Source organism: Bacillus cereus group sp. BfR-BA-01408 (assembly GCF_022663305.1).
In the GTDB taxonomy this organism is placed as follows: Bacteria; Bacillota; Bacilli; order Bacillales; family Bacillaceae_G; genus Bacillus_A; species Bacillus_A pacificus.
Window position 1 is genome coordinate 1 of record NZ_JAKUFF010000036.1, and the last position, 44,303, is coordinate 44,303.

The following is a 44,303-nucleotide window of genomic DNA, read 5'->3' on the forward strand; positions in this document are numbered from 1 at the left end:
TTCTATCTTAGAATCTGTATATGATACAGCAGATCGCGTCATTGGTGAAAAGCGAAATGGAAAAGATTCATTTACATTTGAACGTGATCAAAATGGACAAGTTACGAAAGTCAAAGACCATGTCAATGGCGTAGAACGTACAAAAACATACGACAAGGCAGACCGTGTCACAAGCGCAACAGATAGCCGAGGCGGAAAAGTTGACTGGGCATATCACGATAAAGCAAACAGTAAGACAGAAAAACTAAAAGAACAAACAATTACGCAAGGTGGATACACAAATAAAGTATCGTATGACTACAACATGTTAGATCAAAACATTCGTGTGACAGACGGTTCTCAAACGTATCGATTTGACTATGATGATCAAGGAAATGTTCGCACGTATACAACCGGAAATGGTTCAGGTTCTACCTTTAACTATGACCATGCGAATAAAATTAAAGATTTAGTAGTAGGTACGTCAAATAGTATTCTTCTTTCTGAACGATATGAATATGATCAAGCGGGCAACCGTACGAAAATTAAACATGAAGGTGCGGGCGGAAAAGTAACAGAAATAAACTTTGTATACGACCCGATTAACCAACTATTAAATGAAGAATTACCAAACGGAACAACTAAATCATACACATATGATGGATTTGGAAATCGTACGAGTGTGAAAGTTGTAGAGAATGGAAAAGAAACAAAGTCTATAGCGGCAACATTTAATGACGGAAATCAGCTTGTGAAATTCGGAAACGAATCGTTAACGTATGATGCGAATGGAAATCGTACGTCTGATGGAAAGTACAAGTATACATGGAATGAAAATGACCAAATTGTAGCGATTACAAAACAAGGTGAAAGCAATGCATTCGCAACGTATAAATATGATGAAAATAATCGTCGTATTGAAAAGAATGTCAATGGTCAAGTAACACGTTACTTCTATGATGGAGATAGTATCAATCCATTGTATGAAACAGATGGAAGTGGAACTGTACTTCGTCAATATGTATACGCAACAAGTGGCGCGCGTCTAGCGATGAAATCAAAAGGACAAACGTTATACTACCACTATAACCCTCGTGGTGATGTCATTGCGATGACAGATCAAAATAAAGAAGTTGTAGCAACGTATGAATATGATTCTTGGGGTAATGTATTAAAGAGTGATACAAAAGGTATCGCAGCAGATAATCCGTTTGGGTATGCGGGATACATGTATGATAAAGAAATAGGCATCTATTATTTAATGGCGAGATACTATCATCCAGATCACGGTGTGTTCTTATCGGTGGATCCTGATCCGGGTGATAGTGATGATCCGGTTACAATGAATGGGTATACGTATGCGGATAATAACCCGGTAATGAACATTGACCCAGATGGGCATTGGGCAATGGCTGCAGGCATATATTTCGTACCAGGTTTGGGACAAGCGGCATTATTAGCAACTATAGCGGTTGGTGGTGCATATGCGGCTTGGCGTATTGGTGCAAAAATCAGAGTCATGCAGGCCCGTAGTAAACCATCTGGACCAGACCCGAAGGCAAAGGGAAGTCCACATACAAGATATAAAACTAAAAATGGAAAAGTGACTGAATACGCAACTTATGGACAAGGAGGAGTGTTGAGGAAACAATTTCGTGGAGAAGGAAAACCGCATGGTGATGTTCCTCGACCAAATGTTAAAACTAAAAATCAATACAATAGAAACCCTATAACTAAGAAGAAGTATCCGAAAGAAAAAGTGAGAAAACCATTTAAAAAGGAATATCCAAGAGGGTATTAAAATGAATATAGTTATTGAAGAATACTTGTATTCATAACAGGAAGGAGGGATGGGCATGAAATATTATAACGGTGGATTTATGATAATTTCATATGAAAAAGAGCTTATTTATCAAACTTGCATAATTGAGGGGCTGTCCTCGACTATTTTAACAATAAGTAATAGCGTACGGCCAACATTCCCTGATTATTGGTTTTTCCCTTGGGCCAATACAAATGAAAATGAATCGATTACTAAACTAATAAAATCAAGATTAAGGATCAGTAAAGAGGAGCATGAACAGGCGCGATGTTTTTTAGATACATTGATAGAGGAAAAAAGGTTCTCCTGGCCCAATGTTTTTAGGGATTTAGAGGATGCTAGATTTTTTAAGAAAAACTATTTAAAGGGTATAGAGGATTTAGAAATTGTTAGTTTAAATCTTTCAGAAGAGTATCGGGCGGATTTTTTATTGAATGAGCGAGAAGAGAATGATTTTGATTGTTCTATATATCATTTTATGGAAGATGCATTGCCATTCTGTATCAATAACGCTGAAATGTTAGGTTTTGATATATGTGGCTATAGTAACAATAATTTTTATTCGTTTATTCATAATAATTTACAGACGGATTTTAGAAAGTATGGTAAGAATTTAAATGAATTATCACTTATCGCTAATTATGAGGATGCACAATATGTTATTCATTTAATCGATAATCAACAGATAGAGGCGGAAGAGATATTGTGGTATCCGTGGTTAATGTTGAAGTGTTCATAATTTATAAAATGGAAAAGAAACAAAGTCTATAGCGGCAACGTTTAATGAAGGAAATTAACTTGTAAAATTCGGAAACGAATCGTTACTATATGATGTGAATGGAAATCGTACATCGGATGGAAAGTACAAGTATACGTGGAACGAAGATGACCCAATTACCATGAATGGGTATACGTATGCAGACAATAATCCGGTGATGATGACAGATCCGGATGGGCATTTAGCATGGATGGTATTAAACACAGGATTCGCAGCTTATGATGGGTATCAAGCGTATAAAAAGAGTGGTTGGAAAGCAGCTGCAGTAGCTGTTGGTGTCGGATTAGTTGGTGGAGCAGCTTATAAAGGTGCGAAATTAGCATATAACACATTTAAATATGGTACAAAGCTTAAGTTTACTAATGTTACGACTAGGAAATCCAAGCCTAATTTTCAGGCAAATATAAGTCTGCGCCAATTACACAATAGATTGGACAAAGCGGGATGGAATCAAGAAACATTTTACCAAAAAGGTTTACAAATCGAAGTAGCGTTGCTAATTAGTGAAAAAGATATTTATAGGGATCAGATGATTGATACAACGATGATATGGCAGCCTCTTTCTGATTTTCTTATTGAAATGGAGGAGTACCATAAAGAAATTTTTCGTGATGGAGGAAAAAGGTATAGGAAAGCTTTAGTTGAAAACTATGCTGGTCTGCAATAAAGGAATGACAATGCAAATATTGAAAGTAATAATATTTTATACATGTCGTTCTAGGATTATAAAATTAATTCATTGATAATATTCTTTTTAATGATGAGTGGAATATAAAGTTTTATAGATTCAGTGCATCTCGAAAATTAAACAGGTAATTTTTGAGATGCACTTTTTATTTTAAATAATCTATTACTTCTAAGGCAGAGAGTATCACCCTGTTATATGGGATAGATGGAAATGGGACTGCTCTTCGTCAATATATACATTTAATAAATGGTATACGTTGAGCGATGAAATCAAGAAGACAAACAGTATACTACAACTTCTTCATGGTAATGTCGTCGCGATGACAGATCAAAATAAAGAAGTTGTAGCAACGTATGAGTACGATTCGTGGGGTAACGTATTAAAGAGTGACGCAAAAGGTATCGCAGTAGATAATCCATTTGGATATGCAGGATACATGTATGATAAAGAAATTGGTATGTATTACTTGATTGCGAGATACTATAATCCGGAGCATGGTGTGTTTTTATCGGTGGATCCTGATCCGGGTGATGAAGATGATCCTGTGACGCAGAATGGGTATACGTATGGTGATAATAATCCAGTGATGATGGTGGATCCAGATGGGCATTGGGTGTGATTTGCAGTAAATGCTGGTTTTGCAGCTTATGATGGCTATAAAGCTTATAAATCAGGAAAGGGTTGGAAAGGGGTAGCTAAAGCTGCAGCTATAGGCGCAATTGGCGGAGGAAAATTAAAACTAACAAAAACAATTACAAAACCGGTTTATTTTACAAAGTTATTAGGAAAAAATGCAAGAGCGCATAAATCAAGAATTAATACGGATTTGCCAGGTGGAAAAGCTGTTGCAAAAAGTATTTTTAGACATTATACAAAAGGGCAAAAGGTGATAAATCATAGAAAAGGAAATTCAGTTAGAAGACATACTAAAGACAATCGAATTCAAATTAGAATGGTAAAACGTAAAGATGGCACGTGGAAAGTTAATTTAGATATTAAAAGAAAAAGGATATACGAAGATATTCATTTTTAAGTATATAATACTGAAATTTTAATTAGGAGTGAAGAAGATTGATAGGAATGCCACATTATATAGTTCCGGTGCAAGTTCATCCAAAAGCTATAGATGCTTTAATGAAAGAAGCGGAGATCAAGATATTAAGTTTAACACCTATAATGCAAAAAGATGATAATACTATAATCAGTTCAGAAATAGCCATTCAACTAAAAGATAATTTATATTTAAATGTTTCTGTTGCTAGGTCAGAGATGAAATTTGAAGATGAAGTAGAGCACCTTCAGGTAATAGTGGAAAGAAATGTTCCCAATATAACTGATGGAAATCCTAAAAATATACTAGTTTTCGAAAAGTTTTTGAGAATAAGGGGAAATGTTCAGTGTGAACTATTAGTGGAAGAAGAAAAATATACAGATTTATCTTCAAAGAAAGTACTCTATACTTCCGAATGTGGAACAGGTATATTATTAAAAAATGATGAGGAAACTGTCTTAATAACTTGTAATGAATTTTGTACAATTTTAGTAACAAAAGATCAAGAAATAATTAATGATATATTAAATAAGCGTTATAATTTTGCTAGATTAAAAGGATGAAATGAAAAATAAGGGAATGTAAATAAATCTGTACTATTTGTAAAGGACATATATTTAACAAAGGAATCCAGTTTGTCAAGTTTGGAAATAAATCGTTAATGTTTCGGGATGCATTTTTTATTTTAAATAATTCATTTTTTCATTAGCATTATAAAATAAAGAAAAAATTAGAAATAGTGATGGAAGATTAAAAAGCACGATCTTATTTTTCAATAAGGTCGTGCTTCCTTTTAATTCTCCTGCTCACGCGTAAGAGTAAACGTATCTTTCAACTCACTATCGTTTATTTTAATATTTGCTTTTTTTAATTCCTTTTGCAATAGTTTTTTGCCGAATATAGGGTCAGAGATACGTTCTTCTTCTAAGTTTTTGCGAATAGAGTCTTTCACTTCATCATAAGGCTTTAAAGCTTTTTTATCAGTTAATTTAATAATATGATAACCGTTTGGTGATGCAACGGGATTGCTAATTTGTCCGACCTTTAGTTTATAGGCAGCAGTTTCAAATTCAGGTGCCATTCTACCTGAATTGAAGTATCCAAGGTCTCCGCCTTTCTCTTTTGATAGTAGGTCTTGCGATTCTTGTTTTGCTAGTTCTTCAAATGAAGCACCAGCATCTAATTTTTTCTTTATTTCTTTCGCTTCATTTTCGTCACTTACTAAAATATGGCTTGCTTTAATTTCAGGTTTATAGTGGTCTTTCACGTCTTTTTCTGTAATACTTTTCTTAATCGCTTCATTCATAGCAAGTTTGAACTTAATTTGATTTTTGAAATCAGCTTCATCTTTTAAACCATTGTTTTTCAATACGTTTTTAAATTGGTCTCCGTATTGATTTTTCGCTTTTTGTAATTCTTTATCTACATCATCGTCAGATACTTTATATTTTTTCGTGATAACGTCTTGCGCCATCATTTCGTACAGCATGTCTTTTCCGTAACGATCTTTCAACTGTTTTTCGAAGTCGCTCTTCGTAATGGTTGAGTCTGTTGCTGTAGCGACTGTATCTGAGTCGTTTTTTTGTCCACAAGCAGATAGCATTAATATACTTAGTAGTGCAGTAATAATGAAAATGTGTTTCCCTCTCATGCTAACACCTCATCCGAATATGTTATCGCTATTGTAGAATATAGAAGTGAACATGAAGTGAATTTTTAATGTTTTTTCCCTGTAAACTGTAAAAAAAGTACACCAACAATATTGTCGGTGTACGATGGAATCAAAGGTGATCAGTCTTTTTAGAATAGGCACGCTTACCTTGTTCTATATTCTTTTGTTCTTGCTCATTTTTTTGCGCGCGTTTTGCATTATTATCGCGTGCTTTTTTGTCGTTATCACTCGTATGTGGCATATGTATCAACTCCATTTCTAAACGTTGTACGTTTATCATTTCCTTTTTCGTAAAGACTATGTATAGCAGTGTACTCATGAATAATGAAGGTGGATTGGAAATGGATTTGAAGTTGAATTATACCGAACTTATAAAGAAGTTAATCGTTGTAATCGTCGCAGGTTTGTTAAATGCGATTGGAATGAATTTATTTTTAACGCCAGCGAAAGTGTATGCAAGTGGCTTTGCTGGATTGTCTCAATTGCTATCACAAATATTAGGTGATTTTTTATCTATTCACATATCAACCGGGGTATTATTTAGCTTGTTTAACATTCCAGTCGTTATTTTAGCCTGGAAAAAGGTTGGAAAGGCCTTTACTTTCTTTAGTTTTCTTTGCGTTATCTTTATGACTATGTTTTTAGAAATTATCCCAGTTAGAGCAGTTTCAAACGACATCATATTAAATGCGATTTTTGGTGGGCTTATTTCAGCAATCGGGGTAGGGATTGCGTTGAAGTGGGGGGCTTCTACAGGTGGTTTAGATATAATCGCCATGATTTTATCAAAGATTAAAGACAAGCCTGTCGGTACGTATTTTTTCTTCTTTAATGCACTGATCATTATCGCTGCCGGCTATGTGTATGGATGGGAAAAAGCATTATATACTTTAGTGACTTTGTATGTGTCAACGCGAATCATCGATGCAATTCATACGCGTCATGTGAAGATTACGGCGTTAATCGTTACGAAGAATGGGGCGGATGTACGAAAGGCGATTCACTCACGCTTAGTGAGGGGGATTACAACTATACCAGCAACTGGTGCTTATACGAATGAAAATAAGGAAATGTTAATGATTGTTATTACTCGTTACGAACTGTACGAATTAGAGAGGGTTATTAAACAAGTGGACCCAGGTGCATTTACAAACGTACTGCAAACGGTTGGGGTGTTCGGATTGTTTCGAAAAGATTAAAGAGGACCAAAGCTGGTCCTCTTTTTTAATGTGCATTCGTAATGTTTTGCAACTGCTCTTGCATTTCACGTAGCTGAACTTTTTCAGCTGTTGAAGAGTTTGCGTATGCAGAGTGCAAAGCGTTTTTGGCTCTATATACGAGATCTTGTTGCTCGGCACCGCTTGAACAAGATACGGCATTTGCAACAGCATCTCTAGCTTGTTGAAATAGTAAGTTCCCCATTTAGACCCCTCCAAAAGAAGAGTTACTTCTCGCTTTTTCTGCCTCAGCTAATGTACCTCGGTACGGGAATCTTGCATCATGCTTCATAACAGCATCGGCTCCTTGTTGGATAAAACGTTTTGATTTATTCTTTTTACCCATTCGAAAAACCCCCTTTATTTAGCTGAAAACAATCGACGCGCTAACTTTTGCGTCTAATGATAGTATGAGCGTTTGGCGAGAAACTATAAGCAGGGAATTTTTAGATTACAACCCAAGAACCTCTTCTAAATATAGTGCAATGCCATCTTCTTCGTTCGTTAGCGTCGTATGGTTTGCGAGCGATTTTAATTCAGGGATGGCATTTCCCATTGCGATGCCGTGACCAGCAAATTCAATCATTTCAAAGTCGTTATCTTCATCACCGAAAGCGATAATTCGCTCTTGTGGAATGTTGTAATGACTAGAAATTTTTTGTAGTCCAACGGCTTTATTTAATCCGCTTTTTACAATTTCAATAATCGGCCAAGGTGCGCCCCATTTTCTATGGTCAATTACTTCAGCATGCATATCAGTTAAATGTTGACGAATTGCACTGGAATGCTCGTCATGTGCGTCAATTAATAAGCAAGTTGGATGATCGTTTAAAATATTTAATAAGTCTCCTGTAAAAATGTTTGGAGAACCGAATTCAAAAATATGTTTTTTATCTTCATCAATTTCACGAACATACACATCATCCATTACTTCAGCGTATATATTTTTTACGCCAAAATCAAAGCAAGCTCGGACAATTTCTTGCGCTGTTGCTAGCTCAAGAGGAGAGTGATGTGTGCCCCACTTTGAATCAAGAGGGTGATGTACGTAAGCGCCATTAAAGTTTACGATTGGTGTATTTAAACCAAGTTCTTTATAGTAATCATAACTAGCGCGGAATGGACGTCCTGTTGAAATAACGACAATATGTCCTTGTTCCTTTGCTTTTGCAATTGTATGTTTCGTTCGAGTGGAAATTATTTTGTTGTCTGTTAATAAAGTGCCGTCTAAGTCTAGTGCGATTAAATGCTGTTTGTTCATAATTTCACCTCTTATAATAATTTATTTTTGTTTCTATCTGTATTTCCGTTTTAATATGCAGAAATAAGAGGTTAAGCTGGGTGAGACCACCAAAGATGGAAACTTCACTATATATCCATCTTACGTCGCAAAGTGTTACGGTGTCTACTATTTCTCGCTGGAAATTAAGAAAAGTCAACATCTTTTTAGAAAGTTCAAACAATGTTTCTTTCATTATGGACAAATTGTGAAAAGGGTTACATTGTTCGTAGGATGAGGCTTATAATGAACATGTAATCTTCTCGTATATGTTTGACTCTCCTTTGAAACTGGCCTATAGTAGGTTGGTTTCTTTTTTTTCTACAAATCGGAAAGAAATCCCTGCTTTAAGCTTGTGTCATTCATGTATATGTACAAGAATGAAATGTAGTACTTGTTTCCTAAACATGACAGACAAGCTTTCTTTTAAAATGGATATACTAATGAGGCAAAGACGTCATGGAAGGAGAATGGAAATGGGACAAAATCGTAGGTTTCGTTCTGGACAAAAAGCGCCGAATGATGGCATTTACGTAGAAATTGGTGAAACGGGAAGTATGGTGAAAGATCCGCAAATGGTAAAACTAACTGCTGGTGAAAAGTTTCCAGATAACACAAATCATAACCGCCAGTGGACATATAAAAGAAAACCGTAACAGAAGCCGCAATTATTATTGCGGCTTTTTTGTCGTCATCCATTTTAATTTCATTTACCGTATATTTTTCAGTCGTATCATGCATGCTCCCTTTTTCTTTTTCTAATAATAAGTTTGAAAATACATAATCAAAATTATTGTATAAAAAAGTCAGTTGGCGTATAATCAAATCAAAGGTCAAAGAAAGTCAAACATTTGGAGGACTGTAAAGATGGACTTAAATCAAATGACAACAAAAACACAAGAGGCGATTATGAGTGCTCAATCTTTAGCGGTATCTCATCATCATCAAGAAGTAGATACTGTTCATCTCTTGTTTACATTATTAGAAGAGCAAGATGGGCTAGCAGTACGTATTTTTCAAAAAATGAATGTCGATATAGAAGCGTTAAAACAAGGTGCTGAAGGTTTAATTAAGAAAAAGCCCTCTGTAACGGGAAGCGGTGCAGAAGCAGGTAAATTATATATAACAGGTGCTTTGCAACAACTGCTTGTAAGAGCAGGAAAAGAAGCAGAAAAATTGCAAGATGATTACATTTCAGTTGAACATGTATTACTTGCTTTTACTGAAGAAAAAGGCGATATAAACCAATTATTTACAAGATTTCATATTACGAAAGATAACTTATTACAGTCTTTAATGACAGTTCGGGGGAATCAAAGAGTGACTAGTCAAAATCCAGAAGCAACTTATGAAGCGTTAGAAAAATATGGTCGTGATTTAGTGGCGGAAGTAAGAGCGGGGAAAATTGACCCTGTTATCGGCCGCGATAGTGAAATTCGCCGCGTAATCCGCATTCTTTCACGTAAAACGAAAAACAACCCAGTTTTAATTGGTGAACCAGGTGTTGGTAAAACAGCAATCGTTGAAGGGTTAGCACAGCGTATTGTGAAAAAGGATGTACCTGAAGGATTAAAAGATAGAACAATCTTTGCATTAGATATGAGTGCGCTTGTAGCTGGAGCGAAATTCCGCGGTGAGTTTGAGGAGCGTCTCCAAGCTGTATTAAATGAAATTAAAAAGAGTGAAGGTCGTATTTTACTATTCATTGATGAACTTCACACAATCGTCGGCGCTGGTAAAACAGAAGGCGCAATGGATGCAGGAAATATGTTAAAACCGATGCTTGCGCGTGGTGAACTGCATTGTATCGGGGCGACGACGTTAGATGAATATCGTAAATATATTGAGAAAGATCCAGCGCTAGAAAGACGTTTCCAACAAGTATTAGCAGAAGAACCAACTGTTGAAGATACAATTTCCATTTTACGTGGTTTAAAAGAGCGCTTTGAAATTTATCATGGTGTAAATATTCATGACCGCGCGATTGTAGCAGCATCAGTTTTATCAGATCGATATATTTCGGACCGTTTCTTACCAGATAAAGCAATTGATCTTGTCGATGAAGCGTGTGCAACAATTCGTACAGAAATCGATTCTATGCCGACAGAATTAGATGAAGTAACGCGCCGCATTATGCAGCTAGAAATTGAAGAAGCGGCTCTTGGAAAAGAAAAGGACTTTGGTAGCCAAGAACGTCTAAAAACGTTGCAACGTGAATTATCGGATTTAAAAGAAGTTGCAAGTGGTATGAGAGCCAAATGGGAGAAAGAAAAAGAAGATATTCACAAAGTTCGTGACTTACGTGAACATTTAGAGCGTCTGCGCCGTGAATTAGAAGAAGCAGAAGGGAATTACGATCTAAATAAAGCAGCGGAACTTCGCCACGGAAAAATTCCTGCAATTGAAAAAGAGTTAAAAGAAGCAGAAGAAATGGGCGCGCATAATAAACAAGAAAATCGTTTATTACGTGAGGAAGTAAGTGAAGAAGAAATTGCTGATATTGTTTCACGTTGGACTGGTATTCCTGTTGCAAAACTTGTTGAAGGTGAACGCGAGAAATTACTACGTTTAGAGCAAATTTTATCAGAGCGTGTCATCGGACAAGAGGAAGCGGTAAGCTTAGTATCAGACGCAGTTCTTCGTGCGCGCGCTGGTATTAAAGACCCGAACCGTCCAATTGGTTCCTTCATTTTCTTAGGACCTACTGGTGTTGGTAAAACAGAACTTGCAAAAACGTTAGCGCAGTCATTATTCGATAGTGAAGAACAAATGATTCGTATTGATATGTCTGAGTATATGGAGAAACACGCTGTGTCACGCTTAATTGGTGCGCCTCCTGGATATGTTGGATATGAAGAGGGCGGTCAATTAACAGAAGCGGTAAGACGTAAACCGTATTCCGTTATTTTATTAGACGAAATCGAAAAAGCACATCCAGAAGTATTCAACATTTTATTACAAATGTTAGATGACGGTCGCATTACAGATTCGCAAGGACGTACAGTAGACTTTAAAAACACGGTTATTATTATGACTTCAAATATTGGATCTGCTCATTTATTAGATGGATTAGAAGATGATGGCTCCATTAAAGAGGAATCAAGAGAGCTTGTTATGGGACAATTAAGAGGACATTTCCGACCAGAGTTTTTAAACCGTGTCGACGAAATTATTTTATTCAAACCTCTTACAACGAATGAAATTAAAGGTATTGTTGATAAAATTGTAAAAGAATTACAAGGTCGTTTAGCTGACCGTCACATTACGGTAGAATTAACAGACGCAGCGAAAGAGTTTGTTGTCGAAGCTGGCTTCGATCCGATGTACGGAGCCCGTCCATTAAAAAGATATGTACAGCGTCAAGTTGAGACGAAATTAGCGAGAGAATTAATTGCAAGTACGATTACTGACAATAGTCATGTAGTGGTTGATGTAGAAAATAACGAGTTAGTTGTTCATGTGAAGTAAAATAAAAAAGAGTTCGGATAAAATCCGGACTCTTTTTTTAGTGTTGTTCTACTGGCTCGTTTGGAATTGCAGCTGAAATTGCTAGTACGAATACCGCAAGAACAACTGAGAAAATAGACGCTTGGTTAAAATCGTATGTACCGCCAGTCATAGAGCCGATTACGTAGCTCATCATATGTACAAGCAAGAACGACCAAATTAATGCCCAAATGAAACGCATATTTTACACCTCTATTCGTTCAATCTGTCCTTATTGTAACACAATTGAAAAAAGAATATAGAAAAATATTTGTAGATTTTTCAACGCAAATTTGCATTCCGTTCATACATTATAAAAGAGTACTTTTATACGTTTAGAAAATAAGGCGGGGGAAAAATGAGTATTACGGAACGTTTTTTTTACTTAGAAAAAGAACCATGCGTTATTTATTTACCAGAGAAGCCAAATGGATTTTCTGTCATGCTTCTTGGTGATTACAACTACTTTATTGAGAATGGTACAAGTTTATGGACACAGCATACAGGTAGATCTTATTTTTTACATGGCCTTATTGAGGAAGGCTATACGGTCTTTTCTTCTAATTTATACGGAAGACATTGGGGAAACGACCAATCTGTTCGTCTAGCGAAACGTCTATATGACGTTGTGTTGAGAAAAGAGACATTAAATGCAAAAATGCACATTATGGCAGATGGTATGGGGGCACTTGTTGCGCTTGAAATGATGAACAAATACCCTGAATGTATACGTTCTGTCATTATGTTAAATCCGTGTTTAGATTTACCAGAATATGTGGAGTTTGAGAAAGAGCATAAATTTTTTTACAAGAGACTCTTGAAGGAATTAAGTTTGGCGTATGATGCTAAAGAAGAAGAATTAGAAGCGAAAATAAATAAGAAATCATTTACGCTTCTTCCGTCTTGTGTACCTGTTAAAATTTTTGTATCAACACAAGAAAAAAGAGGAAGAAAACAGCTGCTACGTAAATACGAGAAAATGAGGCAATTGAACCAATGCGATACTTCTGTCTTATTCCATCTGCAAGATGTGAAATATAAAATGGTTAGGCAAACGACTGATTTCTTTAAAAAATATGAAGAAGAATTGTGAAGCTCCCATATACATAAATGAGGAGCTATTTGTTTCAAGGGGAAAGGGCTGGTGGTATGGAACGCGTGCTAATTATAGGTGCACTTACGTTTGTAGGTTATCACCTTGTGAATAAAATGATTGCAGAAGAAGTAGAAGTATATGGTCTTGATTTTGATGAATTTGATAGTATGACAAAAATTAATGAAGAGAAGTTATTGTTAATTGGGCGAAATGCGTTATTTACGTATTATTCGATAAGAGATGAAGACGGATGGAGATCCGTAGAGGAAGAGAAATTTGATGCCGTTTACTTTTGTCTGTATGAACCAAATCAACAAAGGGGCTTTCGAAATGAAAGAGTTATATTACAGTATTTAAAGCGAATGATAAGACTGTGTGAAGAACATAAAGTGAAGTTAAATCTAATTTCTTCTATTGAAGTAGGAAACGCAGATGAGTCCGAAAATAAACGTTTATTTTCGAAAGTGGAAGAAGGATTGAAAAAAGGAGAGGTACAATATAGTGTATTTCGAGTTCCTACATTATATGGTCCATGGCAACCATCTTTTATGATGTATCATCAGCTCATGTTATCAGAACTGGGTGAGAAAGAGTGCCATTATGTGAGTGAGGAAAACGGAAGTGATCTACTGTACGTTGAAGATGTATGTGAATACTTATGGGAAAATGGAATGAACGAGGAGCATCTCGGTATATATAATTTACTTAGTGGCAAAAAATCATTATGGAAAAAAGGTATGAGCCTTTTACGTGCAGAGGATAAAGTGAATAAAGAGAATGCGGAAGAAAGAGATGGAGCGGCCGAGGATATTTCAATAAAAAGAAATACCCCGTTAGAATACGGTTTAAATAAACAATTGGCACATATGAAAAAATATAAAGAGTTATACGAAGGATAGAGAGCATGTTACACTATGTATGTGAAAGTTTTAATGGAGAGGAAGAACGTAATATGAATGAGAAAAGCATGCAATTTTTACAAATCGCAATGAAGCATTTACCAGAAGCTAAGGCCATTTTAGATGATAATGGAATTGCGCTTGATATGGAGAAAGCTCAACCAGTATTAGAGTTATTGATGAAAGTTATGAACGAAGCATATGAGCTTGGGAAAGCAGATAAAGAATAAAAGCATTTTTTTAGAAGGAAGAGAGGCCCGAACCGTAAGTAGAAGCGGTTCGGGCCTTTTTATATTTCGAAAGAACAGAGAAAGGTATGTTTCCGTTTCTTTTCATGAACAATAAGGTGAATAATGCGTTAGCTTTATGTTTTAGCTGAAATATATTCTAGACAAAAATACATTTATGTTTTAAAATTAGTACCAAGTCATAATAATTGATATAAAACGGAGGGCTGCGATGTGAACGTGGGCATTTTAGGGATCGGAAGATATGTGCCGGAAAAAGTAGTCACAAATCACGATTTAGAGAAAATAATGGATACATCCGATGAATGGATTCGTACGAGAACAGGGATTGCGGAAAGACGCATTGCCGATGATACAATAGATACTTCATATATGGCCGTAGAGGCTTCTAAAAAAGCACTTGAAGATGCAGGGATTAGCGGAGAGGATATCGATCTTATTTTAGTAGCAACAGTAACGCCAGATCGTGCTTTTCCAGCAGTAGCTTGTGTTATTCAAGAAGCGATTGGCGCAAAACATGCAGCTGCAATGGATTTAAGTGCAGCGTGTGCTGGTTTTATGTACGGAATGATTACAGCGCAGCAATTTATTCAAACGGGAACTTATAAAAATATACTAGTAGTTGGTAGTGATAAACTATCTAAAATTGTAGACTGGAACGATCGAAATACAGCAGTACTATTTGGAGACGGAGCTGGTGCGATCGTAATGGGAGCTGTTTCAGAAGGTAAAGGTGTTCTATCTTTCGAATTAGGAGCGGACGGAAGTGGCGGTAAGCATCTTTATCAAGACGAGTATGTTATGATGAATGGCAGAGAAGTCTTTAAATTTGCCGTTCGTCAACTTGGGGATTCTTGTCTTCGCGTTTTAGATAAAGCTGGTCTTACGAAAGAAGATGTGGATTTCTTAGTACCGCATCAAGCGAACATTCGTATTATGGAATCTGCAAGAGAGAGATTAAATTTACCACAAGAAAAAATGAGTATGACAATTGAGAAGTTCGGTAATACATCAGCTTCTTCCATTCCGATTGCGATGGTAGAGGAATTGCAAAACGGACGTATTCAAGATGGTGATTTAATTATACTTGTTGGTTTTGGCGGCGGATTAACATGGGGAGCAGTCGCTCTTCGTTGGGGTAAATAAGGACTGAGAGAAAAAAAGGAGTGTATTTTGTATGGAAAAAAAGAGGGTCGTAATTACAGGATTAGGAGCTGTTACACCGGTCGGTACAGATGTTGAAACAGCGTGGGAAAACATTAAAAAAGGTGTATCTGGAATCGGACGACTTACAAGAATTGATCCGGAACTATTTCCAGCAAAAGTAGCAGCAGAAATTAACGACTTTGAAGTCGAGAAATATATTGATAAAAAAGAAGCGCGTCGTATGGATCGCTTTACACAATATGCAGTAGCGGCAGCGAAAATGGCAGTTGCAGATGCAAAGCTTGAGATTACAGAAGAAAACGGACCTCGAATTGGTGTATGGATTGGTTCTGGTATTGGCGGTATGGAAACATACGAAGAACAATTTAAGATTTTTACTGAGAAAGGTCCGCGCCGCGTGAGCCCATTCTTCGTACCGATGATGATTCCAGATATGGCAGCAGGCCAAGTATCAATCGCAACAGGAGCAAAAGGAATTAACACTTGTTCTGTAACGGCTTGTGCATCTGGTGCAAACTCAATTGGTGATGCGTTTAAAGCGATTCAGCGAGGTGATGCTGATGCAATGATTACAGGCGGAGCAGAGGCGCCGTTAACAAGTATGGCATTCGCAGGATTTAGCTCAGCGAAAGCATTAACATTCAATGAAGATCCAGCAACAGCTTGCCGTCCATTCGATAAAAACCGTAGCGGTTTCGTAATGGGTGAAGGTTCAGGTATTTTAATTCTTGAAGAATTAGAGCACGCATTAGCTCGTGGTGCTCACATTTATGCGGAAATCGCTGGTTACGGTGCAACTGGTGATGCATTCCATATTACAATGCCGGCTCCTGGCGGTGAAGGCGGCGTGCGCGCAATGCGTCAAGCTTTAGCAGATGCAGGTCTACAGCCAGAAGATATTGATTACATTAATGCGCATGGTACAAGTACGGATGCGAATGAAAAGTATGAAACGATGGCAATTAAAGAAACGTTCGGTGAGCATGCGTATAAAGTAGCGATCAGCTCAACGAAATCAATGACAGGTCACTTATTAGGGGCAGCTGGTGCTGTTGAAGCGATTTTCTCTATTAAATCAATTACAGATGGAGTAATTCCTCCAACAATTAACTATGAGACACCAGATCCAGAATGTGACTTAGATTACGTACCGAATCAAGCGAGACATCAAGAAGTAAACGCAGTGTTAAGTAATTCATTAGGATTCGGTGGTCATAACGCAGTATTAGTATTTAAAGCGTATAAATAATAGATGAAATAAGGAGTTTTTTCGTAACATATTGCGAAAAAACTCCTTATTTATTTTTACGCCTTTTTCTCCTTTTGCATATACATAAGAAAAAGGAGGGATAAAGATGGGGGTTGTTGAAACTGCTGAGTGGTTACATTTATATTATGGACGGCCAGAAAAGCTGTGTGAGAAGTTTACGAAGTATATCCCGCTGCCAAAAGAAAGATTGTATCGCTTTTTAATTTCTAAAGGTATGTATCGCCCCGTTATGCGAGGAGAACGAGAAATTAAAGAGTTAGAGAAAAAGGAAGTTTGGAAAGAGTTACGCGCGGAGTATGAGAAGCTGAAAGATTGGCTAAAAGGTCCAGATGTCCCTGTCTTTATTTTATTATCAGATTCTTATAATCGAACGGTACAAGAAGAGTATAACGGCAGGGCTGGATTATCTATGCGTCACGTTATTTTCTTATTTGTATGTGGACGGAATTCGGTGGAAGAATTAAAAGTGTTACTAGCGCATGAATATCATCACATATGCAGGTTACATCAAATTGAGACGAAAGAAACGGAATATACATTACTTGATACGATGATTATGGAAGGTTTGGCTGAGCAAGCGGTAACGGAAAGATATTCAGAAAAAAACAATGCACCGTGGACGACGTATCTTTCAAAAGAAGAGGCTATATATTATTGGAAAAATGTTGTGCATGAAAGAATAAGTATAAAGCGAGGAACAAGGGAGCACGACATCTTATTAAATGGATTTCATTCTTATCCGAAGATGCTTGGCTATGCGCTTGGATTTCATATTGTCAAAGATTGTGTAACTTTGGAAGGAGAAGATACACTTTCTTTATTGCCTATAGATGCGAAAGAAATATTGAATAAAGCAAATACATTTCATATATAAAAAAACAGGAGCTCTCTTTCCTGTTTTTTTAGTATTAATAGAAGAAAAAATAATAATTAGAATATATTTCCTTAGGTGGAATAAAGTTAAGAAAAATTGAACATAATGATGGATACAAACAGTAGTGAAGTGAGGGGTAGTGAATGTTATATCTACATGATGTATGGGTAAATTGGTTTGAAGGTGAAGAAAATGGGTATAACGTTTGTCATTTTTACGAATGGCGGAAAGATGATACGATTGAGCTATTAGATCAAGTGCCATTATTAAAAGTAGATGCCACATTATATCATTACATCGAGAACGAATTGTTAGAGCTTCCGCAAAAAATGTTGGAAGACGTACATCATAAGGCTTATATTCGTAAAAATCATGAACGTTTGCAGCAAGAGTATTGCTTTGTAGTTACAGATGGAAAAGGAATTATTGCGATTGACACAATTGGTTACAATGTACCGATTCGAAAAAGTAGACTTATACCGCGCCAAGAGCAGATGGTATATGAGATGGTAGAAAACGTACAAGCAGAAAAGTATGAGTTCCAAGTAGAAGAAATAGAAAAAGAAAAAGAACATCATATTTTATCACCATCACCATTCATTATGAATGGCCTGACTCGTAAAGAAAGACAGCTTAAACAATTATTATTTATGGCGTTAGATCAATTACATACAACGAAAAACACAGCAGAAATTCGCTATTGGTTCACAGAGTGGGATCCATCAGCATACGGAATGGTTCAACATATGGAATTTGAAGATATTTGGGCTAAGCTGTATGAGGAAGCGAAAACAGGTTGGTCTGAGAAGCACGAACAATTATGCGAGCGTCTCGTAAAAGGACAACCATTTTTTGAAAAGTTATGGGAAATGGAAAACGAGCAAAAGGTAAATTAAAAAACCGCCAATCGGCGGTTTTTTTAATTTGGTGTAACTTATCTTCAGCAGCAAGCTCTTCGTGTCTAAGAACTGAACGAGCTGCCTCCGCTTTTATATGAAATCCAGCTCCAGCGGCAAGAATGTTCGGTGGCTTCGCACCTTCCTGCGAGGCAAAAAACGCCTCTCCGTCAGGAGCTCCATCCCCCTCACATTCTAAGCGAGCCGCTTCCACTTTATATAGAAATCCAGCTCTGGCTCCTAGCCCTTCGCGTCTAAGAACCTTCCCCACGAGAAGGTAAAAAGCACCTTCTGTGAGAAAGAACCTTAGCCGTCAGGGCTAAACAGTCGCCTCCGCTTTATATGTTACCTACGTTTTCTGCTTAGTCCCATTGCGTTTTCTACTTTGCGTAGTTGTTTGAATGCGACGCGGTTTGCTTTTTCGGCACCTTTGTCTAGAATTTCGTCTAGTTCTGGTGAGTTAATTAGTTCGTTATATTTGTCTTGGATTGGGCGAATCGCTTCTACGACTACTTGTGCTAGGTCGCCTTTGAAGTCGCCATATCCTTTTCCTTCGTACATTGCTTCGATTTCTTCAACTGTTTTTCCAGAGAATGAAGAGTAGATTGTTAATAAGTTAGAGATACCAGGTTTGTTTTCTTTATCGAATTTCACGATACCTTCAGAGTCAGTTACAGCACTCTTAATTTTCTTTTCAATTGTTTTTGGTTCATCAAGCATGCTAATCATTGATTTTGGATTCGGATCAGATTTACTCATTTTTTTCGTAGGCTCTGTTAGTGACATAACGCGAGCTCCTACTTTTGGAATGCGGATTTCAGGAATTGTGAATACTTCACGGAAGCGTTTGTTGAAACGCTCTGCTAGGTCACGTGTTAATTCCATATGTTGCTTTTGATCATCACCAACAGGCACGATCTCAGTGTTGTAAAGTAAAATATCAGCAGCCATTAATGGTGGATACGTTAGTAATCCAGCTGGTACTGAATCTCTACCTGACGCTTTATCTTTATATTGCGTCATACGCTCTAATTCTCCAACGTAAGCAACTGATTGCATAATCCATCCTAGTTGAGCGTGTGCCGGTACTTCTGATTGTACAAATAACGTAGCTTTTTCAGGGTCGATACCGCATGCTACATAAAGTGCAGCAAGACTGCGGATGTTTTTACGAAGCCCGACAGGATCTTGAGGTACTGTAATCGCATGTTGGTTTACAATACAGAAATAACAGTCGTGTTCATTTTGAAGCTCTGTAAATTGCTTCATAGCTCCTAAATAGTTTCCAAGTGTAATCGTTCCACTTGGCTGAATACCAGAAAAGATAACTGACATAATTAATTCCTCCTAAATTTGAATGCGTAATGGGGAAGAGAAGGCAAACAAAAAAAGCCCATTCATCCCAAAAAACTATAGGGACGAATGGACCGCGGTACCACCCTAATTATTTCACTACTGTGAAATCTCTCTAATCCATAATAACGTTTGGATATAACGCCAAAGCCTACTACTTTCGGTTCGGTTTGGAGCTCAAAAGCCCATTCCATACTGTACAATTACTTGTTCACACCAGCCACAAGCTCTCTGAAATTGCCTCAATATGTACTCTTCTTTATCATCGCATACATATAAATTTATTTATTGTTACCTGAGCTCTTTAAATATGAAAGAACTAAAGTTTTATAACAAAATGTTTTGCTGATTATTATATCATATGGGATAGTGTTTGCAAACTACATCAAAATAGTAAAGCTAATGAAGGTCGAGAACAACCCAAGAATGATACCGGTAATGCAAATTGGATACGTCCATTTGAATGAATATGTTTTATAAATACGTTCTTTCTTATCGACAGGTTCCTCTACTTCTTCAATTAAAGAGTCAATTTTTTTGTTCGTACCAAATACTCTTTGGAAGGCGTAAATTGTTACATTAAAAAATCCATTTTGAAATATGAATAAAAAACCGCCTATAAGAATAAAAAATAGTGCAATATAAAACGAGATGTTGACAAAATTCAACAAAAAATGCGATGAAACGAGGAATGCACCAATACTAGAAGCGATTATCGCTATGAAAATTAGTATACAAGTATGAAAAAAAACTTTATTCAAAATGTTCCCCTCCGTCAAAATATTACTAGAATTATTATACTATAAAAGCTATAATATGTACTAGAACTAATTTTTTGAAAATTATACGCAATTAAAGGTCTGATTGCAAGATGATGGTAGCAATGTTAACGTATCCCTTTACAAAAAAATAAAAATATAAACATTTTATTAAAAATTTTAACAAAAAAACAAAAAACTATATTCACAATTGTTATATTATATGTATAATGAAAATTGTAGAAACTTGGAGATTATTCTTTCAATTCTACTTTTTTACAAGTGAGGGTACAGGAAGTGCAATTAGGGGAGGCAACACAACATGAAGAAAAAGATACCGTTATTACTTGCATCGACGTTGACTGTCAGTATGTTAGGAGCTTGTAGTTACCAAAAAGAGGATAATAAAGCAGGCGCGAAAGAAAAATCCTCAAACAAGCAAGTGTTAAATCTAACTGAGACAGCTGAAATCCCAACTATGGATACGACGTTATCAACAGATGCAACATCTTCTAACATCATGAATAACACAATGGAAGGGTTATATCGTCTGGGGAAAGATGATAAACTTGTTCCGGGTGTCGCTAAATCTTATGAGAAATCAGAGGATGGCAAAAAGTATGTGTTTAAGTTACGTGAAGATGCGAAATGGTCTAATGGTGAACCTGTAACAGCGAAGGACTTCGTTTATTCTTGGCGAAGAGCTGTAGATTCAAACACGGGTGCCAAGTTTGCTTACATACTATTTGATGTTAAAAATGCGGAGAAAGTTAACAAAAAAGAGTTACCAGTTGAAGAACTTGGTGTAAAGGCAATTGATGATCATACACTTGAAGTGGAATTAGATAACCCTGTTCCTTATTTTGTAAGTTTAACAGTCTATCCAACATTGTATCCTTTGAATGAGAAGTTTGTAACAGAACAAGGAGCAAAATTTGGATTAGAATCCAATACGACACTTTATAATGGTCCATTCGTATTAAATGAATGGAAGCATGAACAAAGTTTCAAGCTTAAGAAGAATCCAACGTATTGGGAAAATAAAGAAGTAAAACTTGAGGAAATAAACTTCAATATTGTTAAGGATCGTTCAACTGCTATAAATTTATATGAAACGAAAGCAATTGATCGTGTAGTCTTAACATCAGAGTTTGTAGATAAATACAAATCAGATGCTGACTTTAAAACGATTAAGAGACCATCTACACAATTTATTCGCTTAAATGAAAAGAATAAATTTTTAGCAAATAAAAATATCCGAAAAGCAATTGCAATGTCCTTTGAACGTGAAAACATCGGAAAAGTAATCTTAAACGATGGTTCAGAGGGTATATATGGTTTTGTTCCGAAAGGCTTAGCAAAAGGTCCGAATGGAAAAGACTTCCGTGAAGAAAACGGAAAGCTTATAAAAGAGGATATGAAAGAAGCACAAAAATACTGGGAAGCTGGTAAAAAAGAACTTGGTGTAGACAAAGTAGAGTTAGAGCTATTAAACTTTGATACTGATGATGCTAAAAAAATCGGAGAGTATTTAAAAGGCCAATTTGAAAAGAACTTACCAGGTTTAACAGTTCCAACAAAAATGCAACCATTTGCACAAAAATTAAAACTTGAAGCAAGTGGAGATTATGCAATGTCATATGCGGGATGGAATCCAGATTATATGGATCCAATGTCATTCCTTGAAATGTATACGACAGGTAATGCGCAAAACAAAGTACATTACGCAAACCCAGCGTATGATGATTTAATTAAAAAAGCAAAAACAGAAGTTGATGTACAAGCTCGTTGGGATGCATTATTACAAGCAGAAAAACAACTGCTTGAAGATGCAGCAATTGCTCCAGTATATCAACCTGGAAAAGCATATTTACAACGCCAATCTATTACTGGCCTATTAGAACATAAATATGGCGGGGAATTTAGCTATAAGTGGGTTGAACTCAAAAACTAAAAATGGTTTCCATCATGAATAAGGGTATATGCCTATGATGGGCATGTACTCTTATTTTAAAAAAATAAAAGTAAGAATATTTAAAACTATCTTATTGCTTTTGAGAAAAACGGGGAGGTGCTTGACTATGGGACGTTATGTATTAAAACGTTTCGTGTACATGGCTTTGACATTATTTTTAATTACTACACTGACTTTCTTTTTAATGAAATTACTTCCGGGTTCTCCGCTTAAAAACCAGGAGAAGTTATCACCGGCACAAAAAGAAATCATTCTTGAAAAATATGGCTTAAATGATCCAGTACCAGTTCAATACGCACGTTACTTAGGTAACTTAGCAAAAGGTGATTTAGGGGTATCATTCCAATATGATAACCGTCCAGTAACAGACATGATTGTGGATCGCATTGGACCATCAGCACAACTTGGTTTACAAGCGATTATATTAGGAACATTTATCGGTTTAATTTTAGGAATCGTTGCGGCACTTCGTAACAATACGTGGGTCGATTATGGAGCGACAATTATTTCCGTACTCGGGATGTCGGTACCATCGTTCGTATTTGCCGCATTACTACAATATTTCGTAGGGGTAAAACTTGGATGGTTCCCAGTAGCATTCTGGAAAGGACCAGAGTTTACAGTAATGCCTACAATCGCTTTATCGATGGCAGTTATCGCAACAATCGCACGTTTCGCTCGTGCAGAGTTAATTGAAGTTATGCAAGCTGACTACATTTTAACAGCGAAAGCGAAAGGAATTAGCCAAGGCGTTATCATTATCAAACACGCCCTTCGTAACGCGTTAATTCCAGTTGTAACAATTTTAGGACCAATGGTTGCAGGGTTAATTACAGGTACATTAGTTATTGAGCAAATTTATGCTGTACCAGGACTAGGGGAACAGTTCGTTAAATCTATTACAGTGAATGACTATACAGTTATTATGGGAACTACAATTTTCTATAGTGCGATCTTCATCTTAGTTATTTTCATTGTTGATATTTTATACGGAATTATTGATCCTCGTATTCGTTTAGCGGGAGGGAAAAAATGATGAAAGATGTACAAAAATTATCTCCAGACTTATTTCAACAAGCTAATCAAAATAATGTGGATAATGAAGTCATTGCCCGTCCAAGCTTAACGTTTTGGCAAGATGTAAGAAGACGTTTGTTCCAACATAAAGGAGCAATGTTCGGTTTAGTTTTATTAACGCTTATTATCTTACTAGCAATCTTCGGACCGATGGTAAGTAAGCACTCGTATAAAGAGCAAGATTTAGGACGTGCAAAATTGCCACCGAAAATTCCAGTTATTGAAAATGTTCATTGGTTACCATTTGACGGTACAGATCAATATGGTGTTGACCAATATGAAAAACGTGATATTAAAGAGTATTTCTGGTTTGGTACAGATGATCTTGGACGCGATTTATGGACAAGAACATGGGAAGGTACACGCGTATCATTATATATCGCTCTTTTAGCAGCAGCAATTGACTTAATAATTGGGGTTGCATATGGAGGTATTTCAGCATTCTATGGCGGTAGAGTAGATAACATTATGCAACGTATTATGGAGATTATTAACGGTATTCCATACTTAATCATCGTTATTTTAATGGTAATCATTATGGGATCTGGTATATGGTCAATTACACTCGCAATGGCAATTACAGGTTGGATAGGGATGTCGCGTATCGTTCGTGGACAAATCCTGAAATTAAAAAATCAAGAATACGTATTAGCATCTCGTACATTAGGTGCAACAAATACACAATTAATTGTAAAACACTTAATCCCGAACGTAATGGGACCAATTATCGTAATGACAATGTTTACAATTCCAACAGCGGTGTTTGGTGAGGCGTTCTTAAGCTTTATCGGTTTAGGTATTCAGCCACCATTCGCATCACTAGGTTCTCTTGTAAATGACGGTTATAAATCAATTCAAACGTATCCGCATATGATGTTCATTCCTGCGGTTGTCATCAGTATATTAATTTTAGCATTTAACTTAATGGCAGACGGATTACGCGATGCGTTAGATCCAAAAATGCGTAAGTAAAAGAGGGGAGAGGCAAAGATGAAAACATTGTTAGAGGTAAAAGATTTACAAGTCTCCTTTGATACACATGCAGGTGAAGTACAAGCTGTACGCGGCGTTACTTTTGATTTGAAAAAAGGGGAAACATTAGCGATTGTAGGAGAATCTGGTTCTGGGAAATCAGTTACTTCTAAAGCGTTAATGGGTTTAATTCCGAATCCTCCTGGACGCATTAAAAATGGTGAAATCGTATTTGAAGGTCGTGACTTAACGAAATTAACAGAAAAAGAAATGCAGCAAGTACGTGGTAAAGATATCGCGATGATTTTCCAAGATCCAATGACATCATTAAACCCAACGATGACAATTGGAAATCAAATTATGGAGGGCCTTATTAAACACCAAGGGATGAGTAAAGCAGACGCACGTAAAGTTGCGTTGGAATTAATCGACCTTGTAGGTATTCCAAATCCAGAAGCTCGTTTAAAACAATATCCGCACCAATTCTCTGGTGGTATGAGGCAGCGTGTAGTTATTGCGATGGCGTTAGCTTGTAACCCGAAATTATTGATTGCGGATGAGCCGACAACAGCGCTAGACGTTACAATTCAGGCGCAAATTTTAGAGCTTATGAAGGACATTCAGCAAAAAACAGAAGCAGCAATCATTTTCATTACGCATGACTTAGGTGTAGTGGCAAATGTTGCGGACCGCGTAGCAGTTATGTACGCTGGTAAAGTTGTTGAAATCGGAACTGTAGATGAAATTTTCTACAACCCAAAACATCCATATACTTGGGGCTTAATCGCATCTATGCCAAGTTTAGATGGTTCAGAAGAAGAGTTATATGCAATCCCTGGAACGCCTCCAGATTTATTGAAGCCGCCAAAGGGAGATGCTTTTGCACCACGTAACCCACAGGCATTAAAAATTGATTTTGAAATGGACCCACCTTTATTTAAAGTAAGTGATACACACTATGCGGCAACTTGGTTACTTCATGAGCAAGCTCCAGAAGTAAAACCGCCGGCAGTCGTTGAAAAACGTATTCTTCAAATGAAAGCAGGTGAACAACATGACTAAACAACGTGAGAAATTAATTGAAGTAAAAAATGTAAAGCAGCACTTCGACGTGAGTGGTGGTGTTGTCAAAGCGGTTAATGATATTTCATTTGATATTTACCGCGGAGAAACATTTGGTCTTGTAGGAGAATCGGGTTGTGGTAAATCAACAACTGGAAGAACGATCATTCGTTTATATGATGCAACTGCTGGTGAAGTATTGTTTGATGGTGAAAATGTACATGGTAAAAAATCACGCGCGGAACTGAAGAAATTCAACCGTAAAATGCAAATGATTTTCCAAGATCCATATGCATCATTAAACCCGCGTATGACAGTAGGGGATATTATTGCAGAAGGTATTGATATTCACGGGTTAGCGAAAAACAAAAAAGATCGTATGGACCGTGTTCATGAATTATTAAACACAGTTGGTTTAAATAAAGAGCACGCAAACCGTTTCCCGCATGAATTCTCAGGTGGACAACGTCAACGTATCGGTATCGCTCGTGCACTTGCTGTAGAACCTGAATTTATCATTGCCGATGAGCCAATCTCAGCACTTGACGTATCAATTCAGGCACAAGTTGTAAACTTACTGAAAAAGTTACAAAAAGAAAAAGGATTAACATACTTATTCATTGCCCATGATTTATCAATGGTAAAATACATTAGTGACCGCATTGGCGTAATGTATCGTGGTCAAATCGTTGAATTAACAACAAGTGATGAGTTATATGCAAATCCAATTCATCCATATACAAAATCACTATTATCAGCAATTCCACTTCCAGATCCAGATTATGAGCGCAATCGTAAACGTATCGTATACGATCCATCTCAGCACAATTATGGTAGTGAAGAACCGACAATGCGTGAAATTCGCCCAGGACATTTCGTATTATGTTCTGAAGCGGAGTATAAGAAATATAAAGAGATTTATCAATAATAAAAAATCCATTCTTCTATCACGGAAGAATGGATTTTTTTACTATATAAAAGAGTTGTCAATATTTCTCGGTAAGTCGATATATTTAAAGAATCGCAGATATAAGTTGCCTATACGAATGACTACACCTTAATTAAACGAGTATTATTGCGCCTGAACAGAAACAATCTCCTCTTGTTCTTGAGGTTTAACAAGTGCATAACGTTCCCACGCTCTACTTTTCCAGCGGAAGAACATAATAATAGCACGTGTCCATTCATCAATAGCAATTGCTAGCCAAATACCAACGAGCCCCATATCTAAATGGAAGGCAAAAAAGTAGCCGAGTGGTAAACTCATTAACACCATAGAAAATGCGCCGATTAAAACTGGGTACTTTGCGTCACCAGCTGCGCGAAGTGAATTGATGATGACGATGTTCATCGTACGTCCTGTTTCAAGTAGTACACTTAGTAAAAGAACGCTTGCACCTAACGAAATAATGTGCGGATTATCTGTAAATAGTCCCATTAATTGTGTGCGGAATGTAATAACGAGAGCAACCATACATAAAGTGACACCAATCGCCCACTTTACACTTTTCCATACACGTTCATACGCTTCATCTTTTTCACCACCGCCAACGAGGCGCCCAATAATAATAGCTGTTCCCATACCGATTGCAATAGCGAATAAATAAGTGAACATAGAAATGTTCGTAGCGTATTGTCTAGCCGCTAACGATTCCGTTCCTAAATATGTTGCATAGTATAAGAAGACAATTTGGCAAGCTTGATACATAACCTGCTCAAATGCAGATGGAATCCCAATCTTTAAAATTTTTCCGATGTATTCTTTTGATAAGGTGAAGTAGTATTGTAATTTCACACGGTACTCCATAACGCGGTACAGTAACCAGAAGAAAACGATAAGCGCGATTAGCCTGCTGGCAGCAGAAGAAATGGCAGCCCCTTGTACACCAAGCTCTGGAAAACCAAATTTCCCGAAAATGAGTACGTAGTTTCCAGCGATATGAATAATATTCATTCCAAGTGAAATAAACATCGCTTGCTTTGTGAAGCCATGTACGCGGATAATTGCGGCTAATGAATTAATAATAGCTTGAAGGAAAATAGCTCCTCCGACGATAGATAAATAGCTCTGTGCATACATAAGTACATCGCCTTGTAAGTTCATCGCCATCATCATATGTTTTGAAAATAAAAGAAAACCAGCACTTATAACGAGTCCGACCACTAAATTTAATGTGACGGCTAAAGCTGATATTTTAGATGCTTCCATAAAACGTTTGGAACCGAGGTATTGAGATACGACGATAGCTGCGCCGTTCCCGATGACTTCTAGTACCAAAATAGCGATATGGAGATATTGATTCGCTGCACCAACCCCAGATACAGCATCGTCTGATAATGCACTTAACATGAAAGTATCAGCGATCCCCATTAACATAAATAGAAAAACTTCTAGAAAAATAGGCCATGTTAATAAGAATAAACTTAATTTCTCAGTGGGCCCGTTTTTTGCCTGAATTGCTGTCATGTCCGTCCCCTCTTTACCGATATCTATTTTTAGCAAAGTGTATCGTAACATACTTTCTTAACCTTTGCACTCATTTTAACCTACATATCTTTATTATGAAGGGAGCGCTATTTTATGATAAAAACAGAAGGATAATTATGCAGAAAGTATTATAGAATATAAAATTTATTTTTATCTAATAATTTAGAAAAATATAAAAATAATTATTTCTGACATTTCAGTAAGGGAAATCAGCAATATGAAACGTTTACAAAGGTTTATTTTTTAACAGAAAATTTTAATAAAATAGAAATATAAATATACAAAAAATATATTTGTGTGTATAATATGAATTATTGGAACATATATATATTTCTATTTGTTTGAAAATGAAAGGGCTAACATTTTTGTGGAGGGTGGAAATATGAAAAAAAAGATGCCAGTTTTTGTAGTATCAACAGTAGCGATGAGCATGATGTTAGGGGCATGTAGCTACCAAAAAGATGAACCGCAAGCGAACGCAAAAGGGGATAGCGGGAAAAGCGGTGCGAAGCAAGTTATTAACTTAATTGAAACACAAGAGATTCCAACGATGGATCCAGCGTTATCAGCTGATGCAGTTTCTTCAAGAGTAATGACTAATACGATGGAAGGCTTATACAGTTTAGGAAAAGATGATAAGCTAGTTCCTGGTGTAGCGAAGGAATTCAAAAAGTCAGAAGACGGTAAAAAATATACATTTACATTACGTGAAGACGCAAAATGGTCAAATGGTGAGCCTGTGACAGCGAAAGATTTCGTATACGCATGGCAAAGAGCGATTAACCCAGATACAGCTGCGAAATCAGCGTACATTATGTATGATATAAAAAATGCAGAGAAAATTAATAAAAAAGAGATGAGTCCGGACCAATTAGGGGTAAAGGCGATTGATGATTATACATTAGAAGTGGAATTAGATAATTCCATTCCATATCTTGTAGATTTAATAGTATATCCAATCTTCTATCCTGTGAATGAAAAGTTTGTGAAAGAGCAAGGTACGAAGTTTGGTTTGGAAGCGAATACAACACTTTATAACGGACCATTTACATTAAGTGATTGGCAACATGAACGTAGCTTTAAAATGACAAAGAGCGCGTCATATTGGGATAATAAAGAAGTGAAGATTGAGGAAGTAAACTTTAATATTGTTAAAGATACGTCTACACCAATTAATTTATATGAAACAAACGCAGTCGATCGAGCGACGTTATTAGCGGAGTTCATCGATAAATATAAAGGAAAACCAGATTTCCAAACAGTAGAAGATACATCTGTATTCTTCCTTCGTTTAAATCAAAAAGATCCAGCGTTAGCAAATAAAAATATTCGTAAAGCAATTTCACTTGCTTTTGAACGTAAACCGTTCGTTGATACATTATTAAATAACGGTTCTAAGCCAGCGACAGGATTAATTCCTGATAACTTCATTAAAGGACCGGATAAAAAGGACTTCCGTGCTGTAAATGGAGATATTGTAAAACCAAACGTGAAAGAAGCGAAGAAATATTGGGAAGCTGGTAAAAAAGAGCTTGGTAAAAATGAAATCGAATTAGAGTTATTAAACGAAGATGTTGAATTATCGAAGAAAACAGGGGAATATTTAAAAGGTGAGTTAGAAAAGAATTTACCAGGTTTAACAGTGAAAATTAAACAACAACCATTCGCGCAAAAACTAAAATTGGAAGATGCGGGCGATTTCGTCATGTCATTCTCTGGATGGAGTGCAGACTTCCCAGATCCAATTACATATCTTGATATGTTTGTAACTGATGGATCACAAAATAAAATGAAATATTCTAATCCGAAATATGATGAGATCATCATGAAAGCGAAAAAAGATGGAAGCGATGTAAATGCTCGTTGGAAAAGCTTACTAGAAGCAGAGAAAATGTTACTTGATGACGCTGCGATTGTACCGGTATATCAACGTGGTAGAGCATACTTACAAAGAGATTCCATTAAAAATATGTACAACCATAAATATGGCGGCGATTTAAGCTTTAAATGGGCGTCAGTAGAGAAATAAGAAAAAAGCAGGTAATTGCCTGCTTTTTTTAATACGTACGTTTCTTATAAATACCTTTCCCGCCAACCTCGTTCCAGCCGGATTGTACATCCAAACTTTTATTAACAAACTTCATCTTTTCTTTTCCGCCAAAGAGTTTTTCACCAATGCTATTTGTAATGACACCAATCAATGCTGTTATTCCGATGATGAGGGCAGCAACAGTGACAAAATCAATAAAAAAAGCAATCATTTGCAAATTCCCCCTTTGCCTGTCTGTATTTTTATTGTATGAGATAAAAGATGAAAAAGAAAGAAATGTCAGAAAAATATTTAATATATTTTAGAAATCGTATAGACATGAACGAGAATGTTTGTTAAAATAAGAACAAACGTTCTTTTAATTCTCACTTATATAGTCTTACATTTCTTAATTGATTTATCAAAAAAAGGTAAGAAAACGTTCTCTTTTTCATAGAAAAGATTATGAGGAAATAACTATAAATCATATGAAAAATCTATGAAAAGCAAGCGTTAAGAGGGTTGAAGATTATTGTTAAAGAACAGATGAAGTAAGTGTGATTATGTTACATAGCAGTGAAATGCACGGAAGAGTTTTCTCAATTAGAAGGAAATTTACTGTATATTTCTTGCAAAATCTATTGTATAATGATTATAGAAGTTACTTATTAAAAGTAATTGTTGTTTACTAAAAGTTGTTGCTTACATGAAAAGCAATTTTTGCACTTTGTTTTAAGACAAGGTATCGCGAAAAATTGCTGAATTAAGAAATTTAAACTGTAATTAGTACAGAATTTGTACTCTTTAAGGAGAGTGAGCTTTGTATGGTAACATTATATAGTTCTCCAAGCTGTACGTCTTGTAGAAAGGCGAAATTATGGCTAGAGGAAAATCATATTCCTTATACAGAACGTAATATTTTCTCAGATCCGTTAACGATTGAGGAAATTAAAGAGATTTTACGCATGACAGAAAGCGGAACGGATGAGATTATTTCTACTCGTTCGAAAGTTTTCCAAGAATTAAATGTAAACTTAGAGTCTTTACCACTTCAAGATTTATATAAGATGATTCGTGACTATCCAGGGATTTTACGTCGTCCAATTATGATTGACGAGAAACGCCTTCAAGTAGGTTACAATGAAGACGAAATCCGCCGTTTCTTACCACGTACAGTAAGAACGTTCCAATTACGTGAAGCACAGCGTCTTGTAAATTAATTATAATAATATGAAAACCTTCTACCTATTATATAGTAGAAGGTTTTTTTTAATGTTTCACATTTCGTAATCGAACTCGTTGAACGATAAAACCGATGCATAAGATGGTGAAAATAAATAAGTAAGGAATGCCTGCAGTGAAACTTGGGTTGTTATGAAAAAAGGTTGCCAGTCTGTCTTCATGTGTGACCATTTTTCCTGCTGTATAAGCGAGAATTGCTGCCCCGCAATAAATGAGGAATGGAAAGCGTTCCATAAGTATTAAAATGAGTTTGCTGCCCCAAATAATAATCGGGATAGAAATGAGTAAACCGATTATTACGAGTAAAAATCTTCCGTGAGCTGCCCCTGCAATGGCGATAACGTTGTCAAATCCCATAACAAGGTCCGCGAATACAATTGTACGCACAGCTTGAAATAAAGTTGTTTTTCCTTGAATAGAAGAAAGATCGTTGCTATTATCAGTTAGTAAATTTACTGCAATGAATGTAAGTAAAATGCCCCCGATAAGTTGCAGAAATGGAATGTCGAGCAAATAGACAGCTAGTATAGTAAGGATAATTCTTAGTACGATTGCTAAAAGAGTACCGATCAAAATAGCTTTATTTCGTTTCGATTCAGGTAAATTTCGGCTAGCTAGTGCGATGACAATTGCGTTGTCACCACCTAATACAACATCGATACCGACAATCATTAGTACAGATGTTAAAAACTCTAAGTCCATTCGTCTGCCTCCATTTATGATGTTTTAATAAGCGAACTATATGTATGTGGTGAAAAGGACTAAAGCATCTTCTCTAATAAAAGTTTCACTTTATTACAGTGTACGGGGGAAGATGGAAATGTATGTCCAAATTTTTTATAAGTGAGTAATCGCCACAATGATATATTTGTGTATACCATTGAATGAAGATAGGTATATAACTATTTTTGTAAAATAAATCGATTTTATTTCCATTCTGGAGAATCTTATCATAAAATGAGAGTACAAGAATCTATTGATTTGTCATATGAGTGGGGAATCCCTTCATAACAATTCTAAGCAGGAAGGGAGAGTTGTATTTTGGATATTGAAAGAATTAATGATCATACGATGAAATTTTTTATTACGTACATTGATATAGAGGACAGAGGCTTTAATCGTGAGGAAATTTGGTATGACCGCGAAAGAAGCGAAGAGCTCTTTTGGGAAATGATGGACGAAGCTCGTGATCATGACGATTTCTTTATTGATGGGCCGTTATGGATTCAAGTGCAAGCAGTCGATAAAGGGATTGAAGTACTTGTAACGAAAGCAGAACTTTCAAAGGATGGACAAAAGCTAGAACTACCAATAGGTGTAGATAAAATTATAGACATTCCTCTAGATGAAGGTATTGAATCATTATTCCAGCAAGAAGTAGTGGAAGAGGTAGAAGAACAAGCAGGTACAAACTTTAACGAAGATGGTACGTTTGGCTTTTTAATTAAGTTTAATGATTTTGAAGATGTCATTTCATTAAGCCACCGTCTTATCTTTGAAGATATAAAAGATGAGCTGTATTCATTTGAGGACCGCTATTATGTATATGTGGAATTCGATGAAGTGCTACATGATGAAGAAGAAATTGATCGCATTTTAAGCATTGTTTTAGAATACGGAGAAGAATCAACTTTAACAATTCATCGTGTAAGTGAGTATGGGAAACAAATTGTGAAAGAGCATGCGCTTGAAATAATTCGCAATAATTTTCCTGCTAAAACGTAGGCCGATTTCTGTAGTATGAAATCGGCTTTTTATATGAAGAATAGGAAAGCTTTCTTAGTAAGGAGGTAAGAGATGAAAAATACGTTAAAGTTGATTTTTTTTGTGTTACTATTGTTTGCATTATTTGTGTCATTACGTATGTTTATTGATGTAGCGTTTTATTCGGATGTAATTGGGATAAAAGATGTTTCGATTTTAGGTATTATTAGTATTTTATTTACGGTATCTGCATTTTTAATTGGCTGCGTTATTTTCTTAGAGAACCGTCATCCGTCAAAAACACTTACATGGCTCATTGTGTTAGGGATTTTTCCGGTATTTGGATTTTTCGCTTATTTATTATTCGGACAGAACTTTCGGAGGAAGAGAATGTTCCAAAAGAAGGCGTTGCTCGATGAACAAGCGTTTTTACAATATAAGGGGCATGAAGATTACGAAGAACGGATTTTGCGCAATCATAAGCATCAAGAGCTGTTATTTCGTTTAGCGGATCGCTTAGGCGCTTTAAATATTTCATTTCAAACTGAAACGAGAACATTAACAAATGGAGATGAAACGTTTCAGGCTATTTTAGATGGATTAAAACGAGCGAAACATCACATTCATATGGAATATTACATTGTGCGTGATGATAAGCTTGGAACAGAAATTAAAGATATTTTAATACAAAAATCAAAAGAAGGCGTAGTCGTTCGTTTTTTATATGATGCGGTTGGAAGTTTTAAATTATCAAAATCATATATTGAAGAATTAAACGACGCAGGTGTCGAAATGATTCCGTTCTTCCCTGTACGCTTTCCGATTTTAAACGATAAGATTAATTATCGAAACCACCGAAAAATCGTTATTATTGATGGAAATGAAGGATTTGTAGGTGGATTAAATATTGGTGATGAATATTTAGGGAAGGATAAGTACTTCGGCTTTTGGCGAGACACACATTTATATTTACGTGGTGAAGCTGTGCAAAGTTTGCAGCTTATTTTCCTTCAAGATTGGTTTTATATGACTGGTGAGGCTGTGCTAGCCCCTGAATATTTACAAGCGAAAGCAGTTGAGGGGGAGCATTGGGGAGGCGTGCAGCTCGTTGCAGGTGGACCGGATAATAAATGGGAAACAATTAAACATTTATATTTTGCCATGATTGCTTCTGCGCGGAAATCCATTTGGATTGCAACGCCGTATTTCATCCCGGATGATGATATTTTGTCCGCATTAAAAGTAGCGGCACTTGCTGGTATCGATGTTCGTTTGTTAATGCCGAGTAAGCCTGATAAGCGCACTGTCTTTTATGCATCAAGGTCATACTTCCCAGAGCTTTTAGATGCAGGGGTAAAGATATATGAATACGAAAAAGGTTTTCTTCATAGTAAAGTTGTCATTGTCGATTCTGATTTAGCTTCAATTGGGACAGCTAATATGGATATGAGAAGTTTTCATTTGAACTTTGAAGTAAATGCCTTTTTATATGATACAGATAGCATTCGAAAACTTGTTCAAGATTTTAAAGACGATTTAGAAGAATCCAGTGAAATTCACGTCGATCGTTTTCATAAAAGGCGTCTGCATAGAAGAATTGTTGAATCAACGTATCGGTTATTATCGCCATTATTATAAAAAGAGATGTCCGAAATTGGGACATCTCTTTTTTAAAAGGAATTTGTAATAAATTGTAGAATATAAGGAGCTGAAAGGGTGTGATTCCGATGTTTATCGCCAAAAGAGAAAACGGAGAGAAAATTCATCTACTCTATCATCATGATGAAGAGATTTTACATCGTATGCGGAAAAGGGAAAGCTTCGTTTGCATAGCTTGTGGGAAAAAAGTACTAATGAGATTAGGAAAACAAAAAAAGTGGCATTTTGCTCATAAGAAAGAAGATTCATGTTTAGCCTTTTATGAAGCAGAATCTATGTATCATAGGCACGGTAAAGAATTGTTATATAGATGGTTCAAACGTCAAAACTTTCATGTAGATATAGAGCATTATTTACCAGAGATTCAGCAGCGACCAGATATTTTCATAGAGAGAGCAGGGAGAAAAGTTGCGATTGAATACCAGTGCGCGAATCTCTCTATAGAACAGCTGTACAAACGAACCTATTCGTATTGGCGAGCTGGTATACAGGTCATTTGGATTATTGGTGGAAATCAATTGAAAAAGCACTCTGCCTATTGGGTGAAATTTTCCTCCCTTATGGCTTTCTCCTTACAATCTTATCCTCAGCCACTTCTTATTTTCTTCTGCTCGAAACAAAAATCATTTATGAAATGCGCGTTTCTCACTTCGTTTTCTACAAGCGTCTCTTTCTCACATATTATATATTTACCAACTGAAACGACTACTTTTGAAATGCTCTTTTCTTCTGTTCCTTTTCAAAAGGAGATATTAGAACGAGAATGGAAGAAGCGAAAGGACTATTTTCGAAAAAATGCTTTGCCTATTTGGAATTATAATCATAAATCACTATTACGCCTCTTATATCACTGTAAATGTACCCCAGCAAATTTCCCTTCTGAAATTGGTGTGCCGCTTCCGTCCTCATTTGCTTTTCAAACAAATCCATTTATATGGCAAGCTTTTTTATATATGAAGTGTATAGGCGAGCTTGCGGTAGGGGATTATATTTCCCTTCCATACGTGTGGAGTTATATAAAAAAGTATACGAAAAGGCGTATGCTCCCGTACTTTTCACAGCATATATGGAAAGTAGCAGTTACTGAGTATATGACATTTTTATGCTATACAGGTGTATTACGTAAAGTAGGGACTTATAAGTACCAGAAAATACGGGGGATAGTTATGGTAAAAACAGAGGAGGAAGTTATGAAATATGATGAAAGTAGTTTAGCGTATGCCTTATCTTTATTTGAGGCAAAGTACAACATGAGAGAAGGAAAAGCGGATATAATAAAGACTGATCGTGAAGGAATTACATAAGAAAAATCGAATTGTATGTAAGTAGAGATATTTAAAGGAGGGCTTAAAGCATGTCTGAACAAAACACAGCAAAAACATTACCGGATCGTAACGAGATTGAAGAATCAAGTACGTGGCGATTAGAAGATATTTTCCAAACAGATGCAGAATGGGAACAAGAATTCCAAGCTATTAAAGAGCTATTACCGAAGTTAACTGAATTTAAAGGGAAACTTGGTGACTCTGCGAACAATTTACTTGAAGCATTGCAATATGAAGATGAAATTTCAATGCGATTAGGTAAGCTATATACATATGCACATATGCGTTACGATCAAGATACAACAAACTCTGTGTATCAAGCGTTAAATGACCGTGCAACAAATTTATATTCACAAGTATCTAGTAGCACAGCATATATTGTGCCTGAAATTTTATCGATTTCAGAAGATACATTGCAAACATTCTTGAAAGAAAATAGAGAATTAAGTGTATATGAACATGCGTTAGAAGAAATTACGCGTCAACGCCCTCACGTATTATCTGAAGCGGAAGAGGCTTTATTAGCAGAAGCATCTGAAGTAATGAGTGCGTCAAGTAATACATTTGGTATGTTGAATAATGCGGATTTGAAATTCCCATCTATTAAAGGTGAGGATGGAGAAGAAGTAGAAATTACACATGGCCGTTACATTCAGTTTTTAGAAAGTGATGATCGTCGTGTGCGTGAAGATGCATTCAAAGCTGTATATGAAACGTACGGAAAATATAAGAACACATTTGCAAGTACGTTAAGCGGAGCTGTAAAGCGTAATAATTTCAATGCACGTGTTCGTAAATATGACTCTGCACGTCAAGCAGCATTAAGTAATAATAATATTCCTGAAGCGGTGTATGATCAACTTGTTCAATCTGTAAATGACAATTTACACTTGCTACATCGTTACATTGATATTCGTAAGCGTGCACTAGGGCTTGATGAGCTTCATATGTATGATTTATATACACCACTTGTACCAGAAGTGAAAATGAATGTGAAATATGAAGAAGCGCAAGACATGTTATTAAAGTCTTTACATGTACTTGGTGATGAGTATGTTGATATTTTGAAAGAAGCATATGAAAATCGCTGGGTAGATGTGTATGAGAATAAAGGAAAACGAAGCGGAGCATATTCATCTGGTGCATATGGAACAAATCCTTATATTTTAATGAACTGGCATGATAATGTAAATAATTTATTTACACTTGCTCATGAATTTGGCCATTCTGTCCATAGTTACTACACAAGAAAAACGCAGCCGCACGTATACGGGGATTATTCAATCTTTGTTGCGGAAGTAGCATCAACTTGTAATGAAGCGCTTCTAAACGATTATTTATTAAAAACGACAGAAGATAAGAAAGAGCGTCTATACTTATTAAATCATTATTTAGAAGGATTCCGTGGTACTGTATTCCGTCAAACGATGTTCGCAGAGTTTGAGCATATTATTCATAAGAAAGTACAAGAGGGACATGCGGTAACACCAGACATGCTAACGGAGATCTACTATGATTTAAATAAGAAATATTTCGGTGATGCTTTAGTAATTGATGAAGAAATTGGTTTAGAGTGGTCTCGTATTCCGCACTTCTACTACAACTATTACGTATACCAATACGCAACAGGATTTAGTGCAGCAACGGCTCTATCTAAACAAATTTTAGAAGAAGGGCAACCAGCAGTAGAACGTTACATTAATGAGTTCTTAAAAGCAGGAAGCTCAGATTACCCAATTGAAGTGCTGAAAAAAGCTGGAGTAGATATGGCATCTCCAGAACCGGTAAAAGAAGCATTGCAAGTATTTGAAGAGAAATTAAATGAATTAGAAGCATTATTATTTGAAGAGAAGTAATAGAAAAGACGAGGAATTTGCCTCGTCTTTTTCTTGATGTCATTTTGTCGATATTTGTCGAGAAAATAAATCGAATTGTCTTCTTTTTTCTAAACTAGAAGGCAGTTTTACAGTTCATTAAAACCCTTTAAATCGTTTTTTATGGTTGAAATAAGAGAGAGCGATGACAATGACTCCGAATAAAAGAGGAAAGGCAATCATTTTAGGAAAAGCTTGTAGTAGAGAGAGGATGTACAAGAAAAAAGAAACGATGACGGCTAGAATGATAAGTAAAATATACGTTTTTTTCATACAAAACACCTCCAAAATAGCTTTTTTATAGCTTATTCAAAAATGAAAACGTTTAGAATGTGACAAAAGTGTGAAATTCGACAAAAGGGGTTGTCATCTGACGTCGAATCTTGTAATATAATAAGCGTGAACGAATTCACATACAAACATATACCCCTTTGTTTGAACGTGAAAATTTCTCCCATCCCCTTTAATATTTTTATAAGCCGTAAAGAAAAAGACCTGGTGTTTACACCAGGTCTTTTTCTTTTGCTATCCATTTCCAATAACGCTCACATTTTACGTCAATCATTTGTACTTTTCGTTTCAGTTGTAATTTTTTTAGTTCACGTTCAATTTCTTGCTTCGAGCAGTCATATATAAATGCTACTTCTTTTGAAGAGATAAATTGTGTCGCTTCCAGTAATACTTCTAAAGGTGGTAATGGCTCTGGCTCGATTTCACATTTTACAAGTTCTTTCAATAATTGTACGTAGACGTCGTAGGAATACGTTCCAGCGATTTTAATACCTTCTTCATCTGAATTTGCATGAAAGAATACGAGAGAAGGTATTTCTGTAATATGCATTTCATTTGTGAATTTTAAGTCACATTGGAAAGCCTTTTTTGCGCTAGCGGAATATAGGTCTTTTTTAAATTCTTCTACATCAATATTGCTATCTTTTGCGCATGCAAGTAATAATTCGCAGTCAGGATTTGATACATTTTCAAGGAAAATGTATTCTTGGAGTTTTCGCAAAAACTTCGAACCTGCTTTTCGGCCCTGCAACTCCGCTGCTTTAATTGCCATCGAAACTAAATATGGTGTTGACGATGCTTCTTGCATATGTACCTTTCCATCACATGAAAAACCTTGTAAACTTGTTGTCTTTTCCCACACAAATCGAATATTAGCAGGTTTATTCCATTTGTGTGAGGAAGCGTTCGTTCCGTCCACTTTTCCTGTTACGATATGACGAATAGAGAAGTATTTCCCGTACTCAAGCCATAGTTTAATAATAAAGGGCTCAATTTCCCAGCAATCTTTACAAAGTGGATCAATAAATAAATATGCTTCTACAGACTTATGCTCACATGCGGAAGGAGATGGCATATTGATATGCTTTGCTTCCTGTTTATCCATTATATTTCACCTGTTTCGTTTGGAGTATTAACCATATGCTGAGCAGTTAATGCTAAACGTTCAAAAACGAACTCTCTTATATGACCGTGTACTCCTGTGTCATCCATTGCTTGCTCCATGCACGATAGCCAAGCCTCTGCTCGTTTTGGAGTAATCTCAAACGGGAGATGGCGTGCTCTTAACATAGGATGACCATGTTCTTCAGTGTACAAATTAGGACCACCTAAATATTGTGTTAAAAATTGTTTCTGCTTCCTAGCTGTTTCTGTTAAATCATCCGGGAAGATGGGAGATAGGTCAGGGTGTTTACTGACATAGGAATAAAATGTGTCTACTAATATTGCAATGCATTGTTCACCGCCAATTGCTTCAAATGGTGTCATCGGTTGCTTGCTCATCCTTTTAAACTCCTTTTTCCATGAAATGTATATCTATTGTAGCAATGGAATGTTAGGGAGGGCAAATAAACAGCCTTCATAACGTTCTTTGCTTATTCTACAGATGTAAAAGAATCTTTTCTTTTTCAAAAAGTGAGATGTATCCACTAGTAGAACGTATTCACTAGTGGAATTTTCACTTTAGCGTGCTTTGTTTTGTTTGGCAAGGAAAAAGCGTTTTACTTTATTATTTGTATGACGGATTGGTATGTCGTGTTGCTTTAACAAATGAATAAATGAAGCTTTGCCTGCTTCTTCATCTTGCACTTCAAATTCAATTTCATAATCATCGTGATTGTAATAGAAACTATGATCAAAGACAAGCGTTCCGCCTTCAAATAGTGTTTCGGCTCTTTCAGTTGTTAAACTACCCATATAAGTTAAAGCAGAAACAGGAATTTGTAATGTGTGTAGTTGATCTACTACAGCGCCTTGAATAATTGTATTTGTTTCCATCATCAATCTTGCTTCATCTGCTGTTATAACTTGATGCGTTTCTAACAAGCCGACTTCTGCAGGTTGTTTCAATGTTAATGTATAAGTTGCTCCTTTATGACGAATACGAAGTGCAGAGCCAGCTTCTTTTAATGAGAAGTTCGGTGTTTCAAAGTAGTGATTCACCTGTTTCGTAAATCCTTCAATAGAGAATGATTTACATAATGTATTGAATTCTTCTTCTGTAACAATATTTTTAAATTCAATTTCAATTTCTTGTGTCATTGTATGCGCGCTCCTTTTGAAAAATAATTCTTTACACATTATCGCTTTTTCACAAATTTGGTTCAATGTTTTATTTGTTTGCGTCCATGTTATGATACAATAATACTGTTAAGTAAGACAGGAAGTTGAGATGGAGGAGTTAGAGCATGCAAAATAAAATCCAAGTTAAGAGCGTAGAAAAGAGAGAGAATGCTCTTATTTTTTGTGCGGAAAATAGTGAAATAGAGGTAAAGGAGTTAAGTGCGCGTAATCACGTACTTGTAGACTCAGATAATTTATCATTTTTATATATCTTAGAAAACGAATCATCTTTCATTTATGTAAGCATTCCACACACATGCTGGGAAGCAATGCATGAAGCGATGAATAACGACGTGGTTATGTTCGTTCGCGTGAATGACATTGAAATGGAATTAGAAGGTTTAAAAGAAGAAGTAGAATATTTAGTTGAAAATATTGAAGGTAATGCAAATTACGGAGAAGAACTAGTAACTGCTGTAGAAAAAGTATTTCTATAAGCAAATGGATTGATTTTGGTGGTGGTTGAAATGAATCGAAATTGGGAAGAATTTTTAGCACCTTACCACCAAGCGGTGGCAGAGCTGAAAGTGAAACTAAAAGGAATGCGTACTCAATTTGCAATGTTAACAGAGCATTCTCCAATTGAGTTTGTAACAGGAAGGGTAAAGTCGGTTGCAAGTATTATTGATAAAGCGGAGAAGAGAAATGTACCGTTAGACAGGCTAAGAGAAGATATGCAAGACATCGCGGGCCTTCGAATGATGTGTCAATTTGTTGATGAGATTAAGCCTGTTGTAGAATATCTTCGAAAGCGAAATGACTTTGAAATCGTGGAAGAACGTGATTACGTCACGCAGAAGAAAGATAGCGGTTATCGTTCTTATCACGTTGTCATTAGTTACCCAGTTCAAACGATTCAAGGTGAACAAAAAGTATTGGTAGAAATCCAAATACGTACGCTAGCAATGAACTTTTGGGCAACAATTGAGCATTCTTTAAATTATAAATATAGTGGACGTTTTCCTGAAGATATTAAAATACGCTTGCAACGTGCAGCGGAAGCAGCATTTTTATTAGATGAAGAAATGTCTTCTATCCGTCTTGAAATTCAAGAAGCGCAGAAAGCTTTTTCAAGAAAGCAAGAAACGAAAGATTCCGAATCATAAACTAAAGGGTGTTGGGCGATGAAATTTACAATTATGTCAAAGGGAGATCAATCATCAGATGCACTGGCAAGCACGATGAAAGAATACTTGCTAGATTTTGGATTTATAATGGATGAACAGGAACCCGATATTGTAATTTCTGTTGGGGGAGATGGAACGCTTTTATATGCGTTTCATCGTTATTATAATCGATTGGATGAAACAGCATTTGTTGGTGTACATACAGGGCATTTAGGTTTCTATGCAGATTGGTTACCGACAGAAGTAGAGAAATTAGTAATTGCAATTGCTAAAACACCATTCCAAGTGGTGGAATATCCGCTTTTAGAAGTGATTATTCGCTATGTGAATGGGAGCAAAGAGTCACAGTATTTAGCGATGAATGAAGCGACTGTGAAAAGTGCAGAAGGTACATTAGTAACAGAAGTGGAAATACGCGGAGAGTACTTTGAAACGTTCCGCGGGGATGGCCTTTGTATTTCTACTCCTTCGGGAAGTACTGCGTATAATAAGGCACTTGGCGGAGCAATTATTCACCCTTCTATTGAAGCGATCCAAATTGCAGAAATGGCATCTATTAATAACCGTGTGTTTCGTACGGTAGGTTCGCCGCTCGTATTGCCGAAACATCATACATGCGTGCTGAAGCCGACTGCAGGAATGAACTTACAAATTACGGTGGACCATTTAACGATGGTTCATCAAGATGTGAAATCAATTCAGTATCGCGTGGCAAACGAGAAAGTACGATTTGTTCGTTTCCGTCCATTTCCGTTCTGGAAACGAGTTCGTGACTCGTTTGTTGCAGATAAATAGAAAGGGTTTATATATTTGAACAGATTTACATTGAAATGGGATATAGAATCGGCCCAAGAGGGAACTTTAGTTAGAGAATTTCTAAAAACAAAAGGGATTTCTAAAGCCGCATTAACGGATATAAAGTTTCATGGCGGATCTATAGAAGTAAATGGTCAACATACGAGCGTTCGTCATCGGTTGCAAGCTGGTGAAGAATTACGTGTCTTTTTTCCCGTGGAGGAAAGAAGTGAAGGGATGATTGCAGAAGATATTCCTTTATGTATCGTATATGAAGATGATGCAGTTCTTGTCATAAACAAAGAGGCGAACATGTCAACGATTCCGTCTAGAGAACATCCGGCTGGAAGTGTTGCAAATGCGCTTTTATCTCATTATGATAAGCAACATCTTGCAAGTACGGTGCACATCGTAACGAGGTTAGATCGTGATACTTCAGGGCTTATGCTTATTGCAAAAAATCGTTTCGTACATCATCTTTTATCGAAACAGCATCAACAAAAAGCTGTGAAAAGAACGTATGAAGCGATCGTTCACGGTGAGATGGTAGAAAGAGAAGGGACGATTGACGCACCGATTGGACGAAAATCGGATAGCATTATTGAGCGAACCGTTTGTGAGGAGGGGCAAAGAGCCGTTACTCATTTTAGAGTGATCGATAGCGCCAATCATAAGACGCATGTATCACTTGAGCTCGATACAGGGAGAACGCATCAAATTCGTGTACATATGGCGCACATAGGACATCCGCTACTTGGCGATAATTTATATGGTGGAAAAAGAGATGAAATGAAGCGACAAGCGCTTCACAGTACATCCTTGACGTTTTATCATCCTATTTTAGAGAAAGAAATGTCTTTCACTACACCGATTCCAAGCGATATGCAAGCGGTATTAAGACATACTTAAAAAGGGAACAAAATTCTTATGTAACGAAGAATTTTGTTCCCTTTTTTCTTAGCGGAATAATATTAAAATTTGATTGTCGCCCGTGCGCTTTATAACGAAAAAGCCACTTTCAGATTTTGTAGCAATGCCATCGTTATTTGGACGACAATATCCATGCGTTTCGCAAGTACCGTCATCACGTACTAACATTTGTCCAATTAATCCGACAGGAAGCCACTCGTTACGGTCTTTTCTTGCTATATATTTGCAAGCTGGATCCCATTCTGTATTTAAAAGAGGTTGTATGTCTTGCGATTCCGTACGTACATATTGACGTTTTCCAAAGCTATCTGTTTTATAGCGTTTTTGCCAACTTAAAGCGCCGCTATTTCCTATAAGAGCGGGGGTGGCGCTAGATATTCCTAAGATGAATGAATCGTTTGAAGTAGCGATTCGAATTTTTTCTTCGCTACTAAATGTAACGAAATAACCTACATCAATGAAAGTATTGTCTACTGTTTCGAACATTTGCGCAAAATCAGTTCCGCTTGCATTGTAAGAAGCACCCTCAATGTACATTTCTCCATTATGAGCAAGCCACTTTGCACCGATATTATGATCGGTTTCATTTGTACCGTTTGCAATAAACCAAGAATAAGATTCATCTGCTGTGCCGAAGCGCCCCATAATATGGCTACCTGCAAAATGAGCTGTTGATGTATGATTACCTTCCGCATGAGAAGAGAATCCGTTAGCGATAGTCGCGGTTCCTTCTGCATGTGCTGCTTCGCCTAAAGCGATTGTATGTTTACCTTCCGCATGAGAATAGGAGCCACCTGCTGTCGTTTCACTTCCTTCACTATGGGAACTATGTCCAGTTGCTTTCGTTTTTGATCCTTCTGCATGAGAGAAAGAACCT

45 protein-coding genes, 2 pseudogenes and 1 other annotated feature are annotated in these 44,303 nt (G+C 36.4%); of the genes and pseudogenes, 31 read left to right on the forward strand and 16 right to left on the reverse strand.

The annotated features are described in order from the left end of the window. The 6 genes and pseudogenes from MR083_RS15615 to MR083_RS15635 form a co-directional block, all read left to right on the forward strand. Nucleotides 1-1,780: RHS repeat-associated core domain-containing protein (locus tag MR083_RS15615; RefSeq protein ID WP_242269558.1), on the forward strand; the 1,780-nt coding region annotated here is incomplete at its 5' end. Nucleotides 1,781-1,835: 55 nt separating this feature from the next. Further along, a complete protein-coding gene (locus MR083_RS15620) occupies nucleotides 1,836-2,540 on the forward strand; it encodes a hypothetical protein (RefSeq protein ID WP_000878669.1) in 705 nt (234 codons plus the stop codon). 7 nt (nucleotides 2,541-2,547) lie between these two features. Further along, nucleotides 2,548-2,697: pseudogene (locus MR083_RS28170) on the forward strand (RHS repeat-associated core domain-containing protein); the annotation flags it as partial. Next, nucleotides 2,695-3,246, forward strand: coding sequence for an RHS repeat-associated core domain-containing protein (locus tag MR083_RS15625; RefSeq protein WP_313954466.1), 552 nt, complete (start codon nucleotides 2,695-2,697; stop codon nucleotides 3,244-3,246). The pseudogene MR083_RS28170 and the gene MR083_RS15625, both read left to right, overlap by 3 nt. Before the next feature lie 197 nt (nucleotides 3,247-3,443). After that, a pseudogene (locus MR083_RS27830) lies at nucleotides 3,444-4,300 on the forward strand (RHS repeat-associated core domain-containing protein); the annotation flags it as partial. Nucleotides 4,301-4,347: 47 nt separating this feature from the next. Further along, the gene (locus tag MR083_RS15635) at nucleotides 4,348-4,881 is read left to right on the forward strand and encodes a hypothetical protein (protein WP_011040108.1); all 534 of its coding nucleotides are present in this window, start codon (nucleotides 4,348-4,350) and stop codon (nucleotides 4,879-4,881) included. A gap of 230 nt (nucleotides 4,882-5,111) precedes the next feature. Here MR083_RS15635 and prsA read toward each other — a convergent pair whose 3' ends face one another. Together prsA and MR083_RS15645 are read right to left on the reverse strand one after the other, a co-directional pair. Further along, nucleotides 5,112-5,969, reverse strand: a complete 858-nt coding sequence (gene prsA, locus MR083_RS15640) for a peptidylprolyl isomerase PrsA (protein ID WP_001214226.1) — start codon at nucleotides 5,967-5,969, stop codon at nucleotides 5,112-5,114. Between the two features lie 130 nt (nucleotides 5,970-6,099). Beyond that, nucleotides 6,100-6,231 carry a DUF3941 domain-containing protein gene (locus MR083_RS15645; RefSeq protein ID WP_001120845.1) on the reverse strand — a complete coding sequence of 44 codons (132 nt, stop codon included), beginning with the start codon at nucleotides 6,229-6,231 and terminating at the stop codon, nucleotides 6,100-6,102. Between the two features lie 100 nt (nucleotides 6,232-6,331). Here MR083_RS15645 and MR083_RS15650 point away from each other — a divergent pair, with 100 nt between their 5' ends. Then, a complete protein-coding gene (locus MR083_RS15650; RefSeq protein ID WP_000364453.1) occupies nucleotides 6,332-7,189 on the forward strand; it encodes a YitT family protein in 858 nt (285 codons plus the stop codon). Between the two features lie 25 nt (nucleotides 7,190-7,214). Here the strand turns inward: MR083_RS15650 and MR083_RS15655 are convergent, their stop codons facing one another. The 3 genes from MR083_RS15655 to MR083_RS15665 form a co-directional block, all read right to left on the reverse strand. After that, the gene (locus MR083_RS15655; RefSeq protein WP_000527392.1) at nucleotides 7,215-7,412 is read right to left on the reverse strand and encodes a DUF3813 domain-containing protein; all 198 of its coding nucleotides are present in this window, start codon (nucleotides 7,410-7,412) and stop codon (nucleotides 7,215-7,217) included. Beyond that, a complete protein-coding gene (locus MR083_RS15660) occupies nucleotides 7,413-7,553 on the reverse strand; it encodes a hypothetical protein (RefSeq protein ID WP_000516816.1) in 141 nt (46 codons plus the stop codon). A 105-nt stretch (nucleotides 7,554-7,658) separates the two neighbouring features. Next, nucleotides 7,659-8,468, reverse strand: coding sequence for a Cof-type HAD-IIB family hydrolase (locus MR083_RS15665; RefSeq protein WP_001041235.1), 810 nt, complete (start codon nucleotides 8,466-8,468; stop codon nucleotides 7,659-7,661). Between the two features lie 494 nt (nucleotides 8,469-8,962). Here MR083_RS15665 and MR083_RS15670 point away from each other — a divergent pair, with 494 nt between their 5' ends. Both MR083_RS15670 and clpB read left to right on the forward strand, forming a co-directional pair. Beyond that, nucleotides 8,963-9,142, forward strand: a complete 180-nt coding sequence (locus tag MR083_RS15670) for a YjzC family protein (protein ID WP_000531421.1) — start codon at nucleotides 8,963-8,965, stop codon at nucleotides 9,140-9,142. Nucleotides 9,143-9,353: 211 nt separating this feature from the next. Then, complete coding sequence (clpB, locus tag MR083_RS15675) at nucleotides 9,354-11,954, forward strand: ATP-dependent chaperone ClpB (RefSeq protein ID WP_000365369.1); 2,601 nt, start codon at nucleotides 9,354-9,356, stop codon at nucleotides 11,952-11,954. 37 nt (nucleotides 11,955-11,991) lie between these two features. Here the strand turns inward: clpB and MR083_RS15680 are convergent, their stop codons facing one another. After that, the gene (locus MR083_RS15680) at nucleotides 11,992-12,174 is read right to left on the reverse strand and encodes a YjzD family protein (RefSeq protein WP_001211115.1); all 183 of its coding nucleotides are present in this window, start codon (nucleotides 12,172-12,174) and stop codon (nucleotides 11,992-11,994) included. A 156-nt stretch (nucleotides 12,175-12,330) separates the two neighbouring features. On the opposite strand from MR083_RS15680, the gene MR083_RS15685 reads away from it, so the two are divergent. The 7 genes from MR083_RS15685 to MR083_RS15715 all read left to right on the forward strand — a co-directional run bounded on the left by MR083_RS15685 (nucleotide 12,331) and on the right by MR083_RS15715 (nucleotide 18,422). Further along, nucleotides 12,331-13,065, forward strand: coding sequence for a lipase family protein (locus MR083_RS15685; RefSeq protein ID WP_000028715.1), 735 nt, complete (start codon nucleotides 12,331-12,333; stop codon nucleotides 13,063-13,065). Nucleotides 13,066-13,094: 29 nt separating this feature from the next. Beyond that, nucleotides 13,095-13,967, forward strand: coding sequence for an NAD-dependent epimerase/dehydratase family protein (locus MR083_RS15690; protein ID WP_242269559.1), 873 nt, complete (start codon nucleotides 13,095-13,097; stop codon nucleotides 13,965-13,967). Between the two features lie 53 nt (nucleotides 13,968-14,020). Next, a complete protein-coding gene (locus tag MR083_RS15695; RefSeq protein WP_001986215.1) occupies nucleotides 14,021-14,197 on the forward strand; it encodes a ComZ family protein in 177 nt (58 codons plus the stop codon). A 231-nt stretch (nucleotides 14,198-14,428) separates the two neighbouring features. Further along, a complete protein-coding gene (gene fabH, locus MR083_RS15700; protein WP_001100536.1) occupies nucleotides 14,429-15,361 on the forward strand; it encodes a beta-ketoacyl-ACP synthase III in 933 nt (310 codons plus the stop codon). A gap of 31 nt (nucleotides 15,362-15,392) precedes the next feature. After that, nucleotides 15,393-16,631 carry a beta-ketoacyl-ACP synthase II gene (fabF, locus tag MR083_RS15705; protein WP_000412655.1) on the forward strand — a complete coding sequence of 413 codons (1,239 nt, stop codon included), beginning with the start codon at nucleotides 15,393-15,395 and terminating at the stop codon, nucleotides 16,629-16,631. Between the two features lie 106 nt (nucleotides 16,632-16,737). Then, nucleotides 16,738-17,526, forward strand: coding sequence for a DUF2268 domain-containing putative Zn-dependent protease (locus tag MR083_RS15710; protein ID WP_000539320.1), 789 nt, complete (start codon nucleotides 16,738-16,740; stop codon nucleotides 17,524-17,526). 143 nt (nucleotides 17,527-17,669) lie between these two features. Then, nucleotides 17,670-18,422, forward strand: coding sequence for a YjbA family protein (locus tag MR083_RS15715; RefSeq protein WP_242269560.1), 753 nt, complete (start codon nucleotides 17,670-17,672; stop codon nucleotides 18,420-18,422). 345 nt (nucleotides 18,423-18,767) lie between these two features. On the opposite strand, the gene trpS is transcribed toward MR083_RS15715, so the two are convergent. Continuing rightward, entirely contained in the window at nucleotides 18,768-19,757 is a 990-nt protein-coding gene (gene trpS / locus MR083_RS15720; protein WP_000110985.1) for a tryptophan--tRNA ligase, read from the reverse strand. 76 nt (nucleotides 19,758-19,833) lie between these two features. Then, nucleotides 19,834-20,050: a binding site (T-box leader), on the reverse strand. 105 nt (nucleotides 20,051-20,155) lie between these two features. Next, nucleotides 20,156-20,536 (reverse strand): DUF3899 domain-containing protein, encoded by a 381-nt coding sequence (locus MR083_RS15725; protein ID WP_001044987.1) that lies wholly within the window; start codon nucleotides 20,534-20,536, stop codon nucleotides 20,156-20,158. Nucleotides 20,537-20,855: 319 nt separating this feature from the next. Between MR083_RS15725 and MR083_RS15730 the strand changes: the two genes are divergently transcribed. The 5 genes from MR083_RS15730 (at nucleotide 20,856) to MR083_RS15750 (ending at nucleotide 26,547) form a co-directional block, all read left to right on the forward strand. Next, nucleotides 20,856-22,487, forward strand: coding sequence for a peptide ABC transporter substrate-binding protein (locus MR083_RS15730; protein ID WP_046646762.1), 1,632 nt, complete (start codon nucleotides 20,856-20,858; stop codon nucleotides 22,485-22,487). 127 nt (nucleotides 22,488-22,614) lie between these two features. Continuing rightward, entirely contained in the window at nucleotides 22,615-23,544 is a 930-nt protein-coding gene (gene opp3b, locus MR083_RS15735) for an oligopeptide ABC transporter permease (RefSeq protein WP_000534165.1), read from the forward strand. Beyond that, entirely contained in the window at nucleotides 23,541-24,557 is a 1,017-nt protein-coding gene (opp3C, locus tag MR083_RS15740) for an oligopeptide ABC transporter permease (protein WP_000974100.1), read from the forward strand. Before opp3b ends, opp3C begins: the two co-directional genes overlap by 4 nt. An 18-nt stretch (nucleotides 24,558-24,575) precedes the next feature. After that, nucleotides 24,576-25,619 (forward strand): ABC transporter ATP-binding protein, encoded by a 1,044-nt coding sequence (locus MR083_RS15745; protein ID WP_000854346.1) that lies wholly within the window; start codon nucleotides 24,576-24,578, stop codon nucleotides 25,617-25,619. Then, nucleotides 25,612-26,547: an ABC transporter ATP-binding protein gene (locus MR083_RS15750; protein WP_000166342.1), complete on the forward strand. Its 936-nt coding sequence runs from the start codon at nucleotides 25,612-25,614 to the stop codon at nucleotides 26,545-26,547. Before MR083_RS15745 ends, MR083_RS15750 begins: the two co-directional genes overlap by 8 nt. Nucleotides 26,548-26,691: 144 nt before the next feature. Here MR083_RS15750 and MR083_RS15755 read toward each other — a convergent pair whose 3' ends face one another. After that, nucleotides 26,692-28,137: an MATE family efflux transporter gene (locus MR083_RS15755; RefSeq protein WP_041184457.1), complete on the reverse strand. Its 1,446-nt coding sequence runs from the start codon at nucleotides 28,135-28,137 to the stop codon at nucleotides 26,692-26,694. Nucleotides 28,138-28,489: 352 nt separating this feature from the next. On the opposite strand from MR083_RS15755, the gene MR083_RS15760 reads away from it, so the two are divergent. Next, nucleotides 28,490-30,136 (forward strand): peptide ABC transporter substrate-binding protein, encoded by a 1,647-nt coding sequence (locus MR083_RS15760; protein ID WP_242269561.1) that lies wholly within the window; start codon nucleotides 28,490-28,492, stop codon nucleotides 30,134-30,136. A 28-nt stretch (nucleotides 30,137-30,164) separates the two neighbouring features. Here MR083_RS15760 and MR083_RS15765 read toward each other — a convergent pair whose 3' ends face one another. Next, on the reverse strand, nucleotides 30,165-30,368 hold the full coding sequence (locus tag MR083_RS15765) for a hypothetical protein (protein WP_000559976.1): 204 nt from the start codon (nucleotides 30,366-30,368) through the stop codon (nucleotides 30,165-30,167). 592 nt (nucleotides 30,369-30,960) lie between these two features. Between MR083_RS15765 and spx the strand changes: the two genes are divergently transcribed. Continuing rightward, nucleotides 30,961-31,356, forward strand: coding sequence for a transcriptional regulator Spx (gene spx, locus MR083_RS15770; RefSeq protein WP_000258267.1), 396 nt, complete (start codon nucleotides 30,961-30,963; stop codon nucleotides 31,354-31,356). A 49-nt stretch (nucleotides 31,357-31,405) separates the two neighbouring features. Here the strand turns inward: spx and MR083_RS15775 are convergent, their stop codons facing one another. Next, the gene (locus tag MR083_RS15775) at nucleotides 31,406-32,080 is read right to left on the reverse strand and encodes a TerC family protein (protein WP_000362602.1); all 675 of its coding nucleotides are present in this window, start codon (nucleotides 32,078-32,080) and stop codon (nucleotides 31,406-31,408) included. A gap of 339 nt (nucleotides 32,081-32,419) precedes the next feature. On the opposite strand from MR083_RS15775, the gene mecA reads away from it, so the two are divergent. From mecA to pepF, 4 genes are all read left to right on the forward strand, one after another. Then, on the forward strand, nucleotides 32,420-33,103 hold the full coding sequence (gene mecA / locus MR083_RS15780) for an adaptor protein MecA (RefSeq protein WP_242269562.1): 684 nt from the start codon (nucleotides 32,420-32,422) through the stop codon (nucleotides 33,101-33,103). Nucleotides 33,104-33,175: 72 nt separating this feature from the next. After that, nucleotides 33,176-34,720, forward strand: a complete 1,545-nt coding sequence (locus MR083_RS15785; protein ID WP_000799204.1) for a cardiolipin synthase — start codon at nucleotides 33,176-33,178, stop codon at nucleotides 34,718-34,720. Between the two features lie 80 nt (nucleotides 34,721-34,800). Beyond that, a complete protein-coding gene (locus MR083_RS15790; RefSeq protein WP_000612701.1) occupies nucleotides 34,801-36,045 on the forward strand; it encodes a competence protein CoiA in 1,245 nt (414 codons plus the stop codon). Between the two features lie 50 nt (nucleotides 36,046-36,095). Further along, nucleotides 36,096-37,922: an oligoendopeptidase F gene (gene pepF / locus MR083_RS15795; protein WP_000003391.1), complete on the forward strand. Its 1,827-nt coding sequence runs from the start codon at nucleotides 36,096-36,098 to the stop codon at nucleotides 37,920-37,922. Between the two features lie 117 nt (nucleotides 37,923-38,039). Here the strand turns inward: pepF and MR083_RS15800 are convergent, their stop codons facing one another. The 4 genes from MR083_RS15800 to MR083_RS15815 all read right to left on the reverse strand — a co-directional run bounded on the left by MR083_RS15800 (nucleotide 38,040) and on the right by MR083_RS15815 (nucleotide 40,493). After that, a complete protein-coding gene (locus MR083_RS15800; protein ID WP_000754593.1) occupies nucleotides 38,040-38,213 on the reverse strand; it encodes a hypothetical protein in 174 nt (57 codons plus the stop codon). Between the two features lie 229 nt (nucleotides 38,214-38,442). Further along, nucleotides 38,443-39,336, reverse strand: coding sequence for a ClpXP adapter SpxH family protein (locus MR083_RS15805; protein WP_000360652.1), 894 nt, complete (start codon nucleotides 39,334-39,336; stop codon nucleotides 38,443-38,445). Beyond that, nucleotides 39,336-39,734: a globin domain-containing protein gene (locus MR083_RS15810; protein ID WP_000043381.1), complete on the reverse strand. Its 399-nt coding sequence runs from the start codon at nucleotides 39,732-39,734 to the stop codon at nucleotides 39,336-39,338. The genes MR083_RS15805 and MR083_RS15810 overlap by 1 nt, the downstream gene beginning before the upstream one ends. A gap of 180 nt (nucleotides 39,735-39,914) precedes the next feature. Then, entirely contained in the window at nucleotides 39,915-40,493 is a 579-nt protein-coding gene (locus tag MR083_RS15815) for a CYTH domain-containing protein (RefSeq protein WP_242269563.1), read from the reverse strand. 146 nt (nucleotides 40,494-40,639) lie between these two features. On the opposite strand from MR083_RS15815, the gene MR083_RS15820 reads away from it, so the two are divergent. The 4 genes from MR083_RS15820 to MR083_RS15835 are packed head-to-tail and all read left to right on the forward strand — an operon-like array spanning nucleotide 40,640 to nucleotide 43,405. Then, complete coding sequence (locus tag MR083_RS15820; protein WP_001180003.1) at nucleotides 40,640-41,011, forward strand: UPF0738 family protein; 372 nt, start codon at nucleotides 40,640-40,642, stop codon at nucleotides 41,009-41,011. A 30-nt stretch (nucleotides 41,012-41,041) separates the two neighbouring features. Then, the gene (gene yjbM / locus MR083_RS15825) at nucleotides 41,042-41,680 is read left to right on the forward strand and encodes a GTP diphosphokinase (RefSeq protein ID WP_001081482.1); all 639 of its coding nucleotides are present in this window, start codon (nucleotides 41,042-41,044) and stop codon (nucleotides 41,678-41,680) included. An 18-nt stretch (nucleotides 41,681-41,698) separates the two neighbouring features. Continuing rightward, entirely contained in the window at nucleotides 41,699-42,496 is a 798-nt protein-coding gene (locus tag MR083_RS15830; RefSeq protein WP_000673185.1) for an NAD kinase, read from the forward strand. A gap of 15 nt (nucleotides 42,497-42,511) precedes the next feature. Then, nucleotides 42,512-43,405 carry an RluA family pseudouridine synthase gene (locus tag MR083_RS15835; protein ID WP_242269564.1) on the forward strand — a complete coding sequence of 298 codons (894 nt, stop codon included), beginning with the start codon at nucleotides 42,512-42,514 and terminating at the stop codon, nucleotides 43,403-43,405. Nucleotides 43,406-43,453: 48 nt separating this feature from the next. Here the strand turns inward: MR083_RS15835 and MR083_RS15840 are convergent. Then, nucleotides 43,454-44,303 (reverse strand): peptidase G2 autoproteolytic cleavage domain-containing protein (locus MR083_RS15840; RefSeq protein WP_277931455.1); only part of this gene is annotated, 850 nt, incomplete at its 5' end.

Bases quoted from the DNA above. Each gene is read 5' to 3' on its own strand.
- MR083_RS15620 (WP_000878669.1), top strand. From the start codon at position 1,836: ATGAAATATTATAACGGTGGATTTATGATAATTTCATATGAAAAAGAG.
- MR083_RS15635 (WP_011040108.1), top strand. From the start codon at position 4,348: ATGCCACATTATATAGTTCCGGTGCAAGTTCATCCAAAAGCTATAGAT.
- prsA (WP_001214226.1), bottom strand. From the start codon at position 5,969: ATGAGAGGGAAACACATTTTCATTATTACTGCACTACTAAGTATATTA.
- MR083_RS15645 (WP_001120845.1), bottom strand. From the start codon at position 6,231: ATGCCACATACGAGTGATAACGACAAAAAAGCACGCGATAATAATGCA.
- MR083_RS15650 (WP_000364453.1), top strand. From the start codon at position 6,332: ATGGATTTGAAGTTGAATTATACCGAACTTATAAAGAAGTTAATCGTT.
- MR083_RS15655 (WP_000527392.1), bottom strand. From the start codon at position 7,412: ATGGGGAACTTACTATTTCAACAAGCTAGAGATGCTGTTGCAAATGCC.
- MR083_RS15660 (WP_000516816.1), bottom strand. From the start codon at position 7,553: ATGGGTAAAAAGAATAAATCAAAACGTTTTATCCAACAAGGAGCCGAT.
- MR083_RS15665 (WP_001041235.1), bottom strand. From the start codon at position 8,468: ATGAACAAACAGCATTTAATCGCACTAGACTTAGACGGCACTTTATTA.
- MR083_RS15670 (WP_000531421.1), top strand. From the start codon at position 8,963: ATGGGACAAAATCGTAGGTTTCGTTCTGGACAAAAAGCGCCGAATGAT.
- clpB (WP_000365369.1), top strand. From the start codon at position 9,354: ATGGACTTAAATCAAATGACAACAAAAACACAAGAGGCGATTATGAGT.
- MR083_RS15680 (WP_001211115.1), bottom strand. From the start codon at position 12,174: ATGCGTTTCATTTGGGCATTAATTTGGTCGTTCTTGCTTGTACATATG.
- MR083_RS15685 (WP_000028715.1), top strand. From the start codon at position 12,331: ATGAGTATTACGGAACGTTTTTTTTACTTAGAAAAAGAACCATGCGTT.
- MR083_RS15695 (WP_001986215.1), top strand. From the start codon at position 14,021: ATGAATGAGAAAAGCATGCAATTTTTACAAATCGCAATGAAGCATTTA.
- fabF (WP_000412655.1), top strand. From the start codon at position 15,393: ATGGAAAAAAAGAGGGTCGTAATTACAGGATTAGGAGCTGTTACACCG.
- MR083_RS15710 (WP_000539320.1), top strand. From the start codon at position 16,738: ATGGGGGTTGTTGAAACTGCTGAGTGGTTACATTTATATTATGGACGG.
- MR083_RS15715 (WP_242269560.1), top strand. From the start codon at position 17,670: ATGTTATATCTACATGATGTATGGGTAAATTGGTTTGAAGGTGAAGAA.
- trpS (WP_000110985.1), bottom strand. From the start codon at position 19,757: ATGTCAGTTATCTTTTCTGGTATTCAGCCAAGTGGAACGATTACACTT.
- MR083_RS15730 (WP_046646762.1), top strand. From the start codon at position 20,856: ATGAAGAAAAAGATACCGTTATTACTTGCATCGACGTTGACTGTCAGT.
- opp3b (WP_000534165.1), top strand. From the start codon at position 22,615: ATGGGACGTTATGTATTAAAACGTTTCGTGTACATGGCTTTGACATTA.
- opp3C (WP_000974100.1), top strand. From the start codon at position 23,541: ATGATGAAAGATGTACAAAAATTATCTCCAGACTTATTTCAACAAGCT.
- MR083_RS15745 (WP_000854346.1), top strand. From the start codon at position 24,576: ATGAAAACATTGTTAGAGGTAAAAGATTTACAAGTCTCCTTTGATACA.
- MR083_RS15750 (WP_000166342.1), top strand. From the start codon at position 25,612: ATGACTAAACAACGTGAGAAATTAATTGAAGTAAAAAATGTAAAGCAG.
- MR083_RS15755 (WP_041184457.1), bottom strand. From the start codon at position 28,137: ATGTTACGATACACTTTGCTAAAAATAGATATCGGTAAAGAGGGGACG.
- MR083_RS15760 (WP_242269561.1), top strand. From the start codon at position 28,490: ATGAAAAAAAAGATGCCAGTTTTTGTAGTATCAACAGTAGCGATGAGC.
- MR083_RS15765 (WP_000559976.1), bottom strand. From the start codon at position 30,368: ATGATTGCTTTTTTTATTGATTTTGTCACTGTTGCTGCCCTCATCATC.
- spx (WP_000258267.1), top strand. From the start codon at position 30,961: ATGGTAACATTATATAGTTCTCCAAGCTGTACGTCTTGTAGAAAGGCG.
- MR083_RS15775 (WP_000362602.1), bottom strand. From the start codon at position 32,080: ATGGACTTAGAGTTTTTAACATCTGTACTAATGATTGTCGGTATCGAT.
- MR083_RS15785 (WP_000799204.1), top strand. From the start codon at position 33,176: ATGAAAAATACGTTAAAGTTGATTTTTTTTGTGTTACTATTGTTTGCA.
- pepF (WP_000003391.1), top strand. From the start codon at position 36,096: ATGTCTGAACAAAACACAGCAAAAACATTACCGGATCGTAACGAGATT.
- MR083_RS15800 (WP_000754593.1), bottom strand. From the start codon at position 38,213: ATGAAAAAAACGTATATTTTACTTATCATTCTAGCCGTCATCGTTTCT.
- MR083_RS15805 (WP_000360652.1), bottom strand. From the start codon at position 39,336: ATGGATAAACAGGAAGCAAAGCATATCAATATGCCATCTCCTTCCGCA.
- MR083_RS15810 (WP_000043381.1), bottom strand. From the start codon at position 39,734: ATGAGCAAGCAACCGATGACACCATTTGAAGCAATTGGCGGTGAACAA.
- MR083_RS15815 (WP_242269563.1), bottom strand. From the start codon at position 40,493: ATGACACAAGAAATTGAAATTGAATTTAAAAATATTGTTACAGAAGAA.
- MR083_RS15820 (WP_001180003.1), top strand. From the start codon at position 40,640: ATGCAAAATAAAATCCAAGTTAAGAGCGTAGAAAAGAGAGAGAATGCT.
- yjbM (WP_001081482.1), top strand. From the start codon at position 41,042: ATGAATCGAAATTGGGAAGAATTTTTAGCACCTTACCACCAAGCGGTG.
- MR083_RS15830 (WP_000673185.1), top strand. From the start codon at position 41,699: ATGAAATTTACAATTATGTCAAAGGGAGATCAATCATCAGATGCACTG.